The following is a 57,671-nucleotide window of genomic DNA, read 5'->3' as shown; positions in this document are numbered from 1 at the left end:
TAACTAGTCCCAAAGAATCTATGTCTTGATTTGGGTTTAGCGGATACCGATAAAAATTCATCCCGCCAAATAACCCAATCGGATCCTGAGTAATATACCGGCCTATTGTCGGGTCGTAATAGCGATGGCGGTTGTAGTGCAGGCCTGATTCTTCATCGTATTGTTGCCCCTGCATTCGTATTGGCTGGTGCAGCTGATGCGGGTTTTCTTCACTGAGCGCATTGCCCCAGGCGTCCAGCGTGATGGACCAGTCGATATCGCCGTTGAGGTTGATGAGCTGTTGTGGCGTGCCGAGGTGGTTGCAGTCGTACAGCTGGGCGGCGTAGGGCGTATCCGGCAGCGGGTCGAGCAGGGTGGCCAGATATTCCGGGCTGAGCTGAACCTGATTGAGCCACGCGTGTTGCTCCGTGCTGAGGTGGTTGGCGCGCAGCGCTAGCTCAATGTGGTGCAGGGTTTGCTTAAACGCCGGCGGCAGCGTGATACCGACTTCCAGCTCAAGTTTGTCGGCCAGTGGGGCGATTGTCGGCGGCTTGTCACCTTCAAAACGCAGCAGGGGCACAAAGCTGTGGGGCAAATAGACCGTGTGAATGCGGGTGCCATCGCGCTCGGTGAGCACCAGTTTGTCGCCGTCCCAGCCGAACCAGCTGATGTGTTTAGGCTGGTCGCGCTGCATGACCTGTTTACCGATGCGTCGCCCTAACGGGTCGTAGCAGTAGCGGCCGCCGCGTAGGGCTTCGCCGTCTTGCGCGCAGAGGTAGCTGACGAGCCGATGGCTGCGGTCGTAGCGGTAGTGATGGACTTCGCCTGCGTCGCGTTTGCGGGTTTTTTGGCTGAGGTTGCCGTACTGGTCATACTGATAATAAAAATGCGCATCTTCGCTCAGGCGATTACCCGGATGGCGCATGTCGGCCATAAAGGCCTCGGGCATATAACGGTTGATGAGCCGGTTGCCCGCGAGGTCAAGGTGGTAGTCCGCGCTGCGGTGGGCGCTGCGTTCGTGGATGAGGCGGCCGGCGGCGTCATATTCATAATGCTGGGATGAGAGCGGGCTGACGATATCGCTCAGCTGGCCACGCGACGTATAGCGGTATTCCTGTGCGCGCGGGTCGGCGTTGGGGGTACTGAGCGTGAGGCTGTGCAGGCGTCCGACCTCGGTATAGCCCGTTTCCAACACGCTCTCGCCAAAGCGGCGTTGCGTTTCTCGGTGTAAGGTATCGCGGTCAAATTCCAGCAGGCTGTGCTCGCCGAGCGCCACGCCGAGTAGATGACCGGGGCCGTAGGTGTGCCAGTGCAGGGTAGGCAGGCCATCGGGCGTGGTGAACAGCAGGGCGCTGTTAGCATCATAACGATGCTGGATGCAGTGCTGCCACAAAATACTGCCGTCAGGGGCACTGACAATTTGCTGCTCTTGGTTAATTTGCCCGGATTGATTACGTTCGAACAGCACGCTGACGGGATAGCCTTCGCTGACGTGATGCGCGGCTATTAGCTGGCCGTCGAGGTTATATTCCCAACGCGTTATCTCGCTTTCTGTATTTTCTGTATCGTCACTCACTGCGTGGGTGCGACTCACCAATTGACCCAAAATATCATGCAGCCACTGGGTTATCAGGCCGGCATCGTCGCTTTCTATCAGTTCCCCGACCGCGTTGTAGCGGTAGCGCTGAACCCGTCCGTCAAAGCCAATTTCTTCCACTAAACGGTCCATCGCGTCATAGGTAAAACGCATATGGGCATCGTTTTCATTGGTGAGCGCAATCAGTCGGTCGGCGGCGTCATAGGCAAACTGCTGGGTGGCACCGCCGTGGGTGCGCGTGAGCAGGCGGCCGTTGTCATCGTAGGTCATGTCAGTTTGGCTGCCGTCAGGCTCGGTCAGCGTGATTAAATCACCCGCGGGATTGTAGTGATACTGGGTGCGTTCACCGGCGCTATTTTCCGTGGCGGTCAGACGTCCACGGATATCGTACGCATAACGTAAAGTGAGGCCCGCGGGGCGGCAAATCTCACTGCGCTGCCCCCAGCGGTCATAGCGGTACTCGGTGGTGTTGCCCGAGCAGTCGGTGTAGCAGGCCAGCTGGCCGCTGCGCGTCCACGTGAGGTGTTTCTCTCCGCCGCCAGCATCGGTAATCGTACAGGGCTGCGAGCTGGCGTCATCAGCATAGGCATAGCGCACGGTGCGGTTAAGGGCATCACTTTCTGCGGTCAGGCGGCCAAGCGCGTCATAGCTGCGCGTGAGGCGACGGTCATCGGGCAGTATCGTCTGGGTAAGTAAACCGTGGATGTTGTAGGCAAAGCGGGTACGGTTGCCGTCGGGGGACACAATACTGGTGAGTTGACTGGTGGTAATATCGTGGGTGAAGGCAGTTTTTCGCCCCAGCGCATCGGTTTGCGCCATCAACAGATAGCCCGCCACTTCGTTGTGGCTCTCGCTGCCGTCGGCGTAGGCCCGCTTTACCACCCGCTTAAGGCCTTTTTCGCCGGTGTAATAGTAGGTTTCACGGCGGCCTAAACTGTCGGTCACCGTGGTGCTCTCGGCGGCATAATCGAACTGGTAATCCAGCCCGTTGGGGTTGCTTTGGGTCACGGCCCGACCTTGAGCATCGTAGGTATAGCGGCTGACGGGACGGCCCAGATAGCGATGGGCTGTCATGCGTCCGAGCAAATCGGGGTGATAGGCGAACTGGCGAATGACCTGTCCGCTGCGGTCATACACGGTTTGTAGCTCACCGCGCGGGGTGTATTCATAACGCACCAGCGGGTCGGCAGGCACATCGGGAAAGTCGGGGTCATGCACCAAAAACACCGCCGACAGGCGAACGCCGTTGTCACGTCCCCATCCACCGCGCTGCATACAGACCGCCTCGGCGATATGCTGGTGCTCCAGCCGATAACGCCGCCCTACGCTGTCCTCGACCTCGGTGATGACGCCGGAAAATAGGTCAGTACCGGCGTAAAAGTATTGTAGTTCCTGCCCAAAGCGGTCACGCATGCCGCGCAAAAAACGCCGCGCGGACAGCGGGGCAGGGAGTGCGGTGTGGCCCTCGTCTTCCGAAATACCGAGCACCCACCACGGGCCGAGAGCATCGGCGGTACACAAGTACAGGTGTGAATTTAACCGCCACGATTCGGGTAGGGTGTGCCAAAGCATCGCCAGCGGATGGTTTTTATCGCGTTCTAATAAACCACCGCGTACCAGCCACAGGGATTCGCTGCGGCTGAAATGCGCCTCACCAACGGCGAGCGTGTTGAAATGCAGGCTGCGCCCACCACTGTCGTTGAGGATAAGGCCGGCTTTGGTCACCAGCAGGCTGATACCGCTGGGCAACTGCCAGCCGGGGCCGAGCAAGCCCACGGGCGCTGGGGTATCGGTTTGGTAGCTGCTGTAGCTGCGGGACAGGATAAAAGGCACGGCGGCCGGTAAGGCAACGTCGGTTTCGGCGGAGAGGACTTTGGCGCCGAGGGTCGGATTAATAGGTTTTCCTTTTGGGGGCGCGCTAGCGATACCGTTTGGACAGGTCGAGCAGGCGACGCCGCTGGGTGCGCCGATCAACACGCCTAACGAGCCCTGCGTGATAGGGCCGCCCATCGTGGTCTCATCCCATTGACGCGCTGCGGGTAATCCTGCCATTGCACTTATCCCTGTACGTAATATTCACACCGAGTGTGCTTATCTATGCCACGGGCTGAGGGATTGTTAAATGGCGTTTGATTTATGAATTAATTAAGGGAAATTTAAGTGTTTGCGGAAAACGCCCTATGAATAGGGCGATATTGAGGCTGTGGTCTAATAAAAATCAATACAGCGAAACTCGCTCTATCAAAAGTTTGAATCCTTCTTTACAGCTGTTCTTCTACCAGTAAACTCCAGCCTTCAACGTCTTTCCAGTATGACTGCTCTTTTTCCACATCGAGCTGTACGAGGTTATTTTGTTGCAGATAACCCCGTGGAAAACGCAGGATCCAATGAAAACCGTTGGTTTCGAGCTCCAGCGATTCTGGCGTAGTGGTGGATTGGCGCTGATTATTCAGCAACGCCGCCAAGCGCAGGATTTGGATCAGCGGGATATACTGTTTTTTCTTAAACAACGTTAAGCGTGGTAGCTCATCCAGCTTTACACCTTTACGGTGGAAACGGACTAGCGTTGCCAGCAACAGTTGCTGCTCCTGATTAAATCCCGGTAGGTTGGTGTTTTGCAGGATGTAGGCTGAATGGCGGTGCATGCCGCTGTGGTTGATGCTCAAACCAACCTCATGCAGCATGGCGGCCCAATTGAGCAACGCCTCTAGCTGTGGGTGAACCAGTTTGCTGTTCTGAGCCATCCATTGAGCGTAAAGCTGCTGTACCGTGCTCAGTACGCGATAGGCTTGTTCGTGATCGATATTATAGTGTTCCGCTAGGCTACGCGCGGTTCGGCTGCGAATATCCTGATGGCGGAAACGTCCTTCCATCTCATAGAGCACGCCTTCACGCAGTGCGCCATCCGATAGCCGTAGCTGTTTAATCGCCAGTGCATCAAACACGCCGCAAAGAATCGACAGCCCAGGCACAAACACTGCCTGACGATCTTCCGAAAGCCCCGGTAAGGCTAATTCGTTGAAACGCTTGTACTTAAGCACTTCATTACGCAGCAGTTCAAGACGCTCCGCCGTGATGAGGCCATCTTTTTCACCCAGTGCAATCAACACTTCATGGGCGGCTTTGATCGAGCCAGACGCACCGAGCGCAGCCTGCCAGCCTTGGATTCGATACTGCCACGCCATATTTTCCAGTTTCTGCGCTGCCGCTAAACGAGCACGCTGGAAGTTATCTTTGCTGATTTCACCGTTAGGGAAGAATTGGCGAGCGAAACTCACGCAGCCCATACGGCGGCTTTCGACCAGCAGCGGATCGAAGTCTTCACCGATAACCATTTCAGTAGAGCCGCCGCCGATGTCGATCACCAGCTTGCGGCCTTTTTCTGGCTGCGTGTGCGCCACGCCCATAAAAATGAGTCGCGCTTCTTCGTGACCCGAGATGATCTCAATCGGATACGGAATTACTTTCGCAGCACGTTTGAGAAACTCTTCGGCGTTGGCGGCTTGACGCAGCGAATGCGTGCCGACGATACAGACGTTTTCTTCGGGAAATCCTTGTAAACGTTCAGCAAACAGAGCGAGGCAGGCAACGCCGCGCTCCATGGCTTCTTCGCTGAGCATATTATTGCTATCAAGGCCATCGGCCAGATGGACTCGTTGCTTCAGACGTCCCAGAACCTGAAGCGCGCCGTTCACGATGCGGGCAATAACCATATGGAAACTGTTAGAGCCCAGATCGATTGCAGCAATTTCCTGCGGTTTATTATTGGAATGATTTAGCGGCATAAGCGGCCTATAAGTCTGTAATTGTTATTGGTTATCAGGCTGTTCAAGGGCCTTGAGGTAATCATAAATCGCTAACTGAGATCGTACCTTGCGGCGATTTCCGCGCGGAACATAACGGTTGCTGAGATCTTTATCAAGATACCGCGCCTTAACGGTGTCACAGAATTGCAGTTCGAGCAGATCTAACACGCGCTGGCGCAGCGTTGGATCGAGCAGCGAAACGGCAACTTCGATGCGATAGTCAATATTGCGGGTCATCCAGTCAGCAGAGGAGAGATAAACCAGCGGATCGCCATGGTTCTCAAACACATAGACGCGTGCATGTTCTAAGAATCGATCGACGATGCTGGTGATCTGAATGTTATCGCTAACGCCCGGGATGTTAGGCACCAGCGAGCACATGCCACGCACCAGAAGGCGGATTTTGACCCCGGCTGAAGAGGCGGTATATAAGCGATCAACCAAGCCTTTATCCACCAAGTTATTCAGCTTCAGGGTGATCCCTGCGGTGAGCCCGGCCTGTGCGCTGGTAATTTCCTGATCGATGAGCTGATACAACATACGGCGCGAGTTTTGTGGTGACACCATCAGGTGTTCAAAGCTAACCGGGCGGTATGGGTTTTCAATGAAATTGAACACCCGTCGCACTTCGTTGGTGATACGCGCATCGGCGGTGAGCAGCGAATAGTCTGTATAGACGCGCGCGGTTTTTTCGTTGAAGTTACCGGTGCCGATATGTGCATAGCGCACGATGCTGTCGCCTTCTTTACGCGAAATCAGGAACAGTTTGGCGTGAATCTTCAGCCCCGGAGCTGAGAAGATCACATGCACGCCGGCTTCGGTTAAACGCTTCGCCCAGTGGATGTTGGCTTCTTCGTCGAAACGCGCCTGTAGCTCAACCACCACGGTGACTTTTTTACCGTTGTGCGCCGCGTGGATCATCGATTCGATGATGCGAGAATCTTTAGCCACGCGGTAGATATTAATTTTTATCGCTAGCACGCTTGGGTCAAAGGACGCCTGACGCAGCAGCTCGAGCACGTGCTCGAACGTGTGATACGGGTAGTAGAGCAGCACGTCGTGATCGCGAATGGCGTCAAAGCCGTTGCGGAATTTATCAAACCAGATATGACGCAGGCGCGGCAGGGGTTTATTCACTAAGTGGGCGTTGCCCACGTTAGGGAATTTGATGAAATCTTTGAAATTGTGGTAGCGACCGCCCGCGATGACGGAATCGTAGGAGGAGATACCAAGTTTCTGGCGCAACAATTCGACCAATTCATCAGGCATGTCACGCTGATAGACAAAGCGTACCGGCTCGGCGGTCAGGCGCTGTTTCAGGCTTGATGACATGAGTTCCATCAGGCTGGATTCCATCTCTGTGACCAGATCGTATTCAGCATCTCGGGTCATTTTCATGGAGTAGGCGTTCAAGGCATCGTAATCAAAGAAGCCTTTGAAGATATCATCCAGACAGTATCGCAGAATGTTATCAAATAAAATCATTGGCTTGCGGCGGCGAGGCGTTTCCGGTGGCAGAATGATGAAGCGTTCGACTTTATCCGACGGAATTTCCAACAGCGCGTAGCTAGTCTGATGACCACGAATAATCTCGACGGCTAAATAGGTATAGTCGTCTTTTAAGAATGAAACCAAATCGGTTTCATTGTTTATCAGGATCGGCGTGATGTGCTGGCGCAGGTGATTTTTAAAATATTGGCGCAGCCACACCTGCTGATTTTCTGAAAGCTGGCGTTCATTGATCAAGAAAATCTGATTACGCGCCATCTCCAGCAGCAGTTCGTTATATAAAGAATCGAACTCCTGATCGGTTTTCAGCACCTTGGCCTGAATTTTTTTGAGGAGGTGTCGTGAGGTGCCCGTCGAGCCTTGCTCTTCACTGATCAGAATGCGGCGTTTCAGATCGGCAAAGCGAACCTTGTAGAATTCATCCAGATTGCTGGAGTAGATCCCGAGAAAACGCATACGCTCAATGAGCGGATTGCTCTTGTCAGCGGCTTCCTGTAGAACACGTTCGTTAAATGACAACCAACTCAGTTCTTTATCGATATAGAGCTTTTCCTGACCCATTGTGACTCCAATACTAAACGGCGACGATATACCCGCCATGCTTGAATCTGTATCGTTCGATTCAATGATTTTGGGTATAGAAGTGGGAGTACCCAGTGTCTACCTTTATTATGGCGAGAAGTTGACGAGAAAGTCCAATGACCAAACAGTAATGTGGCGTTAACAATGTTGCCATATTATGCTACCTGCTTTTTGATGGCCTCTTAATGGAATATGCATGCAGCACACCACTCCAGCGTTAATAATGCGTGATAAGCGTCGAGCTTGGCGAGACCGCCTGACTCGCTACGTCGTGAGTGCGGGTGGAATGGTGGTTTTGGCTATGCTGATGCTGATTTTCGTGTATCTGCTCGTTGCGGTCTGGCCGCTGTTTAAACCGGCTAGCATCGGTAAGCCTCAGGCGCTTCTCTGGCCAAAAAATACGGCGGCACTTGCCGTTGGCGTTGACGCGACCCATCAAATGGCGTGGCGTATCGATGCGGATGGCAAAGGCATGTTTATTGCCCTGCAATCGCAGGGGAAGGATCTTCAGCCGCTCCAAGCGCGTCAATTCACCCCGTCAGCACCGAGCTCAGCCGCGTCGGTGAGCGGTGATCTTCCCACGACTGCGCTCGCTACCAGCGATGGTAAAATCCTATTGGTCAGCCCGCAGTTTCATCCGGTGGGGAAAACAGGCGATACCGGACATTTTGCGCCTGACTGGCTCTATCTGCGCGGCACCACGCCAGAAGCTTTCGATCCCCAACGCCAGCCGTTGCGCCAAATCAGCCTTGGCATGGTGCAAAAGCGGCCGGTTATTGCCGCCATTGCTCAGGACGGGCGACTGCTGCTCGGGCAGTCCACGCCAACGGGCTGGCAAGTGCATCCGATGGTGGTAAACACGCCGGTCACTCAGGTTCTACTTTCTCCCGATGCTCGCCGCCTGTTCGTGCTGAGCCCAACGCGCCTAACGGTGTTCACGATTAATGCGGCGCTTGAGGGGGTAGGGAAAACGCTCACGTTTGAACAGCAAAAAATGGTGGCGATGACGCTTTTACCCGGTGCAAGTTCGCTGCTGTTACAAAACAGTCAAGGACAGATAAGCCAGTGGTTTGATGTGGAACGCAATGGCGAGCGGGAGCTGACTCAGATCCGTCGCTATCAGCCAGCGATAGCCAATAGCCTGATGGTTCATGAACCGTACCGTCGCGTGTTTGCTGCAATCGCGCCCACGGGGGAGCTCGCCATTTATGCTTCATTACGCGAGAACGCGGTTTTACGGGCATCGATAAAGTCTGGAGTGAAAACGGCGTGGTTTGATCCGCAGGGGAAAGGGTTACTGGCTGAAACAGCTCAGGGGACGTTTTGGTATCCATTGAGTAATGACTACCCTGAAATCAGCTGGCAAACCTTGCTGAAGCCAACGTGGTTTGAGAACCATTCAGCCCCAGATTATGTGTGGCAAAGCACCTCCGGCAGCGATAACTATCAGGCCAAATATAGTCTGTGGCCGGTGATTTTTGGCACCCTGAAAGCGGCATTTTACGCGCTGCTGTTTGCAACGCCGCTGGCCGTTGCCGGCGCTATGTATACCGCATGCTTTATGTCACCCCGCCAGCGAAGCGTGGTGAAACCCGCGATTGAAATGATCGGCGCATTTCCTACCGTAGTGATTGGCTTAGTCGCCGCGATTTGGTTGGCGCCGATCATCGAAAATCATCTTTTAGCATTGCTCGCGCTACCGATTCTCGTCCCTCTCATTATTGTGACCAGCGCTGCGCTGTGGACGCGAGTTTTCCCCAAGTGGGCGCAGCGTTCAGGCTATCGCTTCGATGTTTGTCTTTTGCTGCCGGTGCTCGCAGGGCTATTGGCGCTGTGGTTTATGTTTGCCCCGCACCTTGAGATTTTGCTGTGGGGAATGCCGCTGCATGAGCGTTTAGGCGATGGTTACGATCAGCGTAATACGCTGGTGGTAGCGATAGCGCTTGGCTTTGCATTAGTTCCGGTGATTTTCTCGCTGGCAGAAGATGCGCTGTTTAGCGTGCCTGCTTCGTTGGCGCAAGGTTCGTTGGCCCTAGGCGCTACTCAGTGGCAAACCATGATGAGAGTACTTTTGCCGAGCGCCAGCGCTGGGATCTTCTCGGCGCTGATGATTGGGCTTGGGCGCGCCGTGGGAGAAACCATGATTGTCTTGATGGCAACGGGAAATACGCCGCTGTTGGATAACACGCCGTTCCAAGGGCTGCGGGCACTCGCCGCCAATATTGCGATTGAAATGCCGGAAGCGGTGGTGGGCAGCGCACACTATCGCGTGCTGTTTTTAACAGCGCTGGTGTTGTTTATGTTTACCTTTGTGGTGAATACCTTAGCTGAAACGGTGCGCTTAAAACTGCGTACGCGCTATAGCGCTGAGCGAGAGGGATTATGAGTCATCAGCAAATTGCTCAAGCGCCGAATCAGCCGCAAGGGATGCGTCGATGGTTTCATAGCGGGCGGCCTTGGATTTGGCTCAGCGCGGGCGCGGTCACGATCAGCCTATTGGCGTTGTTGGGCTTGATTGTGCTGCTTGCAGGTCAGGGGATGCGCTATTTCTGGCCGCATTCGGTCTATGAATTTGAACTCAACAACGGCCAGCGAATTATTGGCGAACGCTATGCGATAAATCAGATCCCACGCCAGCAACTGCTGGACGCGGGCATCAAGCTTGCGCCGGATGCACCAGCAACGCTGCCGCGCTATCTCATCAAAACGGGCAACCGTGAATGGCAAAACCAAGATTTTATTACCCTGTTGGCGCAGGATATTCACCATACGCGGAAACCTAAAGATCTGTTGGTGCTTGAACGCGAGCATAACGGGAATGCCTATGGATATCTGGTCGGCCTGCTAGAAAACGGCCAGCCGCTGGTGGGGCGTCAAGTGGTGCGCGATCTTCAGAGCAGCATTGAGCGCACGCGTGGGCTGACTCAGAAGATCGCGCATTTGCGTCAGCATCAGCTGTCGGCGATCAGCGCACAGTTTGAAAAAATGCGTTTAAGTCAGCGCCAAGCCGAGATGAAGGGGACGTGGAACGATCGTTTACAGGCTCAGATTCGCGCCGAACGGCTGGAGTTGGAGCGTAAGCATCAGCAATTAATGATCCGCTTGGATGCGCTTGAGCATGATCAAAAAAGCGATAGCTTGCTGCTACGTGATATGAACGGCGTTCAGCGAGAAATTCCCGTTTATGAAATTCATGACGCATGGATGCCTAATGCGATGAGCTCCGGCGATAAAGTTCGACACTGGGCAAAACAGATTAAAAAATTCATGGCGGATAACCCACGTGAATCCAACACGGAAGGCGGCGTTTTTCCGGCGCTTTTTGGCACCATGCTGATGGTGATACTGATGTCGGTGATCGTGATGCCATTAGGCGTGATTGCGGCGGTGTATCTGCACGAATACGCGCGTAAAAACTGGTTTACCCGCTTGATTCGTATCGCAGTGGTGAACTTGGCGGGCGTGCCGTCGATTGTATATGGGATCTTCGGTTTGGGCTTCTTCGTCTATGTGCTGGGTGGATCCATCGATCAGCTATTTTTCAGCGAGGCGTTGCCCAACCCGACATTTGGAACGCCGGGGCTGCTTTGGGCATCGCTGACGCTCGCGCTGCTGACGTTGCCGGTGGTGATTGTTTCCACCGAAGAGGGGCTAGCACGTATCCCCGCGTCATTGCGGCAGGGGTCACTGGCGCTAGGTGCAACCAAGGCGGAAACACTGCGGCGGGTGGTTTTGCCACTGGCGGTGCCCGCCATGCTGACCGGATTGATCTTGGCGATTGCACGTGCGGCGGGTGAAACGGCACCGTTAATGCTGGTTGGCGTGGTGAAGTCTGTGCCTGAATTACCGATTGATGCCGTATTCCCTTATTTGCATTTGGATAGAAAATTCATGCACTTGGGTTTCCAAGTTTATGATGGGGCGTTACAAAGCCCTAACGTGGAGGCCGCACGTCCGTTGGTCTTTGCGACCGCATTTTTGCTGGTGACGCTGGTGGTGGGGCTAAATTTGGCCGCGATGTCGATTCGTCATTACCTGCGTGAGAAATATCGCGCGCTGTCGCTCTAGTTATTTTTTCTGAGGAGTCCTGCCCGTGGGTTTAACCGCACCGGAAATATTGCCCCTGCTGGATGTGCATAACTTGCCGCCAGAGCAAACGGCATTAGCGACGCAAAATTTAAATCTGTTTTACGGCACGAAGCAGGTGCTGTTTGACGTGAATCTGTCGCTGCCAAAGAATCGTGTTACGGCGCTTATTGGGCCTTCCGGCTGTGGAAAGTCAACGCTACTGCGCTGTTTTAACCGTATGAACGATTTGGTTGAGCAGTGCCGCGTTGAGGGGGAGGTGAGCGTCAATGGGAGCCGTGTGAGCGGCGACGATATTGACGTTGCCTCCCTTCGCCGCCGCGTTGGAATGGTATTCCAACGGCCCAATCCGTTTCCGAAATCTATCTATGAAAACGTGGTGTACGGCCTGCGTTTAAACGGCGTACGCGATCGACGAATACTGGATGAAACTGTAGAGCGGGCGCTGCGCCAGGCTGCGCTTTGGCATGAGGTGAAAGGGCGTTTGAGCGATAACGCCTTTAAATTATCCAGCGGCCAGCAGCAGCGTTTGGTGATTGCCCGTGCGATTGCGATTGAGCCAGAGGTATTGTTGCTCGATGAACCCACGTCTGCACTGGATCCTATTTCCACGTTGACCATTGAAGAGTTGATTGTTGGACTCAAAGAAAATTACAGCGTGGTGTTGGTCACTCATAACATGCAGCAGGCAGCACGCGTGTCAGATTACACCGCGTTTATCCATCAGGGGGAAGTGGTGGAATACGCCGATACCGATACGTTGTTCACCTCGCCAAGGCAGAAGAAGACGGAAGATTATATTACGGGGAGGTATGGGTGATTGATGTAATAGATGTGGTGAAAGGTTACGTCCGCCTAAAATACCGAGTCCGACATATACATTGTGCTGGCGTCCGTGTTAGGGGGCCAATCGCCGCCCCCTAACAACCCGGCTTGGCACCGTTCTTCAGCCTGCTTCGCAGGTTCCCTCATTTCGTCATTCCGGCTTTAACGGAACGAACGGCAATCGCCATCCTGGCTCCTCCGTTCTTTCGCCGACGTCCCTGTCGGCGAATCCTAGCCTGCATTCCTCTATTCGGCTGAAAAACAACGTGCCGGAAAAGGTCAAACCCAAAAGACAAAAACTCTATCTGTTTTTTAGTTTAAGTCGTGGCATTTAGAGCAGTGAAAACAGGATGTTTTCACGAGGGGAGGAGGCGCCAGGGATGGCGCATGCCGACCCGGCGCGGAGATGGCGTCTCGGATAAAAGCGCGAGGATTGAAGGGGCGCGCGCTGGCGCCCCTCATCGGTCGCCTTCGATTTAGCTATATGTGATAGCTGTTATTGATAGGCGTACGAAACCTTACACCAAGGCCACATAAACACTTGGCGAACGAAACCTTACATTAAGGCTCCGCGCCCTAACCTACATTGAATTTGGATTCACCGGCGGCGTAGGGGATTTATATTTCGCCAAATAATCCGGCTGGAAAATACACATACGGATCGCGTTGCGGTATTCGCCGTTGATGAAGAATTCGTGGATCAGCTCGCCTTCGATTTTGAATCCTAGCTTGCTGTAAATATGAATCGCCTTTTGGTTTTCTTTATCGACGATTAAATACAGCTTGTAGAGATTGAGCACCGAAAAACCATGATCCAACGCCAACTGTGCCGCTTTGCTGGCATAACCGTGGCCTTGATGGGCTGGGTCGATGATAATTTGGAATTCGGCGCGGCGGTGAATATGGTCAATCTCAACCAGTTCGACTAAGCCAATTTTGACCCCGTCGTGTTCAACCACGAAGCGACGTTCGCTCTGATCGTGAATGTGTTTGTCATACAGCTCAGAGAGTTCTACAAAGGCAATATAAGGTTCTTCAAACCAATAACGCATGATGCTGGCGTTATTGTCGAGTTGATGAACGAACGTCAAGTCTTCCCGTTCCAGGGGGCGCAGTCTGACGTTGTTGTCGCTGGACATGTTGATTCCTCTCACTGTCATAAGTTTCAGCTGAATAGCCGATGTAGTGAATACTACAGACTGTATTATACCCAAAATAATTCAAGTTGCTTGAAGGCGGCAAATACAAAAATCCCCAGCCAAGGCTAGGGATTTTGTTTATTGCGACGGTGAGGCGTCGTTTAATCTGGCGCGTACCCTTGTGGGGGTAAACGAATGCCGTCTAACCACGCAGCATCGTCTTTAGCCTTTAAGCGTCCATCAATAAACCAGCTTATAACCAGCGGGTAGATGGAATGCTCTTGCACCTGAACGCGCTCGATAATTTCATCTTCGCTGTCATGTTCGAAAATCGGAACTTTGGCCTGCAGAACAACCGGCCCGCCGTCAAGTTCATCAGTGACAAAGTGCACCGAGGTGCCATGCTCTTCATCACCGTTGCTCAGCGCCTGCTGGTGCGTGTGTAATCCCGGATATTTGGGCAGCAGAGAAGGGTGGATATTGAGCATCCGCCCTTGGTAATGCTGAACAAAACGCGGAGATAAAATACGCATGTAGCCCGCTAAAACCACTAAATCAGGCTGATAGCCGTCGATCTCTTGCATTAATGCCAGATCAAAAGCATCGCGGTCGGCATAGGATTTGGGGTCTAGACAGTGCGTGGGAATAGCGTCCTGTGCCGCACGTTCAAGCCCATAAGCGTTTGCTTTATTGCTGAACACGGCGTTGATGCGTCCACGAATGCGCCCATGGCTACAGGCGTCAATTAACGCCTGTAGATTGCTACCGTTGCCGGAAATTAAAACGACGATGTTTTTCATTGGCTCAGTCGCTTATGCGTTGATCACAACGCGTTCGTCAGTATTTGACGCCGCGATTGCACCAATTTTCCATGCTTTTTCGCCGTGGGCGTTCATGAGCGCAATCGCAGCATCAACCTCTGAAGCTGGCAGTGCGATGATCATGCCTACGCCGCAGTTGAAGGTGCGATACATTTCGTGCCGGCTAACGTTGCCCGCCTGCTGCAGCCAGTTAAAGACCGATGGCCACTGCCAGCTGGATTCATCGATAACGGCCTGCGTGCCCTCTGGCAGTACGCGCGGAATGTTTTCCCAGAAACCGCCGCCGGTGAGGTGGGCGATCGCGTGGATGTCGTGTTCTTCAATCAGCTTAAGAATAGATTTTACGTAGATCTTAGTGGGTGCCAGTAGATGGTCTGCCAGCGGTTTGCCATCCAGCTCTTCTTTGAGCGGATCGGTATGGCTGACTTCCAAAATCTTGCGCACCAGTGAATAGCCGTTGGAGTGCGGGCCGCTTGCGCCCAGCGCGATGAGTACATCGCCCGCTTGAACCTTGCTGCCGTCAATAATTTCGGATTTTTCAACCACGCCGACGCAGAAGCCTGCAACGTCGTAATCTTCACCGTGATACATACCCGGCATTTCAGCGGTTTCACCACCGACTAATGCGCAGCCTGACTGCTTGCAGCCTTCGGCAATGCCGGTGATAACGCTGGCTGCGGTGTCTACGTCTAATTTTCCGGTCGCATAATAATCGAGGAAGAACAGTGGTTCAGCGCCTTGAACGACCAAGTCATTAACACACATCGCGACCAAATCAATACCGATAGTGTCGTGGCGTTTTAAATCCATCGCCAGACGTAATTTGGTGCCGACGCCGTCGGTGCCTGAAACCAGAATGGGTTCGCGATATTTTTGTGGTAGGGCACAAAGTGCGCCAAATCCACCCAGACCACCCATAACTTCCGGGCGGCGAGTTTCTTTTACCACGCCTTTAATGCGATCAACTAAGGCATTGCCAGCATCAATGTCTACACCTGCGTCTTTGTAACTGAGAGCGGTTTTGTCGGTCACTGCGAAAATCCCCATGGCGGTTAGGATGAGTTCTGATATCAGGAGTACAAAGGAACCGCTAGCTCAGTAACGGTGCGGCTTGCACTTGCATCGGATAACAGAACGCACACTGAAATATTCAAAAGCGCGGCAATTCTAACAGTCTAGGCAAACGTTTGCGAGCGGCTTGTGAAGGGGATCTGATTTTTTCCTGTAATCCGTGTAGATCTCATCTAAGCTGATCTGGATCATGATTTTAACGGTGGCGCGGAATTTAAAAGGCGTTATAATCTCGCGATTTTTTTTTGCGCTGACCGCAACCTGGGAGATGAAATGATGAAGATCGTCGAAGTAAAACACCCGCTCGTAAGACATAAACTGGGCTTGATGCGCGAGAACGATATTAGCACCAAACGTTTTCGTGAATTGGCATCAGAGGTCGGGAGTTTACTGACCTATGAAGCGACCGCAGACCTCGAAACAGAAAAAGTAACAATTGATGGTTGGTGTGGTCCTGTCGAAGTCGATCAGATCAAAGGTAAAAAAATCACCGTGGTTCCAATCCTGCGCGCAGGTTTGGGCATGATGGAAGGCGTGCTGGAACATGTTCCAAGCGCACGTATCAGCGTGGTTGGTGTTTATCGTGACGAAGAAACCCTGGAGCCAGTGCCTTACTTCCAGAAATTAGTTTCAAACATCGATGAACGTATGGCGCTGGTGGTTGACCCAATGCTGGCAACCGGTGGTTCTATGATTGCCACTATCGATCTGCTGAAAAAAGCCGGCTGCCACAGCATTAAAGTATTAGTACTGGTTGCTGCGCCAGAAGGTATTGCGGCGTTAGAAAAAGTGCACCCAGACGTTGAGCTGTACACCGCGTCTATCGATCAGGGCTTGAATGAGAAGGGGTACATCATTCCTGGCTTGGGCGATGCGGGCGATAAGATATTTGGTACGAAATAATAATTGAGCCGACTTGAGAGTCGGCTTTTTTTTGGTCTATACCCTCATGCCGATCGTTTAAGAGATACATGGGGCTAGCACACCGCGGGCGCTCAGGCAGCTAAAGCTGTTACGACCCCATCGGTGTGCTTCCCCTAAAATCATGCTTAAGTGACCAGCATTAGTCTATATCCGGCATTCTTAACGCGGGTAGACCAAGCTAAAAACACAACACCTGACTATTCAATAAAATCACTTAGAGGATAAAAACATGACTCGTCGCGTCATCGGAGTAAGCGAACGCCCACCGCTTTTGCAAACGATTCCGTTGAGCTTCCAGCATTTGTTCGCCATGTTTGGCGCAACGGTGCTGGTGCCTATTCTATTCAAGATAAACCCTGCGACGGTCTTGCTGTTTAACGGCATCGGTACGCTGCTGTATTTATTCATTTGTAAGGGAAAAATCCCGGCTTATTTAGGGTCTAGTTTTGCCTTTATTTCACCGGTTATGCTGCTGTTGCCCTTAGGTTATGAGCTGGCACTTGGTGGTTTTATTGTGTGCGGTGCCCTGTTCTGCTTAGTGGCGCTGATTGTGAAAAAAGCCGGTACAGGCTGGCTGGATGTGATGTTCCCACCGGCGGCGATGGGGGCGATTGTTGCGGTTATCGGACTTGAACTGGCAGGCGTTGCCGCGAATATGGCGGGATTGCTGCCAGCCAGCGGCGCATCGGTAGACACCACTACGATCACTATTTCGATGGTGACCTTAGGGGTAACCGTGCTGGGCTCGGTGCTGTTTCGCGGTTTTTTAGCGATTATCCCTATTTTAATCGGTGTGCTGGCAGGGTATGCGCTGTCATTTGCCATGGGCGTGGTGGATTTAACACCTATCCGTGAAGCTCACTGGTTTGCGTTACCGACTTTCTACACGCCGAAATTCGAGTGGTTTGCGATCCTAACTATTCTGCCTGCTGCGTTGGTGGTGATTGCCGAGCACGTGGGCCATCTGGTGGTGACGGCGAATATCGTGAAGAAAGATTTGCTGCGTGATCCTGGTTTGCATCGTTCGATGTTTGCGAATGGTTTGTCGACCATGTTCTCTGGGTTCTTCGGCTCAACGCCAAATACCACCTACGGCGAAAATATCGGCGTGATGGCGATTACCAAAGTGTATAGCACATGGGTAATTGGTGGCGCTGCGGTTTTGGCTATTCTGCTATCCTGCATTGGTAAACTGGCGGCGGCGATTCAGATGGTGCCCGTGCCGGTGATGGGCGGCGTTTCTCTGCTGTTGTACGGCGTAATCGGTGCATCGGGTATTCGCGTGCTGATCGAATCAAAAGTGGACTACAACAAAGCGCAGAACCTGATCCTGACGTCGATTATTTTGATTATTGGCGTGAGCGGCGCAACGATCCACATTGGTGCCGCCGAATTGAAAGGCATGGCATTGGCGACGATTGTCGGTATTGCCATGAGCCTGTTATTCAAAGTGATCAGCATGGTTCGTGGTGAAGAAGTGATCCTTGACGAAACGGACGAAGAGCAAACGCCCGCGCGTTAATCAGATCCTTAAGATCCTCGCTCAACAGCCGCCAGTTTATGTGTTAAACTGGCGGCGTTTTTTTGCCTGTTTTGGTTTGAGGTGCTTCTGAACACGCCGGCACAGCTTTCACTGCCACTTTATTTGCCTGATGACGAGACTTTTGCGAGTTTCTATTCGGGAGAGAATTCTTCTCTGCTAGCCGCATTGCAGGGTGCTTTGCAGCAGGAGCATGGTACTTATATCTATTTCTGGTCGCGTGAGGGCGGAGGGCGCAGCCATCTGTTGCATGCGGCCTGTGCTGAACTTTCCCAACGCGGCGAAGCCGTGGGCTACGTGCCTTTGGATAAACGCGCCTACTTTGTGCCTGAAGTGTTGGATGGCATGGAGCAGCTTTCTTTGGTTTGCATTGATAACATTGAATGTATCGCCGGAGAAGAAGAGTGGGAAATGGCGATTTTCAATCTCTATAATCGCATTCTTGAAACTGGCCGTACTCGGTTGCTGATCACTGGCGATCGCCCACCTCGTCAGCTTAATCTTCATTTGCCCGATTTGGCTTCGCGCCTGGACTGGGGGCAAATTTATAAACTTCAGCCGCTTGGCGATGAGGACAAACTCTTAGCGCTACAGCTGCGTTCAAAGCTGCGCGGGTTTGAGCTGCCTGAGGACGTAGGCCGATTCTTATTAAAGCGGTTGGATCGTGAAATGCGAACCCTTTTTATGACGTTAGATCAGCTGGATCATGCGTCGATAACGGCGCAGCGTAAGCTCACTATTCCGTTTGTGAAAGAGATATTGTCGTTGTAGGGCGCTTTTAGCTTGGGCGGTAAGGTTTCGTACGTTGAAAATACGGGCGAAATCTTACACAGAATCAACATGAGTAGTCAGTTCCTAATCCCGCATTTTGCTCTCAAGCCCCGCCTTCACGATTCCCCATTCATCATCAATAATACTAAACCGCACCGAGTTGCGTTTTCGGCCATCTGGCATGATACGTTCGTGGCGGATTATTCCCTCTTGCTGAGCACCGATGCGTAAAATAGCTGCGCGGGAACGTGCGTTGTTTTCATCGGTGGTGAACTGTACGCGAACACAGTTCATCATTTCAAACGCATAGCTAAGCAGCAGGTATTTTGCTTCGGTATTGATGCCTGAGCGTTGGAAGGAGTGGCTCAGCCACGTATGACCAATTTCGAGTTTCCGGTTGGCAGAATCAATTTTCCAAAATCGGGTGTAGCCGACCACTTTGCGGCTGTCGGCATCGACGATAACAAACGGCATCTGACTGCCGTTTTCACGCTGTTCAAAAGCATGGGTGAGATATTTATCAATGGATTGCGGGCTTGGAATGACCGTTAGCGTCATTTCCCACAGTTGCCCGTCTGAGGCGGCATCGATAATTGGCTGGCGATGTTCAACCTGCAGCGGGTGAAGCTCGACACGTTTGCCTTTCAAGACGGGCTGTTCCATATGAAAACCTCGCGTTAGAGAATGTCTAATACCTGCTCTGGCGGACGACCAATACGGGCTTTTTTGCCTTTAACCACGATTGGGCGCTCGATCAATTTCGGGTTGTTGATCATGGCGCCGATAAGCTGATCTTCAGTTAACGATTCATCGGCAAGGCTAAGTTCTTTATACAGATCTTCTTTATGGCGCATCAGCTGACGAGCGGAGGTGAATCCGAGTTCTTTCAGCAGCGTTTTCAACGTTGCAGCATCGGGAGGTGTCTCCAGATAATGCACGATAGTTGGCTCAATACCTTGTTCTTTTATCAGCGCGAGTGTTTCACGGCTCTTAGAGCAGCGTGGGTTGTGATAAATCGTGACGTGTTGTGACATAGGTTTTCCTTAGCGGCCTCCGCGTTGATACTGCTTGAAGCTTTGTTGTAGTTGGCGCAGTTGATCGATACGCGCGTCGTAGCGCGCCTGTTTTAGGCTGCCAACCGGCATCAGGGCACTGGCGTTGCTGAGTAAGCCAATCGCTTGATCCAATTGTCCTACCAGCGCCAAACTTTCTGCGCGGGCGGATAGCTCTTCATCACGGATCCCCTGTGCGGCGCTGGCCTGAGCGAGAATGTCCCAGCCGTTGGGATCGTTTGGATGATCAAAAGTGTAGCGATAAAGAATGCGTGAAGCTTTGGCAGGCTGGTTGCCTTCAACGTAGGCATTTGCCAAGTTGATTTGTAACACGGGTTCGTTGCGGTTTTTTGCGAGTGCTGATTCTAAACGCGCGATAGCCGCCGGGGCTTTCTTCTGCTCTAAATCGATATCGGTCATCAGGTCGATAAACCAGATATTGTTTGGCTGGCTATCGAGCAACGGTTGCAGCATTTTACGCGCATCATCATATTTATTCGCTTGGCTGAACAAAATGGCTCGGCCATAGCGAGCGGCGGTTTGTTCGCGTACGTTGCCGTTTTCCATCGCTTTAAGAACATCTTCAGTCAGGTAGGTATTTCCATCCTGCCCGCCGCTGTACATGCCTAGCGCGCGCACTTTCGCTAATAAGTAGTCTTGTGACGACTGAACGGGATGCGGTGGCATCTGGTTTGCACGGTTGCGGGTGTCGGATAGGCGGCTGTCTGGCAGGGGGTGAGTCAGCAAAATTTCAGGTGGCTTCGATGAATAGCGCGATTGATCGGACAGCTTTTGCAGAAAACTTGGCATGGCCTGCGGATCGAAACCGGAACGCTGTAGAACCTGAAGACCGATGCGGTCAGCTTCTTGCTCATTTTGCTGAGTGAAGCTGATCATATTTTGTTGGCTACCGGCTAAGGTACCGCTTAAGGCCGCCATACCCGCCTGTGGGCTGGCCATCGCGAGCAATATTGAACCCAGCGCGCCAACCCAAGTTAATGGTGCCGTACGCTGTTGCTCTTCCATCGCACGGGCTAAATGGCGCTGAGTCACGTGGGAAATTTCATGCGCCATGACCGAAGCCAACTGGCTTTCGTTATCGGTATAACGGAATAGCGCGGAGTGTAAGACCACGTTGCCGCCGAAGAAGGCGAAGGCGTTGATTTCGTCATTGCGCACTAAATAGAAATGAAACGGCGTACGTACCGAATGGGCATGGGACACCAAACGCATCCCCAGTCCGTTGATATATTCAATCAATAAGGGATCGTTGATAAGCGGCGTACTGGCACGGAGCTGGCGCACGTAAAAATCACCCATTGCTAGCTCTTGGTTGATGCTGAGCGTGTTCCCTGCGGTAGTACCAATGTCAGGTAGTTGGTCATCGTTTGGATCTGCTTGGCTTGGCATGGAGCCAGTCAGCAATAAACCAGCAACTATCGTCGCGATAACCGATGTTTTAAACCGAGAAGTCATAAGAGACAGTTCCATTCAGTTTCATCTATACCCATGTGGGGATTTTTTGCTTGGCAGAAACACGAATCATTAGGATACAACGTATTGGTTTGTTATCCGCAATGGCATTTTTGACAGCAAAGGCCTGTAAGAGTTCTTCTTAACTACGCCACTCTCTATTACACTCATTCTGCCATCATAGTAGGATCGACTCCACGCCGCCATGACAGCAAAATCATCATTTTACGTTATTGGCTTTTCGCCACCTCTTTTCAAGGATAATAAACTGTACGCTTGTGCAGCTTAAGGAGTGACCCGCATGCTTGATATGTTAATGCAGTGGTATCGACGACGTTTTACCGATCCACAGGCAATAGCATTACTGACTATCCTGCTCGTCGGCTTTTGTATCATTTATTTTTTCAATGGGATTCTGGCCCCGCTGCTGGTGGCTATTGTTCTGGCCTATCTGTTGGAATGGCCAACGCATAAACTGCAGCTGATTGGTTTTTCGCGCGTATGGGCCGTGGTTGCCGTGCTGATTGCATTTGGCGGTATTACGCTGCTGTCTGTTTTTGTCATTGCTCCGGCGGTTTGGCAGCAGGGATTTAATCTATTAGCCGATATGCCGAAAATGGTGACGCGCTTCTATGAGTTTGCCGCAACGCTGCCAAGGCGCTATCCGGCGCTGATGGATGCGGGCATTATTGATATGGTGGTAGAGAATACCCGCGCCAAGTTGGCGGTGATGGGAGAATCGGTGGTGAAATTATCACTGGCATCGCTGGTGGGGCTTCTTACGCTGGCGATTTATCTTATTCTCGTGCCGCTGATGGTATTTTTCCTGCTGAAAGACAAAGAGCAAATGCTGAATGCCGTTCGGCGAGTGTTGCCGCGCGATCGCGGATTGGCTGGGCAGGTTTGGATCGAGATGAATCAGCAAATCACTAACTATATTCGCGGCAAAGTGCTCGAAATGGTAGTGGTGGGCGTGGCGACCTATCTGGTTTTTCTGGTTGTAGATTTGCATTATGCCTTGCTGTTGGCCGTGCTGGTTGGGTTCTCGGTACTGATCCCGTATATCGGTGCGGTGTTGGTGACGATCCCCGTGGTCATTGTTGCGTTGTTCCAATGGGGACTTGGCGCCGATTTCTGGACGCTGTTTGTTGCTTATCTGGTTGTGCAAGGCTTGGATGGCAATCTGCTCGTTCCGCTGTTGTTCTCCGAAGCGGTGAACTTGCATCCGCTGGTGATCATTCTTTCGGTGATTATCTTTGGTGGACTATGGGGATTTTGGGGCGTTTTCTTTGCGATTCCATTGGCGACGTTGGTAAAAGCAGTGATCCACGCATGGCCTGACGAGTTTATTTCCGAAGCGGATTAATCGTTAGTGATCTAGAAAAAACAACGCCCTGCATGCAGGGCGTTGGCATTTTAAAGCAAAGGTTGATTAACCGTTGTTTTTGACGTAGTCCAAAACGATATCGTGGTGATTGCTGGTTTTGAAATCGTCGAATACGTGCTGAACTTTGCCTTCTTCATCAATCAGGAAGCTGATGCGGTGGATGCCGTCGTAGGTTTTACCCATAAAGGATTTTTCACCCCATACGCCAAACTCTTCGCACACTTTGTGATCTTCATCAGATAGCAAGGTGAAATTAAGCACTTCTTTTTCTACAAAGCGGGAAAGTTTTTCTGGTTTATCGGTGCTGATACCGAGCACTTCTACGCCCAATTTTTTCAATTCATCCATATTGTCGCGCAGTCCACAGGCTTGAACGGTACAGCCTGGAGTCATGGCTTTTGGATAAAAATAGACTAAAACTTTCTGACCTTGGAAGTCGGTCAAGCTGATTTGCTCACCATCTTGATCTAACAAGGTAAATTTAGGAGCGATGCTACCGGCTTTCAATGGGCTCATTACTGCTCTCCGTCTTTATCTTCATGCAGGGAATAGTTCACCACGTTTATACTGCCTTGCGCACTGAGCTCTGTACAGAGCTTCTCAAAAGCTTGCTCAATACTTTCTGCATCTTGGCTGGCAGGGCTGTGTGCTGTGATTTGAATATACAATTTTGGCGCCGCGGAGTCTTGGCTTAGTTGGGTTTTAGAAACCAGTTCGGCAATATTCATTTGGTGCGAATCGAACAAGTCGGTGAAGCGCTCGATGATGTGCGGGGAGTCTTTGACTTCAACCTGCACCCATACGGTGGCTGGCATGGTTGGGCGTTCATGCCACGTTGTGCGTTTCATCACGATCAGTAAATCCATCTCAACGCCCTTGAGCGGTAAAGTCGATTCAATGAGGGTAATCGCATTCCAGCTACCGGATAACAGCATGATAAAAGTAAACTCTTCGCCCAACATTGCCAAACGGCTGTCTTCAATATTGCATCCGCAGCTGCTCACGTGGCGGGTGATATTATTGACGATACCGGGGCGATCTGCGCCTAAGGCTGTAATGACTAAATAGTGTTGATTGGGCTGTGGCAAGAGCATTCTTCCTGACTTTGTGATGGTGTCCCAAGGTAAACACAAAAAAAACGCCTCGACAAGCAGTTAGCACATAGATGTTTACTTGCTTTGCGATCGCTTTCAAAAGTACCATGAGGAACCTGTTTGTGGAGGGACTGTCAATGTTCACGGGAAGTATTGTTGCGCTGGTTACGCCGATGGATGACAAAGGTCAGGTCGATCGCGCTAGCTTGAAGAAATTGATTGATTATCATGTGTCCAGCGGGACGTCTGCGATTGTATCCGTAGGAACCACCGGCGAATCTGCCACGCTAAACCACGACGAGCACGTCGATGTGGTGCTACAGACGCTGGATCTTGCTGATGGCAGAATCCCTGTGATTGCTGGCGCTGGAGCAAATGCTACCACGGAAGCGATTGCTTTGACCGAGCGCTTCAATAATACGGGCGTCGTTGGTTGCTTGACGGTCACGCCGTATTACAATAAGCCAATGCAGGAAGGTTTGTTCCAGCACTTTAAAGCTATCGCTGAACACACTGATTTACCACAGATTTTGTATAACGTACCTTCGCGTACGGGATGCGATATGCTGCCAGAAACGATTGCGCGTTTGGCAGAAATTAAAAATATTGTTGCTGTAAAAGAAGCGACCGGGAACTTAAGTCGTGTTAGTCAGATCCAAGAACTGGTCAACGACGATAGCTTTATTTTGCTAAGCGGCGATGACGCAACGGCTCTGGACTTTATGCAACTGGGTGGTCAGGGCGTTATTTCTGTCACAGCAAACGTCGCTGCGCGTGAAATGGCTGAACTCTGTAAGCTTGCCGCCGAAGGTGATTTTGCTAAAGCGCGTAAGCTGAACCAGCGTTTAATGGCGCTGCATCAACAGTTATTTGTAGAAGCAAACCCGATACCGGTGAAATGGGCCTGTAAGGTATTGGGACTCATAGCAACCGACACGATGCGTTTACCAATGACGCCAATTAGCGATAAGGCTCGTCCTGTCGTAGAACAAGCGCTTAAACACGTCGGCTTGCTGTAACTCTTAGGGAGATTGAATGGCTTACTTAGTACAAAAGTCGGCGGTAGCGACTGTCGTTGGCATTTCTTTGGTGATGATGCTGTCTGCATGCTCGACCGATCAGCGCTATAAGCGTCAGGTGAGCGGCGATGAGGCTTATCTTGATGCCTCAACGCTGTCCGAATTGAAAACGCCAGCTGGGATGATTCTGCCGGTGCAAAACGGTGCCTATGATGTGCGCTTAAATGTGGCTCAAGGCAACGTAGGCAAGGCGTTGGATATTCGACCACCGGCGCAGCCATTGGCTCTGCTGAACGGTTCGCGTGGCCAGTTTGTTAATGGCGCAGCGATTGTCTTAGTAGAGAGCACACCGGGAGCAAGTAGCCTGTGGTCTCAGGTTGCGCAGGCAGTACAAGGGTTAAATTACCCGATTGCCAGCCGTAACGATGCGGGACAAACGCTGACTACCGACTGGATTAATTTCCAGCGTGGCGATGAAGACGTGCAGTATCAGGGGCGCTATCAGGTGACTGTGCAGCCACAGGGTTACCAAACAGCCGTTGTCGTTAAGTCCTTGGGCTTGAAGCAGGGCGATACGGCGATCACTGAGGATTCACAGACTCAGCGTTACGCGGTTTCGGTGCTGAACGATATTGTCAGTGGTTTGGATAAATATCAAACCGATCAGGCTAATGCGCGTGCCAATCGTCAGGTAGGCGATATTGATGTGCAGAGCGGCGCTGATGATACGGGCCTACCGGTGTTGATTGCGCGCGCGCCTTACACTGCGGTTTGGGATCGTCTACCGGCCACGCTTGAACACATCGGTATGAAAGTGACCGATCGTAGCCGTCCACAGGGTACAATCTCCGTGACCTACAAATCGATCGGAAGCAGTAGCTGGGACGATCTGGGCGCGAAAGATCCTGAGCTGAAAGAAGGTGATTATAAGATTCAGGTCGGCGATTTAGATAACCGTACCAGTCTGCAATTCCTTGACAGCAAAGGGGCTCCACTGAGCCAGTCGCAGAACGATGCGTTGGTGAGTGTGTTCCAAGCTGCGTTTGCGAAAGTAAAAGTTAGCCAGTAATCGCGCAAACCATAGAAATGTAAAAAGGGGCTTCGGCCTCTTTTTTTATTTCATTTTTTTAATGCGCAATCGTTTGGCTGGCGTATAATGCCCCTAAATTGATGCGCTTTGACCCAAAGCTGCTGATTTCATTTTTTATGTTCTTAAACCTATGGAGTAAGCAAAATGCAAAAGCTCGCTGAGTTGTATCGCGGCAAAGCAAAAACCGTGTACACCACTGAAAACCCGGATTTGCTGATTCTTGAGTTCCGAAATGATACATCAGCACTGGATGGCCAGCGCATTGAGCAGTTTGATCGTAAAGGTATGGTTAACAACAAATTTAACCATTTCATCATGAGCAAACTGGAAGAGGCGGGGATCCCGACTCAGATGGAGCGCTTACTCTCTGATACTGAAGTGCTGGTGAAAAAGCTGGAAATGGTTCCGGTTGAATGCGTGATCCGCAACCGTGCCGCAGGCTCGCTGGTGAAGCGTTTGGGAATTGAAGAGGGGACGCCTCTCAATCCGCCACTATTCGATCTGTTCCTGAAAAACGACGCCATGCACGATCCGATGGTGAATGAATCATACTGTCGTACCTTTGGCTGGGTGAGCGAAGAAAACTTAGCCACCATGAAAGCATTGAGCTACAAAGTTAACGATGTGCTGAGCAAGATTTTTGGTGATGCGGGACTGATTCTGGTCGATTTCAAACTCGAATTTGGCTTGTTTAAAGGCCAAGTTGTTCTGGGTGATGAGTTCTCACCAGACGGTAGTCGCCTGTGGGATAAAGCAACGCTGAACAAGATGGATAAAGACCGCTATCGTCAGAGTTTGGGCGGTCTGATTGAAGCCTATGAAGAAGTCGCACACCGCATCGGTGTAAAGCTTGATTAAGCCTCCCGCTAAAAAAACCGTGTAAAACAGCAGAGGCGATAGCCTCTGTTGTCATTTTTATGGCCTGCCAATCAGTTGAAATACCACATATCTTTATCTGCAATGATGTATTTCATTATCTGATTCCTCCTTTTTATGGTATTCGCGCCAGCAATTTCCTACCATTAAGGCATCATGTAATTTCTGAGGTTTAACTATGCGCTGGCAAGGGCGTCGCGAAAGCGACAACGTTGAAGATCGACGTGGAGATTCCACGGGTTCGTCCGGTGGTTTAGGTGGCGGTGGTTTTCGTGTGCCGCGTGGTAAAGGTGGATTGGTTCTGCTGGTGGTTGTACTGGTCGCGGGATATTACGGTGTAGACTTAACGCCGCTGCTTAACGGTGAAGCACCCGTTCGTCAAACCCAGACTCAAAGCCAACAGGCTAATTCGCCAGAAGATAATCAGATGGCTAAGTTTACTTCTGTGATTTTGGCTTCAACCGAAGACACGTGGAGCCAGCTATTCCAGAAAATGGGGAAACAGTATCAAGATCCTAAACTGGTACTCTATCGTGGTGCCACTCGCACTGGGTGTGGTACGGGTCAGTCCGTAATGGGGCCTTTTTATTGTCCGGCAGATAAAACTGTGTATATCGATCTCTCTTTCTACCAAGAGATGAAAGATAAGCTGGGTGCTGATGGTGATTTTGCTCAGGGTTATGTGGTCGCGCACGAGGTTGGGCACCATGTACAAAACCTGCTGGGCATTGAGCCGAAAATTCGGCAGATGCAGCAAGGGACAAGCAAGGCTGAACAAAATCGACTCTCGGTGAAAATGGAACTTCAGGCTGACTGCTTCGCTGGCGTGTGGGGACATTTCATGCAGAATCAGCAAGTGCTGGAGCAGGGCGATCTGGAAGAGGCTCTGAATGCTGCTCAGGCTATCGGTGACGATCGTTTACAACAGCAGAGCCAAGGACGAGTGATCCCAGATAGTTTTACCCACGGCACATCTGAACAACGCTATACATGGTTTAAGCGCGGTTTTGACAGCGGTAATCCAAATAGCTGTAATACCTTCGCATCAGCTAATTGATCACGGTATTCATACCCTGCACATTTATATGTGTGGGGTATTAAATCAACGTGACAGCGCCGCCGTACGCAAGTAATTCGCGTATAATCATCCGCTATCTTTGCTGACAACGTAGACTCTCATGCCGCTTTCTTCTTCTATTCCCTCAATGCAGCGAGCCGGTATTCGCCGTTTACTCATCGTTAGCGGTGATACCGATTGGCACCAGCAGGTTATTGCAGAGATTTTACCCACGCTGTGTTCATCGCTTCTGTGGGTTGGGGAAAGCGCGCTGCAAGGGGTTAGGTCTATTGCTCCCCATCTCGCCAAAGGCGTATTGGGGCAAGAGCTTGGTCACGTGATTTTTAATGCAGCAGCAGGATTTCATGCGGAAGCGCTAGCCGCTGTGGCGGGAGCCATCAGCGCAGGGCATTGGCTTATTATATTAGTTCCTGAATGGGAACAGTGGGATAGCCAATCGGATCTTGATAGTTTGCGTTGGAGTGAGCAGCCTGAACCTATCGCTACCCCTCATTTCGTTCATCATTTTCAACGGATTACGCTAGAACAGCTGGAAATTGCTATCTGGAAGCAAAATAGCGAGAAAGAAATCCCTGCGCTGAAACGACGCCCTGAGTGGTTGCGCCCAAATGGATTGCCTACGGCCGAGCAGACATATATTTTGCAGGCGCTGTTGAACGATAAACAGCCTATTAACGTTGTGATTGGTGAGCGTGGCAGAGGAAAATCAACGCTGGCGGGGATGCTGGCAGAACGCGTAAAGGGCAAATGCTGGGTAACTGGCCCAAGCAAAATAGCAACGCAAATATTGTCACAACGAGGCGAGGGGATTGAATTCTATGCGCCAGATGCGCTGCTAGAACAATGCCGACAGCAGGCGCCTGTGGATATTGATTGGTTACTAATTGATGAAGCCGCAGCAATCCCTGCACCTATGCTACGTGAACTGATTGCATTTTTCCCCCAGGTTTTATTAACCACAACCGTACAAGGATATGAAGGTACCGGGCGTGGTTTTCTACTTAAATTCTGTGCTTCCCTGCCATCTTGCTGCACCTATTTATTAGATCAGCCGATGCGTTGGGCCATCAGCGATCCCGTCGAGTCTTGGTTAAAGTCTTTGCTGTTGTTTGAGGAGCCACAAGAACCACAAGTACAGAATCTAGAGTTTAAATCGGAAAAGCTGAGTCAGTCTGAATGGCTGTCTTACCCAAAGAAGATGTGCGATTTTTATATGCTCCTCACGAGTGCGCACTACAAAACGACGCCGCTAGATTTGCGTCGGTTAATGGATGGTGTGGGAAACCATCTGTATGGCAGCTTTGCCGGCGACGTTATTGCGGCAGCGCTATGGATGGTTGATGAAGGTGGTTTAGATGAATCACTGGCTAAAGCTGTTTGGGCCGGCGAGCGTCGGCCTAAAGGTAGTTTAGTTGCCCAATCACTCGCAGCCCATGGTGGTCAATGGCAGGCGGCAGTATTGCGTTCTCGTCGAATAAGTCGAATTGCGGTATTTCCAGCATGGCGACGCCAAGGGGTTGCGAAATCGTTGGTGAACTCGGCTGTTCAACAAGCTCGAGAAGAAGGGCTAGACTACGTATCTGTTAGTTTTGGGTATACACCAGAGCTTTATCATTTTTGGCAGCAATGTGGTTTTGAACTCGTGCGTTTTGGCACTCACCTTGAGGCAAGTAGCGGTTGCTATACTGCGATGGCAATATTGCCTTTCAATGAAAACTCGCGATCACTTTTGGATAAACTGCGACTGAGATTACGGCGTGATGGATACTTTATCCAACAAAAGCTCAAACTTCAGCTGCCGCTGAGGGTGGTAAAAGATCTGTCCCTGAACCATGATGATTGGGATGAACTTCACGGTTTTGCGTATTCTTCTCGCCCGCTTGATGTTTCTATTTATGCGCTAATTAGATGTGCGGATAAGCTTTCCAATAATGCTGGTAATTGCATTCTTAATGATTTTATTAATGAGAGTGATAGCGTGGAGTTATTGTGTGAAAAATACAAACTATCGGGGAAAAAAGTGCTCGTAGCTATGCTAAGAAATATTATATCTCATTTTATAAAACATTCTGAAAAATAAGTTGGAGAGTTGCCTTTTATGGTGCGTGTATTATTAATGATGTCACTTTAATTCTTTGTTTTTTCTTTTTAATTTCTTTATTTGTTTGGTGTTTGTTTTTGTTTAATTCATGATTAAAATAATTGATATTATTAACTGGTATTCTAAAATATTTTTATTTTTAGTTAATTTAAATTGTTATCTATTTAAACTGTTTTTTTAGTTGAATTAAATTTACCTCTTAATTATTATTTAATTCCGCTGAACTTTAGCGAACGCACTTTCAAATGGCTGTATATATTTTAAAAGTATCAACAATTCATAACTATATTCATCTCTGATGGGTTATGGATTAACGTTACCTATAATGAGGGAATAACAGATGTCTTCTTGGAAGAAAAAGACGGCTATATCGCGTCTAGCATTGGCTTGCTCGATGGCTATCGCGGCGCAAGCTGCAGTGGCTGCTACAAATGATATTTCAGGTACTACATACGAAACATACGGCCATGATCTTGGTTACGGCAATCATGTTCTTGCAACACCAGGCAGTTCTGTTGATGAATATGTAGATTTTGATGGTTATGTTGGCTGGAATAATACAACAGACGGATATTACGGTGGTGATATCTATCCAGTAATCAATAAATCTGTCGTTAATGGCGTTATCTCAACCTATTATCTTGCTTACGATTCAATCAGCGACAATGACACTTTAAATATCACTAACAGTACTATTCACGGTATGGTCACATCATCTTGTGTAACTGATGAATGTGCTAATGATATTGACCATCAGTTGGGTACACTGCAGCTGACCGTTGATAATTCAACGATCGATGATACCTATGAGCATTATGATTATGACGTGACTAACAATGATGTTCGCGATCACGATCTTTATAATACCTACGGATTGGGTAATGCAATTACTCTGGATCAGGAAGCAAATGTTGTTATCCAGAATAATTCCCACATCGCAGGTATTACCCTAACGCAGGGATATCATTGGGCTGATGATGTTACCAATAATCCAGCAATCTTTACCGATACTCTGACGGTTAAAGATTCTGTTGTCACTTCAGGTGCGTATTCTGAGCTGGATAAAGATGGTTTTTATGGTCAATCAGCCAGACCAAGTGACTATTCAAGCAGCGCTTATCTGAATGCTGATGATGTTGCATTGGCTGTGATCGCCAACCCTAATTCCGATAATTCAATGCAGACTACGGCAACGTTTGATCATTCAACATTGACTGGTGATGTTATTTTCTCCAGCAACTTCGATCAGAATTTCTATGCTCATGGTTATGATTCTAATGGCGATGGTGTTCGCGATACCAACGGCTGGGATGACCAAGACTCATTGAGCCTGAAATTAGATAATGGCAGTAAATGGGTAGGCGCTGCTGCATCACTGAGTATGGTTGATAGCGATGGTAATGGTGTTTACGATTCATATGCTCGTGGTACTGATGCAACTGCTGATCTGTATGATTATGCGGCGAACAGCATTTGGCCGGGATCGACGTACAGCTATGACGACCCTACAACTGCTGTTGATGAATCTGGCTATGTAGTGGGTAACTCTGTTTACCAGAGTGGGCTGTTTGACGTTACTCTGGATCACGGATCTGAGTGGGACACTCGCAAAGCTTCCAACATTGACACGCTAACTCTCAACAATGGTTCGCAGGTTAACGTTGAAAACTCAAGCTTAGTTGCTGATAGTATCACCTTAAATAATGCATCATCGATGCAGATTGGTGATAGCAATGGCGCTGGTTATACCGACTACAATGGTTATACCTCTGGTGTTGCAACTAACGCACTGAACATCAACAGCGGCAGCCAGGTTAAACTGACTGAAGAAACTGCGTCTCTGTATGCTAATACGATCACTGTCACCAACGGCGGCGAACTGAACTTAGGCTTAGGACAGACCGACACTCACAGCCTGATATTAAGCGATGGCGGTGTCCTGAATGTAGGTAGCCGTGAATACGTCTTGAATTCAGATATGGGTAATGCGCGTTATGTTACTAATGACGTAAATGCGACGGGTTATGACCATGGTGTCGTGGCTATTAACTCTGACGGTCACTTAGCGGTTAACGGCGACGTGAGCGGCAACTACAACGTGCGTATTGATAACGCAACCGGCCAAGGCTCTATTGCTGATTACAAAGATAAAGAAGTTATCCGCGTATACGACAATAATGCTGACACACACGCAACCTTCACTGCGGGCAACAAAGCTGATTTGGGTGCGTACACCTATGAAGCGCAGCAACGTGGCGATACTGTTGTTCTGAACCAGCGTGAATTGACCGATGCGGCTAACATGGCGCTGAGCATTCCTTCTGCGAATGCCAATATCTGGCATATGGAACAGGATACTCTGGAACGTCGCCAGACCCAGACTCGTGATAGCGTGGGTGATGCCGGTGGTGCATGGGTAAGCTACTTTGGTGGCCATGTAGACGCTAACGGCGGCGCGGTTAACTACGATCAGGATATCAACGGCGTTATGATTGGTGTTGATAAAGTGATCGACGGCAACTACGCAAATTGGCTGATTGGTATGTCTGCAGGCTTTGCCAAAGGCGATATTAACGACCATAGCGGTAGCGTCGATCAGGATAGCCAATCTGCTCGTATCTACTCTTCAGCTAAATTTGATAACAATATCTTCTTGGATTCATCATTGAGCTACGCACATTACAGCAACGATTTGGATGCTGATATGAGCAACGGCGACCATACTTCAGGTTCAACCAGCAGCGACGGTTGGGGCTTCGGTCTGAAACTGGGTTATGACATTGCACTTGATACCCAAGGTAAACTGAGCCCGTATGCGAGCGTTTCAGGCCTGTTCATGGATGGCGATAGCTATCGTACCAGCAACGGTATGGCTGTTAACGATCAAAGCTACGACAGCATGCGTTATGAGGCGGGTATCAATGCTAACTACCGCTTCAACTATGCAAACGAGCAGTCTCTGACTCCGTACTTCAATCTGGCTTACGTTTATGACGATGCTGGCAGCAATCACGGCAAAATCAACGGCGACAAGATTGATAACGGTCAAGGTGGTTCTGCAGTGCGCGTCGGTGCAGGCGGACAGTTTAACTTCACTAAGAACTTCAGCACTTACGCTGGTTACAGCTACTTGGGCGGCAGCGATGTTGACCAACCATGGGCTGTTAACGCTGGCGTGAAATACAGCTGGTAATCCATTCATACTAGGAGATAGCTGTATGCAGAGGTTATTGCTAGCGTCCAAGTGATAACTTTTGTGCTGAAAGGATTTCGGGCAGTTATCTGGTATGAACTCCCTCTGTAGCTTCGGCTACAGAGGGAACTCCAATGAATGAAATGGCCTCTCTAAAGAGGCCATTTTTTTGCATTATTTTCTGCTCGTAGAATCAGAGGATTGTGCAAAAAAATAGAACAACATCATCAGGGAAACCCGATTTTCCTGTGAATTCTTCGGCGTATAGTACTCTTCAACAGATGATGTCGATGAATGACATCTTTTTATCCAGCGAGGAGTATCTAATGAAACACGAACATCATGTTGTCCAAAGCCCTGCAACACCGGCAGAGCAGCTGATTTTGCTGTTTCATGGCGTTGGTGATAACCCTGTCTCAATGGGAAGCATTGGCGAGTATTTTGCCCAAGCGTTTCCACATTCACTGGTTGTCAGCGTAGGTTCTCCGCATTTGATCCCAGGTGGTCAGGGGCTACAGTGGTTTTCCGTGAACGGTGTGACGGAAGAGAATCGTATCGAGCGCGTTAATCAAGCGATGCCACAGTTTATTGATATCGTGCGATATTGGCAGCGCGTTGCTGATGTGAATCCAGCTGCAACGGCGCTAGTCGGTTTTTCGCAAGGGGCTATTATGGCTTTAGAAGCCGTGAAAGCCGTATCAAATTTAGCAGGAAGAGTCGTGTCGTTTAGCGGTCGCTTTGCAGCATTGCCAGAGAAAAGTTTGGGCGATACCGTAGTGCATATGATTCATGGTAGCGAAGATCGGGTGATTGCCATTGAAAATGCGCAACACGCGGCAGAAAAAATGCGTGAGCAGGGTTCTGATTTTACTTTGGACATCGAGCCGATTGGCCATGCAATTGATCAGAATATGATGGATTTGGCGCTTGAGCGTTTACGTGCATATATCCCTCAACGCTACTGGGATGAAGCTATAAGTGGGAAACGTGGCGATCTGATTGCGTTTAAATAATTATTTGTTTAATAAACAAAGGGCAACGTAAGTTGCCCTTTGTTATATGGAGAGAAGAACGACGGCTTATTGTTTTTTGGGCCAGTCGTCGTCCTTGTCCCATTCTGCGTTATTGTCACGATGCGGAGGTAACTCAGGCTTATTGCTCAAAAAACTTTTGTGATCGACTTTGAGCAAGGCTTTCATACCATTCCAGACCATCCCAATCAGCACTAGCAGGATTATCCACCAGTAATCGGCTAACCATTGCATGGTTGCCCCCTGTCTTTTACGGTAATAAAACGAGAAAAAACGTCGGACAGATGAGGGATTAGCCAATCTGAACCGGCAATATGCTGCCCTTGCCAGGCATTTTTAAGCACATCCTCAGTAAGCTGATGTTCCGCTAACGTTGAAAGTGGCCGGTAGCTAAGATGCCACGGTTCTACTGCAACACCTTGTTCTCCATCACTAAATGGACGATAGAAACCAAATTGCTCCATATTATCTGTTAACCATTGGCTCAACGCAGAGAAATAACCGCCTTCAAGATATTCCCATGGCTCTAACTGAAGCTTTTTACCCTCAGGTAGAAGGTCGGGATCGTAGATGTCAAGATCGGTTCCCCAGTGATGCCGGCTAGCTCCGGGCAGCGCAGACCAGCGTAAAATGGCACAGCACAGTTCCCCTTCGGTCAGCGTTCTGATATCTAACGGCTGACTATTTTCGTCAAGAACGGCGCGCTCACCTTCGAATTTGGCATTCCAAATGGTCTGTTGACGAGCGAAATCTCTAAACGTACTTGCGGGTTGTAAATTAAATCCCGCATTTTTTGCAGCGCGCTGCAATGCTTGAAAAGCCTCAACGGCTTCAGGCTGCAAACGATGATGCCCACAGAGCACGGCAAGATGCTCTGTGCTTTGTCCGGTCAGCATTGCCATCGTCATCATACGATGAGTTGCTCCATGATTCTTTGGTACATACGGCTGAGCAATTGCAGGTCAGCCGCATGGACACATTCATCAATTTTATGAATAGTGGCATTGACTGGCCCTAGTTCAACCACCTGAGTGCCCATTTGAGCAATAAAGCGTCCATCAGAAGTGCCCCCGGTTGTCAGCAATTGAGGCGTTATTTCTCCGTAATGCTCAATGGCATTAATAACGGCATCAACCAGATGACCACGCGGGGTCAAGAAGGGTAACCCTGATACATTCCATTCTAATTTATAATTTAACTGATGGCGATCTAGCAGGTCTTTTACGCGGGCCTTTATGGATTCTACGGTGGATTCGGTGCTGAAACGGAAATTAAACTGTACATAAAGCTCGCCGGGGATCACGTTATTGCTCCCCGTTCCTGCCGCCATATTGGCAATCTGCATGCTGGTTGGCGGGAAAAATTCATTGCCTTGATCCCAGATTTCATTCACAAGCTCGTGAAGCATGGGAGTCGCTTTATGAATAGGGTTATCAGCAAGGTGTGGGTAGGCGACATGACCTTGAATGCCATGTATGTAGAGATTTGCGGTCATTGACCCTCGACGGCCATTTTTGACGACGTCCCCAACTCTTTCGGTGCTAGAAGGCTCTCCCACCAAGCAATATTCTACTTTTTCTTTTCTCGCTATCAGCTGCTCAACCACTTTAACCGTGCCGTTTACCGCGCTGGCTTCTTCATCTGAAGTGATCAAAAAGGCGAGTCGACCTTGATGCTGTGGGTTTGCTTCGACAAAACGCTCAGCCGCAACCACCATCGCTGCCAATGAACCTTTCATGTCAGCGGCTCCTCGACCATAGATCATGCCGTCGCGTAAGGTGGGTTCATAGGGCGGGTTAGTCCATTTTGACTCGTCGCCGCTTGGAACAACGTCGGTATGACCCGCGAATGCCAGCGTAGGGCCTTTACCGCCACGGCAGGCCCAAAAATTTCGGGTATCACCAAAGGTCATGTCTTCAATGCTAAAGCCAACCGCTTTGAGACGGTCAATTAACAGATCTTGGCAGCCCGCATCTTCGGGGCTAACGGAACGGCACTTTATTAGCTGCTGAGTGAGCTCAAGAACAGGGCAGGTCATCGTATTTTCTCCTCAGCTAAAAATTGTGTGTATTGATCTGGATTAAATCCCAACAACATGCGGTGGTTGTGGACGAGCAATGGGCGCTTGATGATTGCTGGCTGTGCCAGCATTAATTCAGCAGCGGAATCAGCGTTATTGATGCTTTGGCGCACTGATTCATTGAGCTTACGCCAGGTTGTGCCGCGAGTATTAAGCAGTGCTTCCCAACCCAATTGTTCGATAAAGGTGCGTAGAAGTTTCGCATCTAGCCCATCGGCTCGGTAATCATGAAATTGATAGGCGACCTGCTGTTCTTCCAGCCACTTTTTCGCTTTTTTGATCGTGTCGCAGTTTTTAATGCCGTAAAGATAAAGAGACGTATTTTCTGAGTGTGCTGTCATATGGCAGAGTCCCTGTGTTTTAGCTCACGATCTGGCAAATTATTTTATTACTGTGCAGATCGTGATTTGCTCATGTTGTTAAATTATTTAACACATAATGCGGGAAAAAGAGCTCTCGATCCAGAGTGTTAGCCCTAAGAGTGCTCCGACTATGTCAATTTGATCTGTGTGCTTACCTTAATTGCGGTGCCTAGCCATCATATTGATAGAAATATCGAATAGGTCAATTATTCACCGTTGGTCTCTAAAAGGTTATCATGTGCGGGTACTAACTATGTAGGCCACAAAAGACGTAAATATGATTGATACAGAACTGAGCAACTGGAAAGCGTTTATCGACGCCATGTTGCAAAACAAGCACCAGTAATTCTGAAACTGGTCGGGCAGTAAGCTAGTTATGGGTAGTGAGTTTGAGGCAGTCGGCAATGAAGTGATCGTTTTAAGCCCATTTCAGTAATAACTTTGTGATAAGCCAAACACCAAGGGTCATATCCCATAAAAAAGGCAGCCAACCGGCTGCCTTTTCTCATCGGTTACTTTTCATTCGGCGGGACGATCTCTTCAGGCTCAATCGCTGATGCGGTTTTCCCTGGAAAACGGCGACGAACTAAAATGAAGAACACCGGTACGAAGAAGATAGCAAGGAAGGTAGCGGTGAACATTCCTCCTAATACGCCAGTGCCGACAGCATGTTGGCTGCCCGAGCCTGCGCCGTGGCTGATTGCCATCGGTAATACGCCAAAGATAAATGCCAATGAGGTCATCAAAATTGGGCGTAGTCGTAGCCGGCAGGCTTCCAGCGTGGCTTCTAATAAGTCTTTACCGGAACGATGTAGTTCATTGGCGAATTCAACAATTAAGATCGCATTTTTAGCGGAAAGACCAATGATGGTGAGCAAACCGACTTGGAAATACACATCGTTCTCCAGACCACGGATCCACGTCGCGCATACCGCTCCTAAAACTCCTAAAGGTACGACGAGCATGACGGAGAAGGGGATCGACCAGCTTTCGTATAATGCGGCCAGGCACAGGAATACCACCAGCAATGAGATGGCGTAAAGCGCTGGTGCTTGCGCACCGGAGAGGCGTTCCTGATAAGACATCCCCGTCCATTCCAAACCAATACCATTGGGCAACTGGCTGACAAGGCGCTCCATAATATCCATCGCCGTACCGGTACTCACGCCCGTTGCCGCTTCCCCAACGATTTCCAATGCTGCGTTACCGTTATAGCGTTCAAGTCGTGGTGAACCCGACGTCCATGTGCTGTTGGCGAAGGCGGAGAACGGCACCATCGCACCACTGCTATTGTTCACGTACCAACGATAAATATCGTCCGGCAACATACGATAAGGGGCCGCACCCTGAACATATACTTTTTTAACGCGGCCTCGGTCGAGGAAGTCGTTGACGTAGGTCGAGCCCCACGCCGTTTTCAAGGTGCTGTTGATATCATCAATATTAACGCCAAGCGCCTGTGCCTTGCGCTGGTCAATGTTTACCTGCAACTGTGGGCTATCATCCAACCCGTTGTGGCGAACTCGCGTCAAGAGAGGTTCTTTCGCTGCGGCAGCCAGCAGCGTATCACGCGCTTTCATCAGTTCAGCATGGCCGAGGCCCGCATGGTCTTCCAGTTCCATATCAAAACCGGCAGAGTTGCCTAAACCGGAGATCGCTGGCGGGCTGCTGGCAAACACTCTCGCTTCTTTAATTTTACCAAATGCCGTTGTTGCGCGATCAATAATGGCAAACGACGTGTCATCAGGCCCGGTGCGCTCGTCCCAATGCTTTAAACGGACAAACATACGCGCCACATTCTGACCATTACCCCCAGGCCCAGAGCCAATAATTGAGAAGACGGAAACAACGTTTTTCTTCTCATCCTGCAACAGATAGTTTTCAACTTTCTCGACCACTTTAAGCGTTTGTTGCTGTGTTGAACCCACAGGCAACTGGATCTGGGTCATGAAGACCCCTCGGTCTTCGAGCGGTAAGAATGACGTTGGCAAGCGGGTGAATGCGAGTGCTAGACCGACAATAATCAGTAGATACAGCAGCATGGTTTTACCGCTGTTACGAATGACGCGGGCAACACCATTTTCATATTGGCGAGTACTGCGATCAAATACGCGGTTAAACCAGCCAAAGAAACCTCGCTTTGTATGAACTTGCCCCTGTTTAATCGGTTTAAGCAGGGTGGAGCACAGCGCAGGAGTAAGAATAAGCGCAACTAAAACAGAGAAAACCATCGCGGAAACAATGGTGATGGAGAACTGGCGGTAAATGGCACCGGTGGTGCCACCGAAAAAGGCCATTGGTACAAACACCGCGGATAGCACCAGTGCAATACCGACTAGAGCACTCTGGATCTGCGCCATGGATTTTCGCGTCGCTTCCCTAGGCGATAACCCCTCTTCGGCCATGACACGCTCGACGTTTTCGACGACGACGATCGCATCATCCACCAATAATCCGATGGCTAGCACCATGGCAAACATCGTGAGCGTATTGATGCTGTAGCCAAAGGCGTAAAGCACCGCATACGTGCCTAGCAGAACGACAGGCACGGCGATGGTTGGGATAAGCGTGGCGCGGAAATTTTGCAAGAACAGATACATCACCAAAAAGACGAGGAAAATTGCTTCAAATAGCGTTTTAACTACGTCCTCGATCGATGCCTGTACAAACGGTGTGGTTTCGTAAGCATATTCAACCTTCAAGCCGTGGGGGAAATACTGTTCAAGTTCGCCGAGTTTGGCTTTGACTAGCTTGTCGGTGGCTAATTCGTTAGCGCCAGAAGCGAGCTTGATGCTCATCCCCGAGGCTGGCATTCCGTTGTAACGGCTAAGATAGTCATAGTTTTCAGCTCCGAGCTCTACGGTAGCAACGTCACCTAACGTGACGTAAGAACCATCTGCATTGACTCTGAGCGTGATGTCTCGAAACTGTTCCGGCGTTTGCAGCTGGGCTTGAGCATTCATGGTGGCGTTCAGTGCTTGACCATTCACCGACGGTGTTCCGCCTACTTGCCCAACGGCGATTTGATTGTTCTGGGTTTCAATCGCATTAACCACGTTTTGGCTCGTGAGGTTATAGCTATTGAGTTTGTTCGGGTCGAGCCAGATACGCATCGCGTACTGAGAGCCGAAGGCATCGACGCTGCCAACTCCGTCGATACGGCTAATTGGATCTTGAAGATTACTGGCTACGTAATCGGCGATATCCTGTCGCGTCATGCTGTGGTCAGTTGACACAAACGCCACGGTCATCAGGCTGTTATCACCCGATTTTGAAACCGTAATCCCTTGTTGTTGTACGTCTTGCGGCAGCTTACGCGTGGCGCCTTGCAGCTGGTTTTGAACCTGCTGCATGGCTTCGTTGGGGTTTATTCCTGCCTGAAATGTCAGCGTGATTGTTGCACTGCCGGTGCTGCTGCTTTGGGAGGACATATAGAGCAAACCGTCCAATCCCGTCATATTTTGTTCAATGATCTGGGTGACGGTATTCTCAAGTGTTTGCGCTGATGCACCAGGATAAGATGCGCTAATGCGTACCGTTGGCGGCGCTAGATTGGGGTACTGCTCAACGGGCAACGAGTTAATTGCTAACAACCCGGTTAGGCTGATGATAATGGCGATAACCCAGGCAAAAATTGGGCGATCGATAAAGAAATTAGCCACGGGTGAATACCCTCATAACGCTTACTCTTATGCTTGAAAGTGGAAGTCTAGACGTAAACCGATCCATGCTAACGCACTTTATCCTGTTGGCGGGTTCAAAACGTGGAGAAAAAAAGGAGAAATGGTAAATATTTTTTCGTGTCGTATGAATTTACTGCAGTTATTCTCTTTAACTGTATGCTTGCGTAAAATTCATACAAAAATATAGCGTCGCCCTGTCGAAACAGGACGGCGAATTTTAGCGCAATTCCATTTTGACTGTAACGTTACCTTCAAATTTTCCAGGTTGTGGGCGATTTGAGGTAGTACTGACCGGTGCTGCTTTCATGCTGATTTTGCCATTTCCCTGTGTATCCAGCGTGACGGGCAAATCAAGCGAACCATCTAATACCACATTGTTATCATTTTGATCATACATGCGCACGCCAACATCATTGCGATTAAGCATTCTGGCAATTAGGTTATTGCTGTCTGGAGTAACGCCTTGATCGGCGCTAAGGCTAAATTTGATCTTTCCTGCGTTCGCTGCGGCAGGATCGTCGCAGTGGTAGGAGATATCAACGTTTTTAAGCGTGTAGCTAGCCGGTGGCTGGCCTTGGGCAACGAATTGCGAGGTCACAATATTGCCTAGTTGCACTTCAATCGTGCTGCCTGCATTAATCGTACAGGTGAGCGGTGCGGAGATTTTGCCTGATATCCGAATATTAGAGACCTGTTTGGTATCGCTGAGAGAGCAATAGTTACCCATAGAGAGACAGGAATAATTTTGGGCAACAATCGTTGGTGGGATGATCTCTTCGCCTAAAATGGCTGTTTTAACGTAAACGCTGAGGGCGATGACATTCCATTTAAAGCCTCTTTTCGTTGTACTCCCATCAGTAGGTCGGGTTGCGTCACTGCAAATGTCGGCAGTACCTTCAGTGGGTTTTAGCGATGGTTCGTTAACTTTAGCCATACTCGAGAATGGAGTTGGGTAAGTGTTGATGCTGATTGGCTGTAAACCGCCTCCGTCTGGTGAGTTTATTGAGTCGGTATAGCCAGTGATGTCGACGTCGAGATGATCGGTTAAATAACCATAGCCAGTTCGCCCTGAAGGAAGTGTGCTACCAACCGCCGTAGTTTCGTAAATGATAGTGTTAGAGTAAAGATTCTTTGGACAAGCACAGTTGGCGGTTACCGATGGCCCATCACCGATAATATGGTCATTAATATTAATCGTGCTCCCATTCTTGTTTTGCCCAGACGGTATTTCGCTGTTGATATTAATGCTGTAATCAGCAAGCGTGGAGAAACATCCTTGCAGCACGGTTGTTGCTGCCTGTGCAAACATGGGGAAAAGTATAAATAGTACAAGCAAGATTTTGATTCCCGCACGGTGCACGCTGCGAGTTGGGGTTTTATTCTGCATGATTTGCCTCCGGCTTGCAGAGTGCGCTGGTCTGACGAATTCCGTTAGGTGCTGAGTCAGAAGAGGGGGACAGGACGATACTGGCATGGCAGCGCTGTTGTGCAGAACTTCCCCATGACACGGTCAATGGAATGTTTTCACTAACGCCTGAGAGATACAGTACGCCACGATCGTCAACGATACCGCTCAAAGATAATCCGTCGACGCTGGCTATCGCCCCAAATGGAATAATGCGGCCATCCGGTCGAGTTAATGAGATCAGCGCGCGATAACCCACATGCGCTGTAAACTGTGTACTAACTGCGGCGCTGCGACTAGGAACAACCGTCATCGTTGTTTCATCCGTATCTACATCATCTGGCAGGCTGGTGGTATCGATATAGATAATATTTTCCTGATAAGGCGTTAGAGAAGGGATGATGGCATTGCCAAAGTAGTCGGTTTGTACGCCGCGCTGATTAACAAAACGAACGCCGGATGCGCCTTGTGCGCTGACAATCGCAAACTGATCGCCTAAAGGTTGAGACAGCGTGACACCACTTGGATGAGCAACAACGGCTCCGCTCACGCCGTAGGTTAGCTGCCGAGAGTTGTCGGATGCGTAGTAATAACCCGCATTCAGATTGGCGTATTGAGATCGGTAGCTGCCATAAAGACTACTATTGTCAGTGCCGTCATGGTTGGTGTGGCTCTGTTGTAATGAGTAGCTCAGCCGATCGTCGTCAAGCAAGGTTCCGTTAAGTCCAACGCTATGGCTGGTGTCACCCTGTTTGCTGGTGCTGAGGTTATAGCTAGCCCAGCTTTTGGGCAGCCAGTGTGATAACGGAATGCTGAAGCTTAGCGACAGCATCTGATCGTTCGCGCCATCGCTGGTTTTGCTATAGGTGTAAGCAAGGTTAACGTTGACGTCGCCTATCGTGCGGTTGATGCCCGATGAAATGCTGCGTTCTTTATGCTTAGTTTGCCAATAATCTTGTTGATAGGCTGAAAGATATATACTGCTGTCCAGTACGGTCTGACTAATATTTAGCTGAACTCGACTGCGTTTGTTGTACCGGAATGACCAGTCTAAGTCGTTATTGCTGTCAGCATATTTTTCATTAGCATCGGCAAAATTATAAAAACCACTGGTGGAATAGCGATAGCTCGCCAGTGAAAAGTTAGTGTCCGTTGCCTCTATTTTCTTGGTGTACATTAAGCGCCAAGACTGCCCATCGTGCTGTTCGTTATTATCCAACCGCGCACGAGCCCAAGTTACATCGGTTGAAATTGAGCCCAAATCGCCCAGAACGATGCCAATACCGCCGTTAACCGACTGATAGTCTGATGAAAGGGTAGAACCACCGAAAAGAGTGAGGTAATTATTAAGGCCGTAAATCGCGCTGCCCTGTGCAAACAGCGGTTCATTAGATGCCTGATTATCATCCGCACGATAGCGTGCGAGCGTCATTTCATAGCGAACATTGCCCGGACGTTGCATGACAGCCACGCTGGAGTAAGGCTGAGTGAAACGATGTTCAGTTCCGTCCGCTTCTTTGATGGTGACCTCGAGGTCTGCGCTGTTGGTCGTTGAGTACAGATCCCTAATTTCAAACGCGCCGGGTGCCACGTTAGCCTGATAAATAACGTAGCCATTCTGGCGGATTGAAACCTCCGCATTAGAACTGGCTATACCACGAATGATTGGCGCAAATCCCCGCTGGTTATACGGCAGCATTTGATCGTCAGAAGCAATGTTGATTCCGCGAAACTGCAGGCTATCAAAAACATCGCCCCGGGTGCTGTTTTCACCCGCAATAAACTGTGCTTTTAATTGATGGATATCGTGCTGGATCCACGTATTAATCGTCTGCCACGACTGTGAGTCATCGGATTGTCGCCATGTTGAATAGTTTCGTAAGCGCCAGCCGCCTAGGTTAGCTCCGCTGCGCAGGTTGAGGTATTGGCTGCTATTACTGTTGCTTCCCGTGTTTTCACGCTGTGAGCCAGAGAATGAATAATCGGCAAACAGTACGGGCACGCCGTCATTCCAGCGCGAAGGATCGATGTTTTCATTATGATGCTCATCAATGGCCGCCTGCGGCATGCTGATGAGTAATGTCATGGTATTAAAATCGAACGTTGCCGCGGCAAAAGGAATGTAGTCACCAATAGATTCGCGCAGTGGTTCGCTTTCGGGGAGTTTTGCCAGCTCTGGGTAGGCATCTACTCGTACTCCCCACTTGCGTAGCTGCTGCGGTGTCAGCTGTGGCTGTAGTGCACCGCTTTTGCTGTTAATGTAGGTGACTGATTCCTCATCAACATTCTGTTTATTAATATTTATTTTTGTCTGATAGGTGCCGGGTAACTGCCCATTCTCTTTTGAAAATAGCGATAAATCGATATCCTGCCGTGATAATTCATCCCCCTCAAGCGAGGAGGGCGCAAAGTAAAATTCTTGTGCGTTGACGTTACCCATGGCCACCATAAGCAAACCGCTTAAGGTTTTTAGCATTGGGTGGAATCGCCGAATAGGGCGGGAGACGTTCAGGCGCAGTCCGTTAGCAGCCATTAAGCACCATTAGTCCTGAGTTAAACTTGATGTAAATTCATCTGACGCATTACCGTAGTCAGTAATACAGCGCCATGTCACTTTCGAGCCATTAGCCGTGCCGGGAAGCTGAAATTGCGCCGTTGCTTTCGGGGCTACCATCTCGGTGGTTTTTAATGATGTCGTATTCAGTTTTAAGGTATCGAAAACGCTGTAGTAGTCGCCATTATTTGTAATCTGTAACTGATTTGCCTGCCGGCTGAATTTTAGATTCTTGCAGGCATCAATAGGAGTGCCGCTTAGCCCCGTGGGTCGCCAGAATAATTTCAGCCGTGTTTTATATATCAGTCGTAGAACATTTTTCTCATCGTCACTTTTTGCCATCGCCGGGATAGTGCGCACATTCATATAAAACAAAGATTCTCTGTCGGTAGGCAACGCTTGGCCTGACCACGTAATACGTAGGTTTTGTTCTTTTTGTGGATCAAGCCTGAAAAGCGGCGGCGTAACAATAAAGGGGCCACGCGTTTTTCCATCACCGGTATCAATCCATGACTGAATAAGCCATGGCAGTTCTTTCTCTGTATTTTTCAGTGAAAGCGCCACTTCTTTCTTGTTTGTGTCATAAATAATACGTGTTCGCCCTATTTGAATCCCTGCTGCGTGGCTGAAGGTAGTAAAAGCAAGAATTACAGAGCAAACTTTCAGCCCGATAAGTCGCATGTAAGAGCCTTTTAATAAATGAAAATAATCTTGGAAAAGCCTATGCAGAATCTGGTTTACCCATATTTGAAATGTTGGCGTGTTATAGTGAAATTGCTAATAACACGCCAGATAGAATAATAAGAAATTAACGGTAAAGGATATTCACCGTTAAATCAGCATCTGCAGGCCCTGCGGTGACAGATTGGGCGAATGATATATAACGTGCGTTAAATGATGCGCTAATCGTGTCTGTTGTATTCGATGCTAATTGTATCTAAACCTGTCCCTCAGACCCATCAAATTTGATCCGGTCTGTACTTTGACCATCAGCAGGACTCATTGCAATGCCAACACCCGTTGCAGCGGTTGTACCGCTGGTGGTGATTTTGCTGACATCCAACAAGGTATTAGAACCTGTTAATGCGGTGCTGCCCGTAAAGGTTAGTTGAACGGCAGCGAGCCCCGCGCTGGTCAGCGGGCAGTCCTTGAGAGTGATAGTAAGAGGTACGAGATCTGTCTCTACCCCTGGGGCGGTGAAAAGCGACGTCGGGTAGGTTCCTAGCGGTACCGTAGAAGAGTTTGTTCCTCCATCGCCTTCGATAACACAGCTTGGTTCAATGATTTCACCGGTAAAATGAATTTTCCCAGCATCCATCTCTGCGGCAAACGCAGTTGCCGATGATAGTGCCATAATGGCGACAAATAGATTCCGTTTCACTATATTATTCTCCGTAATAAGCCAATTAGGTAATATACTTAAAACTAATTAAAACGACGTCATTGAATCATTAGTAATATAAATTCCATTGGTGTGTGCACTCATGCTTTTCTCCCTTAAATAGTGTGGTAATCCATGTTACACAGCTAATGGTGAATGCTTGCCTAGTGCCAAAGTTATTAAATATATAAGCAATTCTATTGGAGGTTCTTTTTAATTCATTTTTAGGAATATAGCAATAATAGCACCTGAATATATTTTAGGCAGAAATATCCATATCAATTGATTTATTATCTATTTTTTGCACGATGCGAGTGATTTTTATCATTAACGATCATGTTTTGTGATGAAATCCCATTAATATATTTAATGAATAGATCTTTCGGTTGATTAACTCTCATAAGAGTAAGTTTTAATTAAATATAATTTAAATAAAAACCAATATTTAAGATTAATTAATAATAACTCGATGTATCACAATATCTTTGGGTTCTTATCACGTCCAATGCCGTTGATTTCTGCCTTGTTTCCTTTTCTTTCTTGCTAAATTACCTACAATACCTGTGTCATTAATCATTTTTGGCTCTAACTTCTGCCATTGGTGGGTAAATTAGGAGAACAAATGGACTTTAACCCCGTGTTTGCGCGACGTTTATACCTCTGTTGGTTGATTAGCCATCTGGAGAAGCCGAATGTTCCTCATCTTATGCAGGTGACCGGCTGGCCGCGTAGAACCTTACAGGATGTGATCAAAGCGCTGCCGGGAATGGGTATTGAACTGGATTTTGTCCAAGAGGGCGTACGTAACAACGACGGTTACTATCAGTTGAAAAACTGGGGGCCGCTTAACGAAACGTGGATTAAAAAGCATGCTGAACAACTGCTGGCTGCAATTTAATCAATGAATTCGTGGAGAAGGGTGAGCGACAGCCATTTGGTTATCGCCCATTGTCGGTATTATTGGTTTTTGTGCTCTAAATACAAAACGGTTGCCGCCACGCGTGAGCGTACGTTGAGCTTGCGCAGCAGGTTGCGAATATGCACTTTTACCGTCTCTTCGGAAATATGCAGCTGTGAAGCGATTTGTTTATTAGACAGTCCACGAGCCACTTCCTGCAGTACATCGAGTTCGCGCTCAGTCAGATCGGCAAAGGGATCGGTTAACTCAGAGCGTGATGCTAAATATTCGCAGATGATGTCACTAAAGACGTTTTTACCGCTTGCGGCCTGATGGATCTGCGATAGCAGCGTTTCCGGCTCGCTATCTTTCAGTAAATAACCATCTGCACCTGCATCAACTAACGCATAGACATCACTGCGTGAGTCTGAAACGGTGAGAATAATGATGCGAGCATCAATGCCTTCGTTGCGCAGCGCTTTCAGGGTATCTAAACCCGATAATCCTTTCATATTAAGATCTAATAAGATCACGTCGGGTTGGGCGCGGCTGGCCAATGCAATCGCCTCGCTGCCGCTGCTGGCCTCTGCAACCACGTTAAAGGCAGGATCGAGTTCGAGTAACTGACGAACTCCGCGGCGCATAAGCGGATGATCGTCCACGATCATAACTGCGTAGCTTTCATTTTCCATAAAATGCTCCGAAATAAATAATAGGGGCGGTTATCCGTTGCCTATTACCATTAAAATTTAATTAAACACGAGTTGTTGCTGACCCTCAGTGCTGAAAAATCAACGAAACTTCTGTACCTGCTGGAACCACCGTGCGGATGGTAAGTTCACCGCCCAGTCGCGTCGCTCGCTCGGCCATAATTGTCAGACCGTAGTGTCCATTGGGTTCTTCAAGGCTGGCTATCCCAACGCCGTCATCTTGAATACTGATCACGCTTTCGCCTTCTGGCCCGTAGTGACAGCGTATTTCGATGTGTTTTGCCTGAGCATGTTTGATGGCGTTGAGCACGGCTTCGCGCACAATTTGCAAGACGTGAACTTGCTGCTGAGCGTTGAGTGACTGCGAAGAAAGCGCACAGTTTAGCGTAATAACGGCGTCAGTTTGCAATTTTAATGGCGCTAATAGCTGATGTAAGGCCTCACGCAAATCAGCTTCCTGAATAGTTAAGCGAAAAGTGGCCAATAATTCACGCAGTTGGCGATAGGCGTCAGACAATGCTTGAGCAAAATCACGAATGATTGCCTGAGCCTGTGTGTTTTCGGCCGGGATGGAGCGTTTGAGCAGCGTTATCTGAATACGTAGGAACGAGAGCGCTTGGGCCAAAGAATCATGCAGCTCACGCGCAATCGTCGCGCGTTCTTCCATCAACAATAGCTGAACCTGCTGCTTTTGCGCCCGGTTGAAATAGACTCCTCGGCTAAGCATATTGGCGACGTTTTGCATTAACTGCTGCTGGGGATGTTGGTGCTGAGGCCAGCGTAATTCCCCTAAACGATGCCCATCAAGCATCAGCGATATGGCTGATGTGGAAGCCAAGTTGTCAAGTTGCCCACTGTGTAATAGCCAACGGCCATTGCCGCTGTCATGAACTTCTAATTCTAGAAAATCTAAGGCTTCACTGGTACGTACAATGTTGAGCACCTTCTCAAAACTGGGCTGGGTGATTTCGCTGACGGTCAGTGCTTGAGAGCAATCAAATAATACGCCAAGTGATTTATTTGCCTGTGTCAGACTCTCCGTCTTCTCCTGAACTTTGTCCTCAAGAGAGCGATACAGCTTTTCAAGCTCGCTCGACATTCTAATGAAGGTTTTTGATAACACACCAATTTCGTTGGGGAGGTTAACGTCCAACTGCATCGGAGAGAAATAGCCGTTTTGCATGCGCTGGCTGGCATTCAGCAGCTTATTCAGCGGGGACACCACTTCTCGGCGCGTGGTGCGGATCGCAAACCAAACCAGCCCGATGATCATCAAGACGCCTAGCAAACTGATCGCCGCCACTTGCTGCATTTTTTGCTCGGAATAATGCTGAAGTACCAAGACAAAATGATCGATTTGGCTGACATGACGAGCCACATGGGCAAGGTATTGATCGCTATTGCCTGCTTTAAGCTGCTGGTCTAATAACAGCCAAGTTTCCAGTAGGTGTCTATACTCTTCACGAACAGAAGATGGAACATAAAAGCGATCAAGCTTTTTCAACGCCGGAGCCTGCATAGATTGCTCGTACTCTTCGAGATGCAGGGCAACATCATCAGGATGGTTGGTTAAATCATAGGCTAGCCGATAGCTTTGCATACGCAGTGAGCCTGCAATATTCACCGCCTCGGCATCGCTTAAACTGCTTGCTACGGTAACAAGTGCGATGCCGGTCGATAAAACCGAGAGGATCACAATAGCGGCCAGCGTTTTAGCCAAGGTGCTGGTAACCGAACGTTTTACGAGCAATCTAAGATACCTATTTAGTATGACAGCGATAAAAAGGGCGTAAGAGCGTCATCATTTTTGCGCAGGTGCTTAATAAATGGGTTATTAGTACCGTTCTGTTTATTGATAACAGGATGCCCAAACAATCGTTATATAAATCAGTAGATAACGGAATGTGGTTGCAGGGGCTATACAGTGCGCGAAAACTCAGCAAAAGGATTGATCTCGCGCAATCGATACCCACAATTACCTATTTAGGGGGATTATAACTCATCCTCTAATCCGCATACTTTATGCTTAGAAAAAACCTATATTTCTGGTCATTAGCTAAATAAGAATTATTACTAACAAAAATCTAAAACAATATCGCTGACCAGCAATATCTTTCATTTTTATTGGTACGTATTTTTCATCAGGATGGATGAGCAATGTCACCGGAGTTACCCATGACTACGCTTTCTCGGCGCAATCTACTCAGCGCTCGTTGGCGCAAACCCGCTAGCGCACAGCGTCCACCTTGGACAATCCCTGAGCCTGCTTTTATTGCAGGCTGCACGCGTTGCCATTCCTGTATTGAACAGTGTGAAACCGGTGTGTTAATCGCGGGAGATGGCGGATTCCCCGCTATCGACTTCCATCGCGCTGAGTGCACGTTCTGCCAGCGTTGTGCTGATGCCTGTGAATTACCGCTTTTTGAACTTGAACGCACACCGCCTTGGACTATTCAGGCAGAAATTCAGACGAACTGCCTAACGCAAAAAGGCATTGAATGCCGCAGCTGTCAGGATGCCTGCGAGCCTTATGCGATCCGCTTTGCACCGCATTTGAGCGGAATTGCCAAACCAACGGTTGATTTAGATAAATGTACCGGCTGTGGCGAATGCGTTCGCGGCTGTCCGGTTGATGCTATTCGAATAACGCCGGCGGCGCAGCCTGAAACGCGCGACGCGGTAGCAAGGAATGAAGTATGAGCAATGAGATGTGGCACGTATGTGGATTGGTGGTTCAAGCCAAACCTGAAGCCGTACCCGCCGTCGCAGAAGCTCTGGCCGCCATGCCAGAAACTGAAGTGGCAGCGACAGAACAAGAAAAAGGCAAGTTAGTGGTTGTCATGCAAAGCGAAGATTCAAACGCATTGCTAGACAGAATTGAGTCAGCGCGCAATGTGGCAGGTGTGCTGGCGGTGTCGCTGGTTTATCACCAGCAGGATGAGCAAGGTGAGGATACGCCATGAAACTCAGTCGTAGAGACTTCATGAAAGCCAACGCCGTCGCCGCTGCAGCAGCAGCTGCAGGGCTGACCATTCCGACCGTCGCGAAAGCGGTTGTCGGTGGGGCTGATGAAATTAAGTGGGACAAAGCGCCGTGCCGTTTTTGTGGTACCGGTTGTGGTGTGTTGGTTGGTACGCAAAATGGTCGCATCGTGGCTTCCCAAGGGGATCCAGATGCACCGGTTAACCGTGGTCTAAACTGCATCAAAGGCTATTTCCTGCCAAAAATCATGTACGGAAAAGACCGTCTAACGCAGCCTTTGCTGCGTATGAAGAATGGTCAGTACAACAAAGAGGGCGAATTCACGCCGGTGACCTGGGATCAGGCCTTCGACGTGATGGAAGAGAAATTCAAAACTTCGCTGAAAGAGAAAGGCCCAACCTCGGTGGGTATGTTTGGATCGGGTCAGTGGACCGTATGGGAAGGCTATGCCGCTTCCAAACTGTTCAAAGCGGGCTTCCGCTCTAACAACATCGACCCGAATGCGCGTCACTGTATGGCGTCGGCGGTCGTTGGTTTTATGCGTACCTTTGGTATGGATGAGCCGATGGGCTGCTACGATGACATCGAACAGGCCGACGCTTTCGTCCTGTGGGGCTCAAACATGGCGGAAATGCACCCGATCCTCTGGTCGCGCATTACCAACCGTCGTTTGACCGACCAAAATGTCAAAGTGGCGGTTCTTTCTACCTTTGAACACCGCAGTTTTGAGCTGGCCGATAACCCGATTATCTTCACCCCGCAGTCTGACCTGGTGATCCTGAACTACATCGCAAACTACATTATTCAGAATAATGCGGTCGATCAGGAGTTCATGAAGCAGCACGTGAATATTCGCAAGGGCGCAACAGATATCGGTTACGGCTTACGCCCAACCGATCCGTTGGAAAAAGCCGCGAAAAACCCGGGCAGTGACGCCTCCGAGCCAATGAGCTTTGAAGACTACAAAGCATTCGTGGCGGAGTATACGCTGGAGAAAACGGCTGAAATGACCGGTGTGCCAAAGGATTCCCTGGAGTCGTTGGCTAAGCTGTATGCCGATCCAAACATCAAAGTCGTCTCCTACTGGACGATGGGCTTCAACCAACACACGCGCGGTGTTTGGGCCAACAACCTTTGTTACAACATCCATCTGTTGACCGGCAAAATCTCCAAACCGGGCTGTGGTCCATTCTCTCTGACCGGTCAGCCGTCAGCCTGTGGTACTGCGCGTGAAGTGGGGACGTTCTCCCACCGCTTGCCTGCAGACATGGTGGTGACCAACGAAAAACACCGTCAGATCGCTGAAAATACATGGAAACTGCCAGCGGGTACCATTCCAGAAAAAGTGGGTCTACACGCCGTAGCGCAAGACCGTGCGCTGAAAGACGGCACGCTCAACGCTTACTGGGTGATGTGTAACAACAACATGCAGGCTGGGCCAAACATCAACGCTGACCGTATGCCGGGCTGGCGTGATCCACGTAACTTCATCGTGGTTTCCGATCCGTACCCAACCGTCAGCGCTTTGGCCGCCGACCTGATTTTACCAACCGCAATGTGGGTGGAAAAAGAAGGGGCTTATGGTAATGCCGAGCGCCGTACTCAGTTCTGGCATCAGCAGGTGAAAGCGCCGGGTGAGGCCAAATCTGATCTGTGGCAGATGATGGAGTTCTCCAAACGCTTCAAAGTAGAAGACGTTTGGCCTGCGGAGCTCATCAACAGTAAGCCAGAGCTGAAGGGCAAAACGTTGTTCGACGTGCTTTATGCCAACGGCAACGTCAACAAATTCAAGCTAGAAGAGATCGCAGCCGATCAATTGAACGATGAATCACGCGATTTTGGGTTCTACGTGCAGAAAGGGCTGTTTGAAGAGTACGCCTCATTTGGCCGCGGCCATGGTCACGATCTGGCTCCGTTCGATGAATACCACAAAGCGCGCGGTATCCGCTGGCCAGTGGTGAACGGCAAAGAAACCCTGTGGCGCTATCGCGAAGGGTTTGACCCGTTTGTTAAAGCAGGCGAAAGCGTGCGTTTCTACGGCAAACCAGACGGCAAAGCGGTTATTTTTGCACTGCCATTTGAGCCAGCGGCTGAAGTTCCTGATAAAGAATTCGACCTGTGGCTCTCTACCGGTCGCGTGCTGGAGCATTGGCATACCGGTTCGATGACGCGCCGTGTGCCTGAACTGCACCGTGCGTTCCCGGAAGCGGTGCTGTTTATTCATCCTTTGGATGCTAAACAACGCGGCCTGCGTCGTGGCGATAAAGTGAAGGTTATTTCTCGCCGTGGCGAACTGGTTTCTATTGTTGAAACCCGTGGACGTAACCGTGTACCGCAAGGACTGGTTTATATGCCGTTCTTCGATGCCGCTCAGTTGGTGAATAACCTGACGTTGGATGCAACCGATCCGCTGTCCAAAGAAACTGACTTCAAAAAATGTGCGGTAAAAGTTGAAAAGGTGACTGCCTAATCAGGCAAGGAGCGTTACCTGATGACGAAACAACGAGATAAAGGGCCTGCGCGCCGTCGCTTTTTACGCGATGCGGTGCGCAGTGCGGGTGGATTAGCCGGGCTGGCGTTGGTTCTGGGATTGCAACAAAAGCAATCACAGGCGCGTGATGGCTTAGCGTTGCGTCCACCGGGAGCCTTGCCAGACGGTGAGTTTGAGCGCGCCTGCATTCGCTGCGGGCAGTGCGTTCAGGCTTGTCCTTACGACACGCTGAAGTTAGCGACGCTGCTGTCGCCTTCTTCGGCAGGCACCCCTTATTTTGTTGCGAGACAAACGCCTTGTGAAATGTGTGAAGACATTCCTTGTGTGGTGGCTTGTCCGAGCGCGGCGCTCGATCCCAAACTGACCGACATCGATGATGCGCGGATGGGATTGGCGGTGCTACTCGATCATGAGAACTGCCTGAATTGGCAAGGCTTACGCTGTGATGTGTGTTACCGCGTCTGCCCATCGATTGATAAAGCCATCACGCTGGAGCTGCATCGCAACGAACGAACCGGCGTGCATGCGAAATTCTTGCCGACGGTTCACAGCGATGCCTGCACCGGCTGCGGAAAATGCGAACAGGCCTGCGTACTGGATGAGGCGGCGATCAAAGTATTGCCGCTCTCGATTGCACGCGGAGAGCTTGGGCAGCATTACCGTTTGGGATGGGAAGAGAAAGCGAAGGCTGGACACTCATTAGTTCCGTCCGGTACCCAGCTACCTTCACGTATGCCGCAGGGAGGTGAATGATGGCGAACAGTGCAAATCAGGCCGGTCTTGAAGCACGCCAACGTCACGGTATTATCCGCAGCCATCGCTGGCTGCTGCTACGCCGTTTAAGCCAACTGATGGTTTTGATGATGTTTTTATCAGGGCCGTGGTGGGGAATTTGGATTTTAAAAGGGAACTACAGCGGCAGTTTACTGCTAGAAACCGTTCCTTTGACCGATCCATTAATGATGTTGGAAAGCGTGTTTGCCGGGCACTGGCCGGCGCTCACGGCTTTGGCGGGAACATTGGTCGTGGTAGTGGCCTATTCGCTGATAGCCAGTCGCGCGTTTTGTGCCTGGGTTTGCCCGTTAAATCCAGTCACTGATTTAGCCGCGTGGATGCGGCGCAAGCTGAATATCCGCCAATCCGCTTCACTGCCACGGACCCTGCGCTATGGCATTTTGCTGGCGGTGCTGGCGGGAAGTGCCATCAGTGGCACCTTGCTGTGGGAATGGCTGAATCCGGTAGCGCTGCTTGGGCGGAGCCTGATTTTCGGCGCTTTTGGCGGCCTTTGGCTGATTCTTGCGGTGTTCCTGTTTGACCTGTTGGTAACGGAGCATGGTTGGTGTGGCCACATTTGCCCGATGGGCGCGCTGTATGGCGTGATTGGCGCTAAAGCGGTTCTCCGTGTTAGCGCTGAACATCGAGAAAAATGCACGCGCTGTATGGACTGTTTTCACGTTTGTCCAGAGTCTCAGGTGTTACGTGAGCCTGTATTAAATAACGATCATAGCCCGCTGGTACTGAGCAAAGATTGCATCAGCTGCGGGCGTTGCATGGATGTGTGTGCCGAGCACGTATTCGAATTTAAGAACCGATTTCATCGTTCGGGAGCTAAAGAATGAAGAGCAATGTCCTGAAAAAGCACGCTTCGCTTTGGGCAATGTTACAGGCCGTCGTGCTGTCATTGTCTGTGGCTGGTGCCGTATATGCGGCCAGCGACGTCGATTTAAGCCAGTCACCGGAAGTTTCGGGAACGGCAGAAGGGCAGATTAAAATGCCTAAGCAGCAAGAGCGTATGGCGCTGAACTATGTAAACCAGCCGCCGATGATCCCGCATAGCGTAGACGGCTATCAGATCAGCAAAAATACCAACCGCTGCCTGCAATGCCACGGCGTTGAGCATTACCGTACCACCGGCGCACCGCGCATTAGCCCAACTCACTTTATGGATGCCAACGGCAAAGTGCTGGGAGAGGTGGCTCCACGTCGTTACTTCTGCCTGCAATGTCACGTACCACAAAGTGATGCACCACCGATTGTGGGTAATAGCTTCCAGCCCGCACCGGGCTTTGGGCAGTAACAGGAGCCGCTATGCTGGATAATAAAGAAGTCAACAAGCCGACCGAGCAGAAAAAACCGGGCATGATTCGCCGCGTGTGGCAATGGTGGCGCCGTCCTAGCCGTTTGGCTTTGGGCACGCTGCTGCTGCTGGGTTTTGTCGCCGGGATTATTTTCTGGGGCGGATTCAATACAGGTATGGAAATGGCGAATACGGAAAAATTCTGTATCAGCTGCCATGAAATGCGCGACAACGTGTATCAGGAATATATGGATACCGTTCACTACACCAACCGCAGCGGTGTGCGTGCTACCTGTCCTGATTGCCATGTCCCACATGAGTGGGTGCCTAAAATTGTACGTAAAATCAAGGCGAGTAAAGAGCTGTATGCTAAAGCTTTTGGCCTGATTGATACGCCGCAAAAGTTTGAAGCGCATCGCTTAGTCATGGCTGAAAACGAATGGGCGCGCATGAAAGCCAATGATTCTCAGGAGTGTCGTAACTGCCACAACTTTGAATACATGGATTTCACGGCACAGAAAACCGTAGCAGGAAAAATGCACGATCAAGCTATTCAGGACGGAAAAACCTGTATCGACTGTCATAAAGGGATAGCGCATAAGCTGCCTGATATGAAAGGGATCAAGAACGGGTTTTAAGCGTTCTATGGTGCTGGCATGAGATTAGGTATGTCCATGGGTTATGGCTGATTAACCGTATTTTGCCCGTTAATCCATACCGAGTTTTATCGCTATATCGGTGAAGGGGCGCTTTGGCGCCCCTCATTGTACGCCGGTGACTCAGTTTATCGGTGAATGCCGTTGCGGCTAGGCGGACGAAACCTTATCCGGAATGCAGAATCCCCTCCCTCCTACATTGATGTCCCGCACTCGTTGGCGTAAATTGCTCCTTCCGCTCGAATCTCATGAGCCCCGCATTTGTAAGGGAGTTGTACTGCGTGAAAATTGAAATGATCAGCAACAAGGTGTTATCCGATCATTGGGCAGTCCTGCGTCAATACACCTATAATTTAACGCGACATAATGGCGGCACGGTGCGCCAAATGCGCGAGGTCTATGACCGCGGTAATGGCGCTACGTTGTTGCTGTATAGCGTAGAGAAAAAAACGGTCGTGCTCATTCGCCAGTTCCGTATTCCAACCTATCTCAACGGTAACCGCGACGGTCTGTTGATCGAAACCATCGCCGGCTTGCTGGATAACGATGCGCCGGAGGACTGTGTGCGTCGAGAAGCAATGGAAGAAACCGGTTTTGAAGTAGGCCAAGTGACTAAAGTGTTTGAGGCCTATATGTCGCCCGGCGGCGTTACCGAAATTATTCATTTCTTTGCTGCTCCGTACACCAATAGTCAAAAAGTGGCGGCTGGTGGTGGAATAGAAGATGAAGATATTGAAATCTTAGAGCTCCCTTTCCAGCAGGCACTCGAGATGATTAAGAGCGGTGAAATTAAAGATGGTAAAACCATCATGCTGTTGCAGTACGCCCAAATTCAGGGCTGGATGAATTAATCTGCTTATGGCCTAGCGTGAACACGATGGGCCACCCTTTCTGTATACCCTCCTGATATGTCCTGTTAGCTTCCTAGCTATGAGCAAATTGTTGCGATAAATAACACTTTTTGTTTTGTTGTTTATGGCGTGCTTCATAGATTAAGTTGTTTTGCTCACTATACTGGTGGGGTTTCCTTTGCGTTAAACACCGATGAAATAAAGTAAAAAAGGACCCTACGATGGACGAACAATTAAAACAAAGTGCGCTTGATTTCCACGAGTTCCCAATCCCAGGCAAAATTCAGGTCGTGCCGACCAAACCCCTCGCTACACAACGTGATTTAGCCTTAGCCTACTCTCCGGGCGTGGCAGCACCTTGTTTGGAGATCGCCGCCGATCCGCTCGCTGCCTATAAATACACCGCGCGTGGAAACTTAGTGGCCGTTATCTCTAACGGTACGGCGGTGCTTGGTTTGGGCAACATTGGTGCCTTAGCGGGTAAGCCCGTTATGGAAGGCAAGGGCGTTTTGTTTAAAAAATTTGCGGGTATTGACGTCTTCGATATCGAAGTTGATGAGCTCGATCCTGATAAATTGATCGACGTGGTCGCCGCGCTGGAACCCACTTTTGGTGGGATTAACCTTGAAGATATCAAAGCGCCCGAGTGTTTCTACATTGAGAAGAAACTGCGTGAGCGCATGAAGATCCCCGTCTTCCATGACGATCAGCACGGAACCGCTATCATCTGTACTGCTGCCGTGTTGAACGGTTTACGCGTGGTGAAAAAACAGATTAGCGATGTGCGTCTGGTCGTTTCTGGAGCGGGTGCGTCGGCAATTGCCTGCTTAAATCTGCTGGTGGCATTAGGGCTCAAGCGCGAAAACATCACGGCCTGTGACTCCAAAGGGGTGATCTATCAAGGTCGTGAAGAGAATATGGCCGAAAGCAAACAGGCCTATGCGATCAAAGATAATGGCTGGCGCACGCTTGCGGATGCGATCCCCAATGCGGATATTTTCCTCGGTTGCTCAGGTCCTGGTGTGATGACGCAAGACATGGTGAAAACCATGGCACGCGATCCGCTGATTTTAGCGTTGGCTAACCCTGAGCCAGAAATTTTACCTCCGCTAGCTAAGGCCGTTCGACCTGATGCGATCATCTGTACAGGGCGTTCCGACTTCCCTAATCAGGTTAACAACGTACTGTGTTTCCCGTTCATTTTCCGTGGCGCATTAGACGTTGGCGCCACCACCATTAATGAAGAGATGAAGCTCGCCTGTGTGCATGCGATTGCTGATTTAGCATTGGCGGAGCAGAGCGACGTTGTGGCTTCTGCCTATGGCGATCAGGATCTCTCTTTTGGCCCTGAATACATTATTCCAAAACCGTTCGATCCTCGCCTGATTGTGAAAATCGCCCCAGCCGTCGCGAAAGCCGCGATGGATTCCGGCGTAGCAACGCGGCCCATTGAAGACTTTGATGCTTACATCGAGCATTTGACCGAGTTCGTCTATA

General features: G+C 49.9%; 46 protein-coding genes (2 of these 46 running past the window's edge). 24 read left to right on the top strand and 22 right to left on the bottom strand.

Annotated features, from left to right (window positions below; genetic code table 11):
• The 3 genes from AB3Y96_RS16115 to ppk1 all read right to left on the bottom strand — a co-directional run.
• On the bottom strand, window positions 1-3,628 hold the 5' portion of the coding sequence (locus AB3Y96_RS16115; protein ID WP_367299682.1) for an RHS repeat-associated core domain-containing protein. It extends 476 nt beyond the left edge of the window; the window shows 3,628 of its 4,104 coding nt (coding positions 1-3,628); the start codon lies at window positions 3,626-3,628; its stop codon lies off the left edge, out of view.
• A gap of 209 nt (window positions 3,629-3,837) precedes the next feature.
• On the bottom strand, window positions 3,838-5,361 hold the full coding sequence (gene ppx, locus AB3Y96_RS16110) for an exopolyphosphatase (RefSeq protein ID WP_072307049.1): 1,524 nt from the start codon (window positions 5,359-5,361) through the stop codon (window positions 3,838-3,840).
• Between the two features lie 24 nt (window positions 5,362-5,385).
• Window positions 5,386-7,452 (bottom strand): polyphosphate kinase 1, encoded by a 2,067-nt coding sequence (gene ppk1 / locus AB3Y96_RS16105; protein ID WP_367299681.1) that lies wholly within the window; start codon window positions 7,450-7,452, stop codon window positions 5,386-5,388.
• Window positions 7,453-7,669: 217 nt separating this feature from the next.
• On the opposite strand from ppk1, the gene AB3Y96_RS16100 reads away from it, so the two are divergent.
• From AB3Y96_RS16100 to pstB, 3 genes are read left to right on the top strand one after another with little or no spacing between them, the layout of a single operon-like run.
• Window positions 7,670-9,859, top strand: a complete 2,190-nt coding sequence (locus AB3Y96_RS16100) for an ABC transporter permease subunit (protein ID WP_367299680.1) — start codon at window positions 7,670-7,672, stop codon at window positions 9,857-9,859.
• Window positions 9,860-9,900: 41 nt separating this feature from the next.
• Window positions 9,901-11,541 carry a phosphate ABC transporter permease PstA gene (pstA, locus tag AB3Y96_RS16095; protein WP_072307053.1) on the top strand — a complete coding sequence of 547 codons (1,641 nt, stop codon included), beginning with the start codon at window positions 9,901-9,903 and terminating at the stop codon, window positions 11,539-11,541.
• Between the two features lie 25 nt (window positions 11,542-11,566).
• A complete protein-coding gene (gene pstB, locus AB3Y96_RS16090; RefSeq protein WP_367299679.1) occupies window positions 11,567-12,379 on the top strand; it encodes a phosphate ABC transporter ATP-binding protein PstB in 813 nt (270 codons plus the stop codon).
• A gap of 586 nt (window positions 12,380-12,965) precedes the next feature.
• Here pstB and speG read toward each other — a convergent pair.
• From speG to purM, 3 genes are all read right to left on the bottom strand, one after another.
• Window positions 12,966-13,523 carry a spermidine N1-acetyltransferase gene (speG, locus tag AB3Y96_RS16085; RefSeq protein WP_025797434.1) on the bottom strand — a complete coding sequence of 186 codons (558 nt, stop codon included), beginning with the start codon at window positions 13,521-13,523 and terminating at the stop codon, window positions 12,966-12,968.
• A gap of 161 nt (window positions 13,524-13,684) precedes the next feature.
• Window positions 13,685-14,323, bottom strand: coding sequence for a phosphoribosylglycinamide formyltransferase (purN, locus tag AB3Y96_RS16080; RefSeq protein WP_367299678.1), 639 nt, complete (start codon window positions 14,321-14,323; stop codon window positions 13,685-13,687).
• Between the two features lie 12 nt (window positions 14,324-14,335).
• Window positions 14,336-15,376 carry a phosphoribosylformylglycinamidine cyclo-ligase gene (gene purM / locus AB3Y96_RS16075; RefSeq protein ID WP_046450189.1) on the bottom strand — a complete coding sequence of 347 codons (1,041 nt, stop codon included), beginning with the start codon at window positions 15,374-15,376 and terminating at the stop codon, window positions 14,336-14,338.
• Between the two features lie 315 nt (window positions 15,377-15,691).
• Here purM and upp point away from each other — a divergent pair, with 315 nt between their 5' ends.
• The 3 genes from upp (at window position 15,692) to hda (ending at window position 18,650) form a co-directional block, all read left to right on the top strand.
• Entirely contained in the window at window positions 15,692-16,318 is a 627-nt protein-coding gene (upp, locus tag AB3Y96_RS16070; protein WP_025797438.1) for a uracil phosphoribosyltransferase, read from the top strand.
• A 250-nt stretch (window positions 16,319-16,568) separates the two neighbouring features.
• Window positions 16,569-17,861, top strand: a complete 1,293-nt coding sequence (gene uraA, locus AB3Y96_RS16065) for a uracil permease (protein ID WP_367299677.1) — start codon at window positions 16,569-16,571, stop codon at window positions 17,859-17,861.
• A gap of 81 nt (window positions 17,862-17,942) precedes the next feature.
• Entirely contained in the window at window positions 17,943-18,650 is a 708-nt protein-coding gene (hda, locus tag AB3Y96_RS16060; protein WP_040045459.1) for a DnaA inactivator Hda, read from the top strand.
• Between the two features lie 84 nt (window positions 18,651-18,734).
• Here the strand turns inward: hda and AB3Y96_RS16055 are convergent, their stop codons facing one another.
• From AB3Y96_RS16055 to AB3Y96_RS16045, 3 genes are read right to left on the bottom strand one after another with little or no spacing between them, the layout of a single operon-like run.
• Window positions 18,735-19,313, bottom strand: coding sequence for a GNAT family N-acetyltransferase (locus AB3Y96_RS16055; protein ID WP_367299676.1), 579 nt, complete (start codon window positions 19,311-19,313; stop codon window positions 18,735-18,737).
• A 14-nt stretch (window positions 19,314-19,327) separates the two neighbouring features.
• The gene (gene arsC / locus AB3Y96_RS16050) at window positions 19,328-19,684 is read right to left on the bottom strand and encodes an arsenate reductase (glutaredoxin) (RefSeq protein WP_367299675.1); all 357 of its coding nucleotides are present in this window, start codon (window positions 19,682-19,684) and stop codon (window positions 19,328-19,330) included.
• 9 nt (window positions 19,685-19,693) lie between these two features.
• Window positions 19,694-21,178 (bottom strand): M48 family metallopeptidase, encoded by a 1,485-nt coding sequence (locus AB3Y96_RS16045; RefSeq protein ID WP_072310585.1) that lies wholly within the window; start codon window positions 21,176-21,178, stop codon window positions 19,694-19,696.
• A 298-nt stretch (window positions 21,179-21,476) separates the two neighbouring features.
• Between AB3Y96_RS16045 and AB3Y96_RS16040 the strand changes: the two genes are divergently transcribed.
• Complete coding sequence (locus AB3Y96_RS16040; protein WP_072310531.1) at window positions 21,477-22,541, top strand: AI-2E family transporter; 1,065 nt, start codon at window positions 21,477-21,479, stop codon at window positions 22,539-22,541.
• 66 nt (window positions 22,542-22,607) lie between these two features.
• Here the strand turns inward: AB3Y96_RS16040 and bcp are convergent, their stop codons facing one another.
• Window positions 22,608-23,078, bottom strand: a complete 471-nt coding sequence (gene bcp, locus AB3Y96_RS16035) for a thioredoxin-dependent thiol peroxidase (RefSeq protein ID WP_040045465.1) — start codon at window positions 23,076-23,078, stop codon at window positions 22,608-22,610.
• Window positions 23,078-23,650 carry a glycine cleavage system transcriptional repressor gene (locus tag AB3Y96_RS16030; protein ID WP_072310586.1) on the bottom strand — a complete coding sequence of 191 codons (573 nt, stop codon included), beginning with the start codon at window positions 23,648-23,650 and terminating at the stop codon, window positions 23,078-23,080. The genes bcp and AB3Y96_RS16030 overlap by 1 nt, the downstream gene beginning before the upstream one ends.
• Window positions 23,651-23,793: 143 nt before the next feature.
• Between AB3Y96_RS16030 and dapA the strand changes: the two genes are divergently transcribed.
• From dapA to ypfH, 7 genes are all read left to right on the top strand, one after another.
• Window positions 23,794-24,675, top strand: a complete 882-nt coding sequence (gene dapA / locus AB3Y96_RS16025; protein WP_072310532.1) for a 4-hydroxy-tetrahydrodipicolinate synthase — start codon at window positions 23,794-23,796, stop codon at window positions 24,673-24,675.
• Window positions 24,676-24,691: 16 nt separating this feature from the next.
• Entirely contained in the window at window positions 24,692-25,744 is a 1,053-nt protein-coding gene (gene bamC, locus AB3Y96_RS16020; RefSeq protein ID WP_072310533.1) for an outer membrane protein assembly factor BamC, read from the top strand.
• Between the two features lie 165 nt (window positions 25,745-25,909).
• Window positions 25,910-26,623, top strand: coding sequence for a phosphoribosylaminoimidazolesuccinocarboxamide synthase (purC, locus tag AB3Y96_RS16015; protein WP_072310534.1), 714 nt, complete (start codon window positions 25,910-25,912; stop codon window positions 26,621-26,623).
• A 196-nt stretch (window positions 26,624-26,819) separates the two neighbouring features.
• A complete protein-coding gene (locus AB3Y96_RS16010) occupies window positions 26,820-27,698 on the top strand; it encodes a neutral zinc metallopeptidase (RefSeq protein WP_367299674.1) in 879 nt (292 codons plus the stop codon).
• Window positions 27,699-27,819: 121 nt separating this feature from the next.
• Entirely contained in the window at window positions 27,820-29,799 is a 1,980-nt protein-coding gene (locus AB3Y96_RS16005) for a tRNA(Met) cytidine acetyltransferase TmcA (protein ID WP_367299673.1), read from the top strand.
• Window positions 29,800-30,160: 361 nt separating this feature from the next.
• The gene (locus tag AB3Y96_RS16000; RefSeq protein WP_367299672.1) at window positions 30,161-33,013 is read left to right on the top strand and encodes an autotransporter outer membrane beta-barrel domain-containing protein; all 2,853 of its coding nucleotides are present in this window, start codon (window positions 30,161-30,163) and stop codon (window positions 33,011-33,013) included.
• Window positions 33,014-33,339: 326 nt separating this feature from the next.
• A complete protein-coding gene (ypfH, locus tag AB3Y96_RS15995; RefSeq protein WP_367299671.1) occupies window positions 33,340-34,026 on the top strand; it encodes an esterase in 687 nt (228 codons plus the stop codon).
• Between the two features lie 66 nt (window positions 34,027-34,092).
• On the opposite strand, the gene AB3Y96_RS15990 is transcribed toward ypfH, so the two are convergent.
• From AB3Y96_RS15990 to AB3Y96_RS15950, 9 genes are all read right to left on the bottom strand, one after another.
• Window positions 34,093-34,278 carry a YpfN family protein gene (locus AB3Y96_RS15990; RefSeq protein WP_025797467.1) on the bottom strand — a complete coding sequence of 62 codons (186 nt, stop codon included), beginning with the start codon at window positions 34,276-34,278 and terminating at the stop codon, window positions 34,093-34,095.
• Window positions 34,266-34,955: a M15 family metallopeptidase gene (locus AB3Y96_RS15985; protein ID WP_072310539.1), complete on the bottom strand. Its 690-nt coding sequence runs from the start codon at window positions 34,953-34,955 to the stop codon at window positions 34,266-34,268. The genes AB3Y96_RS15990 and AB3Y96_RS15985 overlap by 13 nt, the downstream gene beginning before the upstream one ends.
• Entirely contained in the window at window positions 34,952-36,082 is a 1,131-nt protein-coding gene (gene dapE / locus AB3Y96_RS15980; RefSeq protein WP_367299670.1) for a succinyl-diaminopimelate desuccinylase, read from the bottom strand. Before dapE ends, AB3Y96_RS15985 begins: the two co-directional genes overlap by 4 nt.
• Entirely contained in the window at window positions 36,079-36,465 is a 387-nt protein-coding gene (locus AB3Y96_RS15975) for an ArsC family reductase (RefSeq protein ID WP_072310541.1), read from the bottom strand. Before AB3Y96_RS15975 ends, dapE begins: the two co-directional genes overlap by 4 nt.
• A gap of 533 nt (window positions 36,466-36,998) precedes the next feature.
• Window positions 36,999-40,148, bottom strand: coding sequence for a multidrug efflux RND transporter permease AcrD (gene acrD / locus AB3Y96_RS15970; RefSeq protein WP_072310542.1), 3,150 nt, complete (start codon window positions 40,146-40,148; stop codon window positions 36,999-37,001).
• Window positions 40,149-40,386: 238 nt separating this feature from the next.
• The gene (locus AB3Y96_RS15965) at window positions 40,387-41,556 is read right to left on the bottom strand and encodes a fimbrial protein (RefSeq protein ID WP_367299669.1); all 1,170 of its coding nucleotides are present in this window, start codon (window positions 41,554-41,556) and stop codon (window positions 40,387-40,389) included.
• Complete coding sequence (locus tag AB3Y96_RS15960; protein WP_367299668.1) at window positions 41,546-44,107, bottom strand: fimbria/pilus outer membrane usher protein; 2,562 nt, start codon at window positions 44,105-44,107, stop codon at window positions 41,546-41,548. The genes AB3Y96_RS15965 and AB3Y96_RS15960 overlap by 11 nt, the downstream gene beginning before the upstream one ends.
• A 9-nt stretch (window positions 44,108-44,116) precedes the next feature.
• Window positions 44,117-44,809, bottom strand: a complete 693-nt coding sequence (locus AB3Y96_RS15955; RefSeq protein ID WP_367299667.1) for a molecular chaperone — start codon at window positions 44,807-44,809, stop codon at window positions 44,117-44,119.
• Between the two features lie 256 nt (window positions 44,810-45,065).
• A complete protein-coding gene (locus AB3Y96_RS15950; RefSeq protein WP_367299666.1) occupies window positions 45,066-45,509 on the bottom strand; it encodes a fimbrial protein in 444 nt (147 codons plus the stop codon).
• Between the two features lie 622 nt (window positions 45,510-46,131).
• Here AB3Y96_RS15950 and AB3Y96_RS15945 point away from each other — a divergent pair.
• Window positions 46,132-46,407, top strand: a complete 276-nt coding sequence (locus tag AB3Y96_RS15945) for a helix-turn-helix domain-containing protein (protein ID WP_072310546.1) — start codon at window positions 46,132-46,134, stop codon at window positions 46,405-46,407.
• Between the two features lie 59 nt (window positions 46,408-46,466).
• On the opposite strand, the gene narP is transcribed toward AB3Y96_RS15945, so the two are convergent.
• Window positions 46,467-47,099 carry a nitrate/nitrite response regulator protein NarP gene (gene narP / locus AB3Y96_RS15940; protein ID WP_072310547.1) on the bottom strand — a complete coding sequence of 211 codons (633 nt, stop codon included), beginning with the start codon at window positions 47,097-47,099 and terminating at the stop codon, window positions 46,467-46,469.
• A gap of 85 nt (window positions 47,100-47,184) precedes the next feature.
• Complete coding sequence (narQ, locus tag AB3Y96_RS15935; RefSeq protein ID WP_367299665.1) at window positions 47,185-48,867, bottom strand: nitrate/nitrite two-component system sensor histidine kinase NarQ; 1,683 nt, start codon at window positions 48,865-48,867, stop codon at window positions 47,185-47,187.
• A gap of 425 nt (window positions 48,868-49,292) precedes the next feature.
• Here narQ and napF point away from each other — a divergent pair, with 425 nt between their 5' ends.
• The 9 genes from napF to maeB form a co-directional block, all read left to right on the top strand.
• Entirely contained in the window at window positions 49,293-49,817 is a 525-nt protein-coding gene (gene napF, locus AB3Y96_RS15930; RefSeq protein WP_072310549.1) for a ferredoxin-type protein NapF, read from the top strand.
• Window positions 49,814-50,080 carry a chaperone NapD gene (gene napD, locus AB3Y96_RS15925; RefSeq protein WP_025797488.1) on the top strand — a complete coding sequence of 89 codons (267 nt, stop codon included), beginning with the start codon at window positions 49,814-49,816 and terminating at the stop codon, window positions 50,078-50,080. The genes napF and napD overlap by 4 nt, the downstream gene beginning before the upstream one ends.
• Window positions 50,077-52,569 carry a nitrate reductase catalytic subunit NapA gene (napA, locus tag AB3Y96_RS15920; RefSeq protein ID WP_072310550.1) on the top strand — a complete coding sequence of 831 codons (2,493 nt, stop codon included), beginning with the start codon at window positions 50,077-50,079 and terminating at the stop codon, window positions 52,567-52,569. The genes napD and napA overlap by 4 nt, the downstream gene beginning before the upstream one ends.
• Before the next feature lie 21 nt (window positions 52,570-52,590).
• Window positions 52,591-53,343 carry a ferredoxin-type protein NapG gene (gene napG, locus AB3Y96_RS15915; protein ID WP_025797491.1) on the top strand — a complete coding sequence of 251 codons (753 nt, stop codon included), beginning with the start codon at window positions 52,591-52,593 and terminating at the stop codon, window positions 53,341-53,343.
• Window positions 53,343-54,209: a quinol dehydrogenase ferredoxin subunit NapH gene (gene napH, locus AB3Y96_RS15910; protein WP_072310588.1), complete on the top strand. Its 867-nt coding sequence runs from the start codon at window positions 53,343-53,345 to the stop codon at window positions 54,207-54,209. Before napG ends, napH begins: the two co-directional genes overlap by 1 nt.
• Before the next feature lie 38 nt (window positions 54,210-54,247).
• Window positions 54,248-54,667, top strand: coding sequence for a nitrate reductase cytochrome c-type subunit (gene napB / locus AB3Y96_RS15905; protein ID WP_247650364.1), 420 nt, complete (start codon window positions 54,248-54,250; stop codon window positions 54,665-54,667).
• Between the two features lie 11 nt (window positions 54,668-54,678).
• Window positions 54,679-55,305 (top strand): cytochrome c-type protein NapC, encoded by a 627-nt coding sequence (gene napC / locus AB3Y96_RS15900; RefSeq protein WP_072310553.1) that lies wholly within the window; start codon window positions 54,679-54,681, stop codon window positions 55,303-55,305.
• A 266-nt stretch (window positions 55,306-55,571) separates the two neighbouring features.
• Window positions 55,572-56,174: a GDP-mannose pyrophosphatase NudK gene (nudK, locus tag AB3Y96_RS15895; protein WP_367299664.1), complete on the top strand. Its 603-nt coding sequence runs from the start codon at window positions 55,572-55,574 to the stop codon at window positions 56,172-56,174.
• A 221-nt stretch (window positions 56,175-56,395) separates the two neighbouring features.
• A protein-coding gene (gene maeB / locus AB3Y96_RS15890; RefSeq protein WP_072310555.1) for an NADP-dependent oxaloacetate-decarboxylating malate dehydrogenase crosses the window boundary here: on the top strand, window positions 56,396-57,671 show its 5' portion. The gene runs 1,004 nt beyond the window's last position; only the first 1,276 of its 2,280 coding nucleotides appear in the window; the start codon lies at window positions 56,396-56,398; its stop codon lies off the right edge, out of view.

This window comes from Hafnia alvei (assembly GCF_964063325.1).
In the GTDB taxonomy this organism is placed as follows: Bacteria; Pseudomonadota; Gammaproteobacteria; order Enterobacterales; family Enterobacteriaceae; genus Hafnia; species Hafnia alvei_B.
Note: the sequence above shows the minus strand (reverse complement) of the source record. Positions and strands in the feature narration are given on the sequence as shown.

What these genes read in the sequence shown, in the direction of transcription:
- ppx (WP_072307049.1), bottom strand. Translation starts at nt 5,361, where the DNA reads ATGCCGCTAAATCATTCCAATAATAAACCGCAGGAAATTGCTGCAATC.
- ppk1 (WP_367299681.1), bottom strand. Translation starts at nt 7,452, where the DNA reads ATGGGTCAGGAAAAGCTCTATATCGATAAAGAACTGAGTTGGTTGTCA.
- AB3Y96_RS16100 (WP_367299680.1), top strand. Translation starts at nt 7,670, where the DNA reads ATGCAGCACACCACTCCAGCGTTAATAATGCGTGATAAGCGTCGAGCT.
- pstA (WP_072307053.1), top strand. Translation starts at nt 9,901, where the DNA reads ATGCGTCGATGGTTTCATAGCGGGCGGCCTTGGATTTGGCTCAGCGCG.
- speG (WP_025797434.1), bottom strand. Translation starts at nt 13,523, where the DNA reads ATGTCCAGCGACAACAACGTCAGACTGCGCCCCCTGGAACGGGAAGAC.
- purN (WP_367299678.1), bottom strand. Translation starts at nt 14,323, where the DNA reads ATGAAAAACATCGTCGTTTTAATTTCCGGCAACGGTAGCAATCTACAG.
- upp (WP_025797438.1), top strand. Translation starts at nt 15,692, where the DNA reads ATGAAGATCGTCGAAGTAAAACACCCGCTCGTAAGACATAAACTGGGC.
- uraA (WP_367299677.1), top strand. Translation starts at nt 16,569, where the DNA reads ATGACTCGTCGCGTCATCGGAGTAAGCGAACGCCCACCGCTTTTGCAA.
- AB3Y96_RS16055 (WP_367299676.1), bottom strand. Translation starts at nt 19,313, where the DNA reads ATGGAACAGCCCGTCTTGAAAGGCAAACGTGTCGAGCTTCACCCGCTG.
- arsC (WP_367299675.1), bottom strand. Translation starts at nt 19,684, where the DNA reads ATGTCACAACACGTCACGATTTATCACAACCCACGCTGCTCTAAGAGC.
- AB3Y96_RS16045 (WP_072310585.1), bottom strand. Translation starts at nt 21,178, where the DNA reads ATGACTTCTCGGTTTAAAACATCGGTTATCGCGACGATAGTTGCTGGT.
- AB3Y96_RS16040 (WP_072310531.1), top strand. Translation starts at nt 21,477, where the DNA reads ATGCTTGATATGTTAATGCAGTGGTATCGACGACGTTTTACCGATCCA.
- bcp (WP_040045465.1), bottom strand. Translation starts at nt 23,078, where the DNA reads ATGAGCCCATTGAAAGCCGGTAGCATCGCTCCTAAATTTACCTTGTTA.
- dapA (WP_072310532.1), top strand. Translation starts at nt 23,794, where the DNA reads ATGTTCACGGGAAGTATTGTTGCGCTGGTTACGCCGATGGATGACAAA.
- bamC (WP_072310533.1), top strand. Translation starts at nt 24,692, where the DNA reads ATGGCTTACTTAGTACAAAAGTCGGCGGTAGCGACTGTCGTTGGCATT.
- purC (WP_072310534.1), top strand. Translation starts at nt 25,910, where the DNA reads ATGCAAAAGCTCGCTGAGTTGTATCGCGGCAAAGCAAAAACCGTGTAC.
- AB3Y96_RS16010 (WP_367299674.1), top strand. Translation starts at nt 26,820, where the DNA reads ATGCGCTGGCAAGGGCGTCGCGAAAGCGACAACGTTGAAGATCGACGT.
- AB3Y96_RS16005 (WP_367299673.1), top strand. Translation starts at nt 27,820, where the DNA reads ATGCCGCTTTCTTCTTCTATTCCCTCAATGCAGCGAGCCGGTATTCGC.
- AB3Y96_RS16000 (WP_367299672.1), top strand. Translation starts at nt 30,161, where the DNA reads ATGTCTTCTTGGAAGAAAAAGACGGCTATATCGCGTCTAGCATTGGCT.
- ypfH (WP_367299671.1), top strand. Translation starts at nt 33,340, where the DNA reads ATGAAACACGAACATCATGTTGTCCAAAGCCCTGCAACACCGGCAGAG.
- AB3Y96_RS15990 (WP_025797467.1), bottom strand. Translation starts at nt 34,278, where the DNA reads ATGCAATGGTTAGCCGATTACTGGTGGATAATCCTGCTAGTGCTGATT.
- AB3Y96_RS15985 (WP_072310539.1), bottom strand. Translation starts at nt 34,955, where the DNA reads ATGATGACGATGGCAATGCTGACCGGACAAAGCACAGAGCATCTTGCC.
- dapE (WP_367299670.1), bottom strand. Translation starts at nt 36,082, where the DNA reads ATGACCTGCCCTGTTCTTGAGCTCACTCAGCAGCTAATAAAGTGCCGT.
- AB3Y96_RS15975 (WP_072310541.1), bottom strand. Translation starts at nt 36,465, where the DNA reads ATGACAGCACACTCAGAAAATACGTCTCTTTATCTTTACGGCATTAAA.
- AB3Y96_RS15965 (WP_367299669.1), bottom strand. Translation starts at nt 41,556, where the DNA reads ATGCAGAATAAAACCCCAACTCGCAGCGTGCACCGTGCGGGAATCAAA.
- AB3Y96_RS15960 (WP_367299668.1), bottom strand. Translation starts at nt 44,107, where the DNA reads ATGGCTGCTAACGGACTGCGCCTGAACGTCTCCCGCCCTATTCGGCGA.
- AB3Y96_RS15955 (WP_367299667.1), bottom strand. Translation starts at nt 44,809, where the DNA reads ATGCGACTTATCGGGCTGAAAGTTTGCTCTGTAATTCTTGCTTTTACT.
- AB3Y96_RS15945 (WP_072310546.1), top strand. Translation starts at nt 46,132, where the DNA reads ATGGACTTTAACCCCGTGTTTGCGCGACGTTTATACCTCTGTTGGTTG.
- narP (WP_072310547.1), bottom strand. Translation starts at nt 47,099, where the DNA reads ATGGAAAATGAAAGCTACGCAGTTATGATCGTGGACGATCATCCGCTT.
- napF (WP_072310549.1), top strand. Translation starts at nt 49,293, where the DNA reads ATGACTACGCTTTCTCGGCGCAATCTACTCAGCGCTCGTTGGCGCAAA.
- napD (WP_025797488.1), top strand. Translation starts at nt 49,814, where the DNA reads ATGAGCAATGAGATGTGGCACGTATGTGGATTGGTGGTTCAAGCCAAA.
- napA (WP_072310550.1), top strand. Translation starts at nt 50,077, where the DNA reads ATGAAACTCAGTCGTAGAGACTTCATGAAAGCCAACGCCGTCGCCGCT.
- napG (WP_025797491.1), top strand. Translation starts at nt 52,591, where the DNA reads ATGACGAAACAACGAGATAAAGGGCCTGCGCGCCGTCGCTTTTTACGC.
- napH (WP_072310588.1), top strand. Translation starts at nt 53,343, where the DNA reads ATGGCGAACAGTGCAAATCAGGCCGGTCTTGAAGCACGCCAACGTCAC.
- napB (WP_247650364.1), top strand. Translation starts at nt 54,248, where the DNA reads ATGTTACAGGCCGTCGTGCTGTCATTGTCTGTGGCTGGTGCCGTATAT.
- napC (WP_072310553.1), top strand. Translation starts at nt 54,679, where the DNA reads ATGCTGGATAATAAAGAAGTCAACAAGCCGACCGAGCAGAAAAAACCG.
- nudK (WP_367299664.1), top strand. Translation starts at nt 55,572, where the DNA reads ATGAGCCCCGCATTTGTAAGGGAGTTGTACTGCGTGAAAATTGAAATG.